This window comes from Amycolatopsis acidicola (assembly GCF_007713735.2).
Classification (GTDB): domain Bacteria; phylum Actinomycetota; class Actinomycetes; order Mycobacteriales; family Pseudonocardiaceae; genus Amycolatopsis_E; species Amycolatopsis_E acidicola.
The window spans coordinates 1-57,671 of record NZ_VMNW02000017.1 but is presented as its reverse complement, the minus strand read 5'-3'; the positions used below and the strand labels follow the sequence as shown (position 1 = coordinate 57,671).

The 57,671-nt window shown below is 68.2% G+C and carries 44 protein-coding genes (1 of these 44 running past the window's edge); 21 read left to right on the top strand and 23 right to left on the bottom strand.

Features of this window, described 5'->3' with window-relative positions; genetic code table 11:
• Positions 1–319, top strand: the final stretch of a protein-coding gene (locus tag FPZ12_RS14455) for an FAD-dependent oxidoreductase (RefSeq protein WP_144757895.1). It extends 1,355 nt beyond the left edge of the window; 319 of the gene's 1,674 nt are visible here — the last part of the coding sequence; its start codon lies off the left edge, out of view; it ends in the stop codon at positions 317–319.
• Between the two features lie 9 nt (positions 320–328).
• On the top strand, positions 329–940 hold the full coding sequence (locus FPZ12_RS14450; protein WP_144757894.1) for an acetoacetate decarboxylase family protein: 612 nt from the start codon (positions 329–331) through the stop codon (positions 938–940).
• A gap of 3 nt (positions 941–943) precedes the next feature.
• Here FPZ12_RS14450 and FPZ12_RS14445 read toward each other — a convergent pair whose 3' ends face one another.
• Positions 944–1,378, bottom strand: a complete 435-nt coding sequence (locus FPZ12_RS14445; protein ID WP_144757893.1) for a winged helix-turn-helix transcriptional regulator — start codon at positions 1,376–1,378, stop codon at positions 944–946.
• Between the two features lie 83 nt (positions 1,379–1,461).
• Here FPZ12_RS14445 and FPZ12_RS14440 point away from each other — a divergent pair, with 83 nt between their 5' ends.
• The 3 genes from FPZ12_RS14440 (at position 1,462) to FPZ12_RS14430 (ending at position 3,747) form a co-directional block, all read left to right on the top strand.
• Positions 1,462–2,472, top strand: a complete 1,011-nt coding sequence (locus FPZ12_RS14440) for a 4Fe-4S binding protein (protein ID WP_144757892.1) — start codon at positions 1,462–1,464, stop codon at positions 2,470–2,472.
• A 184-nt stretch (positions 2,473–2,656) separates the two neighbouring features.
• Positions 2,657–2,914 carry a WhiB family transcriptional regulator gene (locus FPZ12_RS14435; RefSeq protein ID WP_144757891.1) on the top strand — a complete coding sequence of 86 codons (258 nt, stop codon included), beginning with the start codon at positions 2,657–2,659 and terminating at the stop codon, positions 2,912–2,914.
• 458 nt (positions 2,915–3,372) lie between these two features.
• Entirely contained in the window at positions 3,373–3,747 is a 375-nt protein-coding gene (locus FPZ12_RS14430) for an STAS domain-containing protein (protein ID WP_243769841.1), read from the top strand.
• Positions 3,748–4,110: 363 nt separating this feature from the next.
• On the opposite strand, the gene FPZ12_RS14425 is transcribed toward FPZ12_RS14430, so the two are convergent.
• Both FPZ12_RS14425 and FPZ12_RS14420 read right to left on the bottom strand, forming a co-directional pair.
• On the bottom strand, positions 4,111–4,929 hold the full coding sequence (locus FPZ12_RS14425) for an aldo/keto reductase (RefSeq protein ID WP_144757890.1): 819 nt from the start codon (positions 4,927–4,929) through the stop codon (positions 4,111–4,113).
• A gap of 17 nt (positions 4,930–4,946) precedes the next feature.
• A complete protein-coding gene (locus FPZ12_RS14420; protein WP_150980330.1) occupies positions 4,947–6,122 on the bottom strand; it encodes an MFS transporter in 1,176 nt (391 codons plus the stop codon).
• Between the two features lie 119 nt (positions 6,123–6,241).
• On the opposite strand from FPZ12_RS14420, the gene FPZ12_RS14415 reads away from it, so the two are divergent.
• Together FPZ12_RS14415 and FPZ12_RS45570 are read left to right on the top strand one after the other, a co-directional pair.
• The gene (locus tag FPZ12_RS14415) at positions 6,242–6,697 is read left to right on the top strand and encodes a MarR family winged helix-turn-helix transcriptional regulator (protein ID WP_144755066.1); all 456 of its coding nucleotides are present in this window, start codon (positions 6,242–6,244) and stop codon (positions 6,695–6,697) included.
• An 89-nt stretch (positions 6,698–6,786) separates the two neighbouring features.
• The gene (locus FPZ12_RS45570; protein ID WP_166462738.1) at positions 6,787–6,945 is read left to right on the top strand and encodes a nitroreductase family protein; all 159 of its coding nucleotides are present in this window, start codon (positions 6,787–6,789) and stop codon (positions 6,943–6,945) included.
• A gap of 88 nt (positions 6,946–7,033) precedes the next feature.
• Here FPZ12_RS45570 and FPZ12_RS14410 read toward each other — a convergent pair whose 3' ends face one another.
• The 3 genes from FPZ12_RS14410 to FPZ12_RS14400 are packed head-to-tail and all read right to left on the bottom strand — an operon-like array spanning position 7,034 to position 10,090.
• Entirely contained in the window at positions 7,034–7,714 is a 681-nt protein-coding gene (locus FPZ12_RS14410; RefSeq protein WP_144755063.1) for a GntR family transcriptional regulator, read from the bottom strand.
• 49 nt (positions 7,715–7,763) lie between these two features.
• Positions 7,764–9,194 carry an aldehyde dehydrogenase (NADP(+)) gene (locus FPZ12_RS14405; RefSeq protein WP_144755060.1) on the bottom strand — a complete coding sequence of 477 codons (1,431 nt, stop codon included), beginning with the start codon at positions 9,192–9,194 and terminating at the stop codon, positions 7,764–7,766.
• On the bottom strand, positions 9,191–10,090 hold the full coding sequence (locus FPZ12_RS14400) for a dihydrodipicolinate synthase family protein (RefSeq protein ID WP_144755057.1): 900 nt from the start codon (positions 10,088–10,090) through the stop codon (positions 9,191–9,193). Before FPZ12_RS14400 ends, FPZ12_RS14405 begins: the two co-directional genes overlap by 4 nt.
• 94 nt (positions 10,091–10,184) lie before the next feature.
• Between FPZ12_RS14400 and FPZ12_RS14395 the strand changes: the two genes are divergently transcribed.
• The 4 genes from FPZ12_RS14395 (at position 10,185) to FPZ12_RS14380 (ending at position 14,759) form a co-directional block, all read left to right on the top strand.
• Positions 10,185–11,537: an MFS transporter gene (locus tag FPZ12_RS14395; RefSeq protein WP_144755054.1), complete on the top strand. Its 1,353-nt coding sequence runs from the start codon at positions 10,185–10,187 to the stop codon at positions 11,535–11,537.
• Positions 11,534–12,541, top strand: a complete 1,008-nt coding sequence (locus FPZ12_RS14390) for a dihydroxyacetone kinase subunit DhaK (RefSeq protein WP_144755051.1) — start codon at positions 11,534–11,536, stop codon at positions 12,539–12,541. Before FPZ12_RS14395 ends, FPZ12_RS14390 begins: the two co-directional genes overlap by 4 nt.
• The gene (dhaL, locus tag FPZ12_RS14385; RefSeq protein WP_144755048.1) at positions 12,538–13,149 is read left to right on the top strand and encodes a dihydroxyacetone kinase subunit DhaL; all 612 of its coding nucleotides are present in this window, start codon (positions 12,538–12,540) and stop codon (positions 13,147–13,149) included. Before FPZ12_RS14390 ends, dhaL begins: the two co-directional genes overlap by 4 nt.
• A gap of 266 nt (positions 13,150–13,415) precedes the next feature.
• Complete coding sequence (locus tag FPZ12_RS14380) at positions 13,416–14,759, top strand: murein peptide amidase A (RefSeq protein WP_166462737.1); 1,344 nt, start codon at positions 13,416–13,418, stop codon at positions 14,757–14,759.
• 209 nt (positions 14,760–14,968) lie between these two features.
• On the opposite strand, the gene FPZ12_RS14375 is transcribed toward FPZ12_RS14380, so the two are convergent.
• On the bottom strand, positions 14,969–15,445 hold the full coding sequence (locus tag FPZ12_RS14375) for a MarR family winged helix-turn-helix transcriptional regulator (RefSeq protein WP_144755042.1): 477 nt from the start codon (positions 15,443–15,445) through the stop codon (positions 14,969–14,971).
• Positions 15,446–15,508: 63 nt separating this feature from the next.
• Between FPZ12_RS14375 and FPZ12_RS46390 the strand changes: the two genes are divergently transcribed.
• Complete coding sequence (locus FPZ12_RS46390) at positions 15,509–15,664, top strand: hypothetical protein (protein WP_243769839.1); 156 nt, start codon at positions 15,509–15,511, stop codon at positions 15,662–15,664.
• Positions 15,661–16,410: an LLM class flavin-dependent oxidoreductase gene (locus tag FPZ12_RS14370; protein ID WP_243769838.1), complete on the top strand. Its 750-nt coding sequence runs from the start codon at positions 15,661–15,663 to the stop codon at positions 16,408–16,410. Before FPZ12_RS46390 ends, FPZ12_RS14370 begins: the two co-directional genes overlap by 4 nt.
• Here the strand turns inward: FPZ12_RS14370 and FPZ12_RS14365 are convergent, their stop codons facing one another.
• Genes FPZ12_RS14365 through FPZ12_RS14335 form a run of 7 tightly spaced genes read right to left on the bottom strand, consistent with a single transcriptional unit; the run spans position 16,411 to position 23,799 of the window.
• Positions 16,411–16,995 (bottom strand): GTP-binding protein, encoded by a 585-nt coding sequence (locus FPZ12_RS14365; protein ID WP_144755039.1) that lies wholly within the window; start codon positions 16,993–16,995, stop codon positions 16,411–16,413.
• The gene (locus tag FPZ12_RS14360) at positions 16,976–17,350 is read right to left on the bottom strand and encodes a DUF742 domain-containing protein (RefSeq protein WP_144755036.1); all 375 of its coding nucleotides are present in this window, start codon (positions 17,348–17,350) and stop codon (positions 16,976–16,978) included. Before FPZ12_RS14360 ends, FPZ12_RS14365 begins: the two co-directional genes overlap by 20 nt.
• Positions 17,347–17,781 (bottom strand): roadblock/LC7 domain-containing protein, encoded by a 435-nt coding sequence (locus FPZ12_RS14355; RefSeq protein WP_144755033.1) that lies wholly within the window; start codon positions 17,779–17,781, stop codon positions 17,347–17,349. Before FPZ12_RS14355 ends, FPZ12_RS14360 begins: the two co-directional genes overlap by 4 nt.
• The gene (locus FPZ12_RS14350) at positions 17,753–20,056 is read right to left on the bottom strand and encodes a sensor histidine kinase (protein WP_144755029.1); all 2,304 of its coding nucleotides are present in this window, start codon (positions 20,054–20,056) and stop codon (positions 17,753–17,755) included. The genes FPZ12_RS14355 and FPZ12_RS14350 overlap by 29 nt, the downstream gene beginning before the upstream one ends.
• Before the next feature lie 54 nt (positions 20,057–20,110).
• Positions 20,111–20,773, bottom strand: coding sequence for a winged helix-turn-helix domain-containing protein (locus FPZ12_RS14345; RefSeq protein ID WP_144755026.1), 663 nt, complete (start codon positions 20,771–20,773; stop codon positions 20,111–20,113).
• A 9-nt stretch (positions 20,774–20,782) separates the two neighbouring features.
• Positions 20,783–22,423 carry a right-handed parallel beta-helix repeat-containing protein gene (locus FPZ12_RS14340; protein ID WP_144755023.1) on the bottom strand — a complete coding sequence of 547 codons (1,641 nt, stop codon included), beginning with the start codon at positions 22,421–22,423 and terminating at the stop codon, positions 20,783–20,785.
• On the bottom strand, positions 22,423–23,799 hold the full coding sequence (locus FPZ12_RS14335; protein ID WP_144755020.1) for a BTAD domain-containing putative transcriptional regulator: 1,377 nt from the start codon (positions 23,797–23,799) through the stop codon (positions 22,423–22,425). Before FPZ12_RS14335 ends, FPZ12_RS14340 begins: the two co-directional genes overlap by 1 nt.
• Positions 23,800–23,850: 51 nt before the next feature.
• Between FPZ12_RS14335 and FPZ12_RS14330 the strand changes: the two genes are divergently transcribed.
• Both FPZ12_RS14330 and FPZ12_RS14325 read left to right on the top strand, forming a co-directional pair.
• Positions 23,851–24,525 (top strand): response regulator transcription factor, encoded by a 675-nt coding sequence (locus FPZ12_RS14330; protein WP_243769837.1) that lies wholly within the window; start codon positions 23,851–23,853, stop codon positions 24,523–24,525.
• A complete protein-coding gene (locus tag FPZ12_RS14325; protein ID WP_144755016.1) occupies positions 24,522–25,772 on the top strand; it encodes a sensor histidine kinase in 1,251 nt (416 codons plus the stop codon). Before FPZ12_RS14330 ends, FPZ12_RS14325 begins: the two co-directional genes overlap by 4 nt.
• Here the strand turns inward: FPZ12_RS14325 and FPZ12_RS14320 are convergent.
• The 3 genes from FPZ12_RS14320 to FPZ12_RS14310 are packed head-to-tail and all read right to left on the bottom strand — an operon-like array spanning position 25,759 to position 39,776.
• Positions 25,759–39,060 carry a toxin glutamine deamidase domain-containing protein gene (locus FPZ12_RS14320; protein WP_150980327.1) on the bottom strand — a complete coding sequence of 4,434 codons (13,302 nt, stop codon included), beginning with the start codon at positions 39,058–39,060 and terminating at the stop codon, positions 25,759–25,761. The two genes, FPZ12_RS14325 and FPZ12_RS14320, sit on opposite strands and share 14 nt — an antisense overlap.
• Before the next feature lie 15 nt (positions 39,061–39,075).
• Positions 39,076–39,411 carry a hypothetical protein gene (locus tag FPZ12_RS14315; protein ID WP_144757680.1) on the bottom strand — a complete coding sequence of 112 codons (336 nt, stop codon included), beginning with the start codon at positions 39,409–39,411 and terminating at the stop codon, positions 39,076–39,078.
• Positions 39,408–39,776: a YbaB/EbfC family nucleoid-associated protein gene (locus FPZ12_RS14310; RefSeq protein WP_243769836.1), complete on the bottom strand. Its 369-nt coding sequence runs from the start codon at positions 39,774–39,776 to the stop codon at positions 39,408–39,410. Before FPZ12_RS14310 ends, FPZ12_RS14315 begins: the two co-directional genes overlap by 4 nt.
• 116 nt (positions 39,777–39,892) lie before the next feature.
• On the opposite strand from FPZ12_RS14310, the gene mycP reads away from it, so the two are divergent.
• Together mycP and FPZ12_RS14300 are read left to right on the top strand one after the other, a co-directional pair.
• Positions 39,893–41,167, top strand: coding sequence for a type VII secretion-associated serine protease mycosin (gene mycP, locus FPZ12_RS14305; protein ID WP_243769835.1), 1,275 nt, complete (start codon positions 39,893–39,895; stop codon positions 41,165–41,167).
• 11 nt (positions 41,168–41,178) lie between these two features.
• Positions 41,179–42,117: a TAXI family TRAP transporter solute-binding subunit gene (locus FPZ12_RS14300; RefSeq protein WP_144757679.1), complete on the top strand. Its 939-nt coding sequence runs from the start codon at positions 41,179–41,181 to the stop codon at positions 42,115–42,117.
• Here the strand turns inward: FPZ12_RS14300 and FPZ12_RS14295 are convergent.
• From FPZ12_RS14295 to FPZ12_RS14285, 3 genes are all read right to left on the bottom strand, one after another.
• The gene (locus FPZ12_RS14295) at positions 42,102–43,499 is read right to left on the bottom strand and encodes a sensor histidine kinase (protein ID WP_144757678.1); all 1,398 of its coding nucleotides are present in this window, start codon (positions 43,497–43,499) and stop codon (positions 42,102–42,104) included. The genes FPZ12_RS14300 and FPZ12_RS14295 overlap by 16 nt on opposite strands.
• Positions 43,500–43,509: 10 nt before the next feature.
• Complete coding sequence (locus FPZ12_RS14290; RefSeq protein ID WP_144757677.1) at positions 43,510–44,187, bottom strand: response regulator transcription factor; 678 nt, start codon at positions 44,185–44,187, stop codon at positions 43,510–43,512.
• A gap of 73 nt (positions 44,188–44,260) precedes the next feature.
• A complete protein-coding gene (locus tag FPZ12_RS14285) occupies positions 44,261–48,997 on the bottom strand; it encodes an NAD-glutamate dehydrogenase (protein ID WP_144757676.1) in 4,737 nt (1,578 codons plus the stop codon).
• Between the two features lie 354 nt (positions 48,998–49,351).
• Here FPZ12_RS14285 and FPZ12_RS14280 point away from each other — a divergent pair, with 354 nt between their 5' ends.
• A complete protein-coding gene (locus tag FPZ12_RS14280) occupies positions 49,352–50,707 on the top strand; it encodes an amino acid permease (protein ID WP_243769848.1) in 1,356 nt (451 codons plus the stop codon).
• A gap of 182 nt (positions 50,708–50,889) precedes the next feature.
• Here the strand turns inward: FPZ12_RS14280 and FPZ12_RS14275 are convergent, their stop codons facing one another.
• From FPZ12_RS14275 to FPZ12_RS14265, 3 genes are read right to left on the bottom strand one after another with little or no spacing between them, the layout of a single operon-like run.
• Positions 50,890–51,597 (bottom strand): hypothetical protein, encoded by a 708-nt coding sequence (locus FPZ12_RS14275; RefSeq protein ID WP_144757674.1) that lies wholly within the window; start codon positions 51,595–51,597, stop codon positions 50,890–50,892.
• 7 nt (positions 51,598–51,604) lie between these two features.
• Positions 51,605–51,904 carry a hypothetical protein gene (locus FPZ12_RS14270; protein ID WP_144757673.1) on the bottom strand — a complete coding sequence of 100 codons (300 nt, stop codon included), beginning with the start codon at positions 51,902–51,904 and terminating at the stop codon, positions 51,605–51,607.
• Positions 51,905–51,914: 10 nt separating this feature from the next.
• Positions 51,915–52,229 (bottom strand): hypothetical protein, encoded by a 315-nt coding sequence (locus FPZ12_RS14265; protein WP_144757672.1) that lies wholly within the window; start codon positions 52,227–52,229, stop codon positions 51,915–51,917.
• A 126-nt stretch (positions 52,230–52,355) separates the two neighbouring features.
• On the opposite strand from FPZ12_RS14265, the gene eccCa reads away from it, so the two are divergent.
• The 3 genes from eccCa to FPZ12_RS14250 form a co-directional block, all read left to right on the top strand.
• The gene (gene eccCa, locus FPZ12_RS14260; protein WP_144757671.1) at positions 52,356–56,327 is read left to right on the top strand and encodes a type VII secretion protein EccCa; all 3,972 of its coding nucleotides are present in this window, start codon (positions 52,356–52,358) and stop codon (positions 56,325–56,327) included.
• Between the two features lie 15 nt (positions 56,328–56,342).
• Positions 56,343–56,735, top strand: a complete 393-nt coding sequence (locus FPZ12_RS14255) for a hypothetical protein (protein WP_144757670.1) — start codon at positions 56,343–56,345, stop codon at positions 56,733–56,735.
• Positions 56,732–57,671, top strand: a 940-nt coding sequence (locus FPZ12_RS14250; RefSeq protein WP_424923605.1) for a hypothetical protein, incomplete at its 3' end; no start/stop codon positions are given. The genes FPZ12_RS14255 and FPZ12_RS14250, both read left to right, overlap by 4 nt.

Genomic DNA, 57,671 nt, shown 5'->3' with positions numbered 1-57,671 from the left:
CGGTCATTTCATCGGCGGCTGCGCGATCGGTGACTCGGCGGAGTCCGGTGTGGTCGATCCGTACCACCGGCTGTACGGGAATCCCGGCCTGCACGTCGTGGACGGTTCGACCATCTCGGCGAACCTCGGCGTGAACCCGGCGCTGACGATCACCGCGCAGGCCGAACGCGCGATGTCGTTGTGGCCCAACAAAGGCGAAGCCGATCAGCGTCCGCCGCTCGGCGCGCGGTACGTGCGGCTGCGGCCGGTCGCCCCGAAGAACCCGGTCGTCCCCGAAGCCGCGCCCGGCGCGTTGCGGCTGTCCATCACCCCGAAGTGAGGCCTGCCCATGGATTACCCCGACGAGCCCTGGGACCTGCACGGGCACGGATACGTTTCGCTGTGGCTCGTGCCGGTGCGTTCGCTGCCCGCTTTGCCACCTGAGGTCACGGCTGTTTCGTTGTTCGGTAAGGCGATCGTCGCCACGGCGTTCGTGGATTACCTGCCGGGCAGCCTGTTGCCGTATCACGAATTGCTGGCCGGCGTGCTGGTGCGCCAGGGCAGGCGGGTGGGGCTGAGCATCACCGACATCTGGGTGGACAGCCCGACCTCGCGTGACGGCGGGCGTGAGCTGTGGGGGATTCCCAAGGAGCTGGCGGAGTTCAAACTCGTGCACGAGCCGACTTTCACCGGCACTGCCTCGGATTCGTCGTTGCTGGCCGAGGCCGAAGTGCGCCCGGTGACGCCAGGTTTGCCGCTGCCGTTCCCCGTGACCGGCACCGTGCTGCAGACGCTCCACGACGAGCTGGCCCGGACGCCGGTTCGCGCGCGAGGGCGGATCCGGTGGGCCAACGGCCGTTGGCGTACCGCGGGTTCCTTGTCCTGGCTGACCGGCAACCGTCCTTTCGCGACGGTCAAGGCGGAGGATTTCGAGCTGCGCTTCGGGCCTCGGGCCCGGTAGGGCCTACTGAGGCACCCCGCCCAGCCTGATCAACTTCGACCCGCCTGCCTCCACCGGCTCACCGCAGTGGGCGCAGACCATGCGGGTGTGCAGCGTGGCTCCGCAGGTGTGCTCCCACTCCGTGGGGGCCGGGCCCTCTGTCACGTGGCGGTCGCCCCAATCCATCAGCGCGTGCAGGATCGGGGCGAGTTCGCGGCCCGCCGCCGTCGGGACGTACTCGAAGCGCGGTGGGTGCTCCTCGTACTGTTCCTTCTCCAGCACCCCGGCCTCGACCAGCTTGCGCAGCCGCGTGGCCAGGATGTCGCGGCTGGCGCCGGTGTTCGCGGCGATCCGGTCGAACCGGCGGACGCCGAGCAGCACCTCCCGCAACGCGAGCAGACTCCAGCGTTCGCCGATCACGCCGAGCGCGTTGGCGATCGAGCATTCGCGGGCTGACATCGGGCACACCTCCTCGTCTTGTAATCCAACTTAGCACGTGAGACTGTGAGTTTGGTTTTCCAACTCATGGAGAGGTGTCCCCAGTGACCGAGCTTCCGCCGAAGATCGCCCATCACCCGTCGGTGCGCCGGGTGCTCGAACGCGGGCCGTCGCCCAGGCCCACGGTGATCGACTTCGCCTGGCTCCGCGAGATCGCGCTCGCTGCCGGCGCGGACGACGTCGCCGCCGTCTCCCTTGATCACCCGGAGCTGGCGGGCGAGGTGCCGCACGTGCTGAACGCCCTGCCCGGCACGCGCAGCCTGGTGTCGCTGGTGGTCCGGATGAACCGCGACAACGTCCGCAGCCCCGCGCGCAGCGTCGCGAACCAGGAGTTCCATCGCAGCGGCGAAATCATCAACGAGGCGGCCCGCGAGATCACCACGGCGTTGCAGGACGCGGGGCATCGCGCGATCAACCCGTCGGCCACGTTCCCGATGGAGATGGACCGCTATCCCGGCCGGATCTGGGTGGTGGCGCACAAGACGGTCGCCGTCGCGGCGGGGTTGGGCGTGATGGGGATCCACCGCAACGTGATCCATCCGCGCTTCGGCAATTTCGTCCTGCTCGCGACGTTGCTCGTGGACGCCGAAGTGAGCGAGTACGGCGAGCCGCTGGACTACAGCCCTTGCCTGGAATGCAAACTGTGCGTCGCGGCCTGCCCGGTCGGCGCGATCGGGAAGGACGGGGCGTTCGATCCGGCGGCGTGCTCCACCCACAACTACCGGGAATTCATGGGCGGGTTCACGGACTGGGTCGAAACGATCGCGGACAGCGAGAACGGCGCCGATTTCCGCGAGCGGGTGAGCACCGCGGAGAACGCCTCGATGTGGCAGAGCCTCTCGTTCAAGGCCAACTACAAAGCGGCCTACTGCATGGCTGTCTGCCCGGCGGGCGAGGACGTGCTCGCGCCCTATCTGGAGGACCGGAAGCAGTTCCTCGCCGACGTTCTGCGGCCACTGCAGGACAAGGAAGAGACCGTCTACGTCAAACCGGGCTCCCCGGCCGGCGAGTACGCCCGGCGGCGGTTTCCCCGGAAGAACGTCAAAGAGGTCTGATTGGATCACCCCCGGTCCGGGTACGCCGTGGTGCGCGACACCACAATCGAAGGACGGGAATCATCCGGGCCGGATGTGCGTTAATTCCCCGGCTGGTTTGCGACCGCCTCGTCTCCTCCTCCCTTTCGAGAGCAGACGGGGCGGAGCCATGTCCACGAAACGCCAGGAGAGGAGGCGGCACGAGATGAAGAGCGACCACGTCGAGTGGCAGCACCGGGCCGCCTGCCGGGACGAGGACCCCGAGTTGTTCTTCCCCGTGTCCGAGATGGGCCCGGGTGCCCGGCAGGTAGCGCAGGCGAAGGCCGTCTGCGCTCGCTGTCCGGTCCGCGCGGAGTGTTTGAGTTCCGCGTTGGATGCCGGTCTGGACTACGGAATCTTCGGGGGATTGACCGGAAGCGAGCGGCGCAAGCTGGTTCGCCGGTCCCCAGCCGGAGCGGCCTGACCGCTCCGGTCCTGGGCTGGGGAGTCCGGACGAGGCATGGAAGCGCACCGTGCGGCCCATCGGGTTCCGCGGTGCGCTTTTGCCTGTCCGGTCACTGATCGTGAGTATTCTCTCGGCGACGGCGAACTGCCTGGTGCCGTTACGCCAGGTGCCCCAGCCGGGCTGTACAGACCGTTCTGTCCATGCTAAACAGTGGCCAGAAGCGGTTGAAAGCACAGCCGCGGAGGTCTCGCTGGGTGTCCTGGCCCGCTGGCCCCGTCCGGAGGTATGTGCTGTGGTCGCCGTCGTCGAACATTCGTTGTTCCGGCCCGTGTCGCACGCTGCCGCCGACGATGTGGTCCGCGACGACCAGGCTCCCGCCGCCCGGCCGGAGCGTGTCCTGTTCCGGCGCGGCCGGGCCTCGCGCACAACCAGTCCGTTGATGGGAGTTGTCCCTTGAGCTGTGAGATATTTACGCCGTGAGTGAAGCCGATTCGACCCAAGCCGGTACCCAGAGCGGGCAGATCGTGCAGGTCACCGTGGAGAAGCACGGTGAGGCCGCGGTACTCGCCGTGTCGGGGGACATCGACATGGTCACCGCTCCGGAGTTCGAGAAGGCGCTGATGGCTGCGCTGCGTGACCGGCCGGAGCGGCTGGTCGTCGACCTGAGTGGGGTGGACTTCCTCGGCTCCGCGGGGCTCACCGCCTTGGTCGCGGCGCACCAGGAAGCCGGTGAGCGGACGTCGCTGCGCGTCGTCGCGGAGAGCAACGCCACGGCGCGTCCGCTCCAGCTGACCGGCCTCGATCAGGAGATCACCGTGTGCCGCAACCGTCCCGAGGCACTGGCCGACTGATCCGGCGCTGTCTTCGAGCTGTCACCGCCTTCGGGGCGGGCGCGCCAGTCCGCGTTCGTGGGCGGTGGCATCTCGGTTTGGGTGATGGCGTTCGAGGTGGGCGGCTCCCGTAGTTTCCGTTTCCGCGCGAGCTCTTCTTGCGGCGTCGGCCGTGCCTCTCCACCCGCTGCGGCGCGGGTTTTCGTGGTCATACTGCGGAGTCTTGCTCAGCAGTTGGCCGCGAATTGTCGGTGCTCGCTCAAGGTGGGGTGCTCTCGTAGCTTCGGTTCCGCGTGAGCTCTTTGTGCGGCGTCGTCCCCGAGGCACTGGCCGACTGATCCGGCGTGGTGGGGGCCGGGCTCGCGGCCCCCACCATCAGCCAGGTCAGTGCACGTTGAACGTGTCCGGGTCAGGGCCGGTGCGCTCGCCCCGATCCAAAGTGGACAGAGCGGCGACGTCGGCCTCGGTCAGGTCGAAGTCGAACACCGCGAGGTTCTCCCGGATCCGCGCCGGGGTGACCGATTTCGGGATCACCACATTGCCCAGCTGCAGATGCCAGCGCAGCACGATCTGGGCCGGGCTGCGGTCGTAGGACTCGGCGAGCCTCCGCACCACCGGGTCCGCGAGCAGGGCGCCGCCCTTCGCGAGCGGGCTCCACGCTTCGGTCGCGATGCCGTGCTCGGCGTTGTACTTCCGTGCCTCGACCTGGGTCAGGTACGGGTGCAACTCGATCTGGTTCACCGCCGGGACCACGTCGCCGCCGAGTCGCTCCAGGTGCGAGGGCTGGAAGTTCGACACGCCGATGGCGCGGACGAGCCCGTCGGCGTGGAGCTTTTCCAGCGCGCGCCAGGACTCGGCGTACTGGTCCAGCTCCGGCACCGGCCAGTGGATGAGGTACAGGTCGACGTACTCGAGGCCGAGCAGCTTCCGGCTGTTCTCGAAGGCGCGCAGCGCTTCGTCGTAACCCTGGTCGCTGTTCCAGAGCTTCGTCGTGACAAACAGCTCGTCGCGCGGCAGCCCGGACTCGGCGATGGCGCGGCCGACTCCGGCCTCGTTCCCGTAGACGGTGGCCGTGTCGATGCTGCGGTACCCGGCTTCCAGCGCGTTCCGGACGGCTTCCCGCGTCTCGGCTTCGGGCACCTGGAAGACGCCGTATCCCAGTTGCGGCATGGTGACGCCGTTGTTCAGGGTGATCGTATTCATTCGGGTGGCATTTCCTTTCAGTGCACAGTGGACAGAGCCGGTTCGGTGCGGCGGACCCGGTCCAGCAGACCGGAGATCACCGCCACCACCAATCCGGCGGCGGCCAGCACCGCGCCGATCCAGTTCGGCGCGGTGTACCCGAGCCCGTGTTCGATCGCGAGGCCGCCGAGCCAGGCGCCGCCGGCGTTGCCGAGGTTGAAGGCGCCGATGTTGGCCGCCGAGGCCAGCGCGGGGGCACCCTCGGCCTTGGCCATCACCCTGGCCTGCAGGGGTGGCACGGTGGCGAACCCGGCCATCCCGAACGCCAGGATGGTGATGGCGGCCGGCAGCTGAGAGTGCGCGGTGAACACGAATACCAGCAGTACCACGGACAGCGCGGCCAGGATCACGTAGAGGCTCGGCATGAGCGAACGGTCCGCGGCCCGCCCGCCCACCACGTTGCCGATGACGAGCCCGACCCCGAACAGCACCAGCAGCCACGTGACGGCGCCGCCCGGGAAGCCGGCGACCCCGGTCATCATGGGCGTGATGTAGGTGAACGACGCGAACACCCCACCGAAGCCGAGCGTGGTCATCGCCAGCGCGAGCCACACCTGCGGCCGCCGGAACACCGCGAGCTCCTTGCGCAGCCCGGCTCCCGCCGTCGTGGTCTGTTTCGGGACGAGCGCGGCGATGCCGATCAGCCCGGCGACGCCGAGCGCGCTCACCGCCCAGAACGTGGACCGCCAGCCGAAGGCCTGGCCGAGCGCCGTCCCGCCCGGGACGCCGAGCACGTTGGCGACGGTCAGCCCGGTGAACATCATCGCTATCGCGCTCGCCTGTTTCGACGGTGCGACAAGGGAAGCCGCGACGACCGAGCCCACGCCGAAGAACGCGCCGTGCGACAGGGCCGCGACCACCCGCCCGGTCATCAGGAGCCCGTAGCTCGGGGCCAGCGCGGAGATGAGATTGCCGAGGATGAACAAGCCCATCAGCGAGACCAGCACGGTCTTGCGGGGCACGCGGGAGCCCAAGGCGGTGAGCGTCGGAGCGCCGACCACGACGCCCAGGGCGTACCCCGAGATGAGCAGGCCCGCGGTCGGGATGGACACCCCGAAATCGCCCGCGACCTCGGGCAACAGGCCCATGATCACGAACTCGGTCGTGCCGATGCCGAAGGCGCTCAGCGCCAACGCGAACAGGGCGGCAGGCATGATCCCTTCCTTTAGGAGACGTTTGCAATAGTTGCACACGCGGGTAATTGCACGCGTCGCCTACCGTAGCATGCAATGATGAAGGGGCGAGGTGGATGAGCCGAGAGGAGCGGTGAACCGTGTCACTCGACGACGACGCCGTCGAAGCCCGGGCGCAGGGCTGGCGCACGCTTGCCGCGTTGCACGCGCGGATCGAGGACAAGCTCGAGCGCGCGTTGCAGCAGTCGCACAAGCTGTCCGTGAGCGAATACACCGTGCTTGACGTGCTCGCGCGGCAGGACGGTTTTCATCTGCGGATGAACCAGTTGGCCAATGCCGTGGTGCTGAGCCAGTCCGCCACGACGCGGCTGGTGGCCCGCCTGGAGGCGCGCGGTTTGCTGGAGCGCTACCTGTGTGCCGACGACCGGCGCGGCATCTACACCGAGGTCACCAAGGCGGGGCAGGCGTTGCTCGATGACGCGCGCCCGACCCACGACGGGGCGCTCGCCGGCGCACTGGCCGGGGCGGAGGAGCTGCCCGAGCTGGCGCCGTTGGTCGACGCGCTGGGGAAACTGGCGCTGCCGGCGGGGCAGTAGGCGCTGATCGCGATCGGGAGCGGTCGGGGGTCGCGCACATGGCCGGCCGACACGGCCGGGCCGGAGCGCCGGTCAGTAGCTTGAGCGGCATGGGCGGCGCATACGAACTGATCACGGGGTTGCGGGCGACGCGATGGTTCACCGGGGAGGCGGTCACCGAGGACGAGGTGACCGAGATCGTCGAGGCCGCGCGGCTCGTGGGGTTCGTTCCCCCTTGGCAGGCGCGGCATGCCGTCGCGCTGGGCTGACCTGCGGTCGCGGTCGCCGGGCGCTCGGCGGTGCCGACGGGGCGCAAAGCACTGGAAGAACTGCTGACGCACCTGGACTGACTGTCCGTTATGGACGCTTGTCGAGGCCGAGTTTCTCGAAGTCCTCGATGGTCCAGATCTTGACCTCCTCGATGTGCACCGCCAGCTTCGACGCCGTGGCCGCGGGCTTCCTGGCCAGCATCGCGTCCACGATCTCCAGATGCCGCCGCGTCGACCCCGAGATGCGGTGCGTGCCGGTGGCGCCGACGACGCGCATCCACTGCACGTAGGCCTCCACCGAATCACGCACGCGGATCAGCCGTTCGTTGCGCGAGTACGTCATGATCGTCTGGTGCAGGCGCTGGTCGCTCTCGAAGAAGGGCTCGTAATCCCCGTCTTCGGCCTTGCGCTCCGCCTCCGTGATCTCGGCCCGCAGCTCGTGCAGCAGGTCCTCCGGGATGTTCCGCGCCGCATCCGCGGCTGCGGCCCATTCGATCCCGCGCCGCAGGTCGCACACCTCGCGGATGTCCTTGGTGGTCAGCCGCGCGACGAAGGTGCCCGACCGCGGTTTGGTGCTGACCAGGCCGTCGATCTCCAGCCTGGCCAGCGCCTCCCGCAGCGGGGTCTTCGAAATCCCGAGCTCGGCGATCATCGCGGGCAGGTCGATCCGCTGCCCCGGCTCGAGCCTCCCGTGCACGATCCGGTTCCGCAGCAGGCGGTAGATCTGCTCGGACAACTTGTCCGTCACGATCTCGACGTCCGGCGCCATCCCGCCTCACCTCCTTGCGATCGACCCGCGCGATCTTAGTGTCCGCCGCCTACCCGCGTGCCTGCCATCGCCCATCGACGCGCCGCGGCACCCGGAATCGGTCCGCCGGCTCGTCCAGCAGTTCCGGCGGCAACACCGCCTCCGGCGCGTCCTGCCACGTGACCGGCCGCAGGAACCGCCGCACCGAAGTCATCCCCACCGACGTGTGCAACGCCGAAGTGGTGGACGGCCACGGGCCGCCATGATTTTGCGCCCAGGACACGGCGACGCCGGTCGGGTAGCCGTCGAACAGCACCCGGCCGCTGCGCGAACGCAGGGTCCGCACCAGCTCGGTCACGTCGTCCGACTGTCCTTTGTGCACCGTTGCCGTCAGCGAGCCGGGGACCTTCGCCAACGCCGCGTCCAGATCGTCTTCGCCCGTGTAGCGGACGAGGACGGTCGCGGGGCCGAAGCACTCGTCGGCCATCGGCTCCGTGAACTCCTTGGCGGACACCGAGAACAGCCGCCCGCCCGCCTCATGCACGACCTCGGCCACTCCCTGCGTGGCGAGCTCGTCCGCCCGGCGTTCGAACGCCTCGCGGATGCCGGGCGTGAGCATGGTCTGCTCCGGCCTGGTCCGGAAAACCTCGGCCATCCCGTCCGCGATGCGTTGCCCTGCCTCGGAATCCGGCAGGAACACCAGCCCGGGCTTCGTGCAGAACTGGCCGGCTCCTTGCAGTGCCGACCCGGCCAGGCCGCTCGCCAGCTGCTCCGAACGCTCCGCCGCGGCCGCGGCGGTGACGACGACCGGGTTGATACTTCCCAGCTCGCCGTAGAACGGGATGGGCTCGGGCCGGTTCGCGGCCAGCTCGCCCAGCGCGCGGCCACCGGCGGGCGAGCCGGTGAACGCCGCGGCCTTGATCGCCGGATGCGTGATCAGGTCGACCCCGGCCTGCTGCCCGAACACCAGCCCGAGCAACCCCGATGGTGCACCTTTCGCTTGCGCCGCACGGGAAAGCGCGTCGAAACAGCGCTGGGAGGTTTCCGGGTGCGCCGGATGCGCCTTCACGACGACGGGACAGCCCGCGGCGAGCGCGGCCGCCGTGTCGCCGCCCGGCACCGAGAACGCCAGCGGGAAGTTGCTCGCGCCGAAAACCGCGACCGGGCCGAGCGGCACCAGCATCCGGCGCAGGTCCGGGCGCGGCCCCATCGGCGTGTCCCCGGCGTGGTCGACGACCGCCTCGAGATACCCGCCCTCGCGGACGGTTTCACCGAACAGGCGCAGCTGGTATGCGGTCCTGGTCAGCTCGCCCCGTAGGCGCTTTTCGCCCAGCGAGGTCTCACGATCGGCCAGTTCGACGATCGCGTCGCCGTCGGCCTCGAGTTCGTCGGCCATCGCTTCGAGCAACGCCGCGCGGTCGTCCCGCGGGAGGTCTTCGGCCCAGCGCGCCGCCGAGGCCGCCGCCGTTACGACACTGTCCACTTCGGACGTCGTGCTCATTTTCCCTGCTCCGCCAGCAGACCCGCGGCCTCCAGTGCGGTGCTGATGGTCGCGCGCTCGGCGTCGGTGGCCGGGGTGAACGGGTGCCGCGGCAGCCCGCCCTGGCGGCCCTGCAGCTCCAGCGCCGCCTTGATGCGCGCGGGCAGGTTCGGCCCGTCGATCGCCGTCCACACACCGAGGATCACGTTGTGCAGGCGCAGCGCCTCTTCGTGATCACCACGCTGTACGGCATCCCACAGCTGCACCGAAAGCTTCGGCGTCACAGTCGGAATCGCCGCCAGCGCCCCGTGCGCGCCCATCACGAACGACGGGTAGTGGAGATCGTCCAGCGCGGCCAGCACGGTGATCTTGTCCTTGACCCGGTGCAGGATCTGCGCCAGCAGGTGGATGTCGCCACCGCTCTGCTTCACCGCGATGATCTCCGGGATCTCGGTGAGCCGCTCGATCACGTCCACGCCCAGCAGCGCCCACGGCACCACGTTGTACAGCACGATCGGCAGCCCGACCTCGGCCGCGATCTTCCGGTAGTACTCGACGCTCTCGTCCTCGGACGGCGAGAACACGTAGTGCACCGGCGTGACCTGCAGCGCGTCGACGCCCGCTTCCTTGAGCGCCTTGCCGTACCGGATGGCCTGCGCGGTCGAGTTCTGGATCACCCCGCCGATCACCGGCACCCGCCCGGCGACCTCCTCGACCACGGTGGCGCAGATCCGGGCGCTCTCCTCGGCGGAGAGGGTGTGCCCCTCGCCGGTGCTGCCGCAGGCGCAGATCGCCGTGACGCCGGAGTCGAGCAGGTACTTGATCTCGCCCCGCAGCAGGTCGTAGTCGACCTCGTCCTTCGCGTCGAAGGGGGTGACCACCGTGGCGATGATCCCCTGCAGTTCGAGCTTTGACATGGGTGGTTCTCCGTTCTCACGCGGTGCTTCAGGTGCATAGTATCAGAGATGAAAGATCTGATATTCTAGTTTGCACGGAATCAAAGGAGTGACCATGCCCGAAGCCGTTTCAACGGAGAACGACGGAGGCGCGCAGCCGGTGGACCGTGCCGCCGCGCGCCGGGTCGCCATCGCCAGTGCGCTCGGCACCACGGTGGAGTACTACGACTTCACCCTCTACGCGACCACTGCCGCGCTCGTCTTCAACAAGATCTTTTTTCCCTCGGTGTCCTCGGCGGTGGGGGCGCTCGCGTCGTTTTCGACCTTCTTCGTCGGCTATCTCGCGCGTCCGCTGGGCGGCGTGCTCTTCGGGCATTTCGGCGACCGGCTTGGCCGCAAGGCCATGCTGGTCACCACCCTGCTGATCATGGGGCTCGGCACGGTGCTGATCGGCGTGCTGCCCTCCTACGGCAGCATCGGCATCGCCGCGCCGATCCTGCTCGTGGTGATCCGCCTGCTGCAGGGCGTCGGCATGGGCGGAGAGTACGGCGGCGGCGTGCTGATGGCGATGGAGTTCGCGCCGCGCAACAGGCAGGGCTTTTACACCAGCCTCGTGCACATCGGCACCCCCGCCGGTGTGCTGATCCCGGTCGGCGTCGTGTCGATCCTCGACACCGTCATGACGGACGCGCAGTTCGAGTCCTGGGGGTGGCGGATCCCGTTCCTGCTCTCGGCCGTGCTGATCGCGGTCGGACTGTACCTGCGGCTGAAGATCAGTGAGAGCCCGGAATTCCGGCGATTCCGCGCCGAGGCCGACTCGCACAAGGTCCCGGTGGCCGCCGTCGCCAAGCACCACCTGCGCGACGTGCTGGCCTCGATCGTCGCCAAGATCGCCGAGAGCGGCCTGTTCAACGTCTACTACGTGGTCGCTTTGTCTTACGCCACAACACAACTGCACATGGCGAAGACCCCGGTGCTGCTGGGCATCCTGATCGCCTGCGCGCTGGAATGCCTGACCCTGCCGTACTTCGGGCGGTTGTCCGACCGCATCGGCAGGCGCCGCCTCTACATCGCCGGCGCGCTCTTCCAGCTCGTCCTTGCCGTTCCGTTCTTCCTGCTGATGGACACGCGCAACCCGGTGTTGATCACCGTGGCGATGTCGCTCGGGCTGGCCGTCGGGCACGGCGCGATGTACGGCGCGCAGGCCGCGCTGTTCGCCAACCTCTACCCGGTCGACGTCCGCTACACCGGGCTGTCGATCACCCAACAGTTCGGCGCCACCCTCGGCGGCGGGCTTTCGCCGCTGCTCGGCTCGGCCCTGATCGTCGCAGGTGGCGGCAGCTGGGGCTGGGTCGTGGTCTACATGATCGCGGTGGCGGTCGTGTCCAGTTTGTGTACCGTCCCGTTACGTCGTGGAGAAATCACCACCACGCCGAAGGTCACCACCACTACAGGAGCCGCTCGATGAGCTACTTCGCGAACTCGCCCGACGACCTGGTCGATCGTGCGCTCGCCGGGTTCGCCCGCGCGCACGCCGGCCTGGTGTCCCACACGCCCGATCCGGGTTACCTGAGCGCTGTCGCGCCGGCGCCCGGACGAGTGGTCGGGCTCGTCTCGGGCGGGGGCTCGGGGCACGAGCCGATGCACGCCGGGTTCGTCGGCCGCGGCCTGCTCGACGCGGCGTGCCCCGGCCGGATCTTCGCGTCCCCGCACAACCGCCAGGTTTACGAAGCTTCGCGCGCCGTCGCGAAGGCCGACGGGGTGCTGCACATCGTGAAGAACTACACGGGTGACCGGATCAACTTCGGCATCGCCGCGGAACGCCTGCAGCACGACGGGATCCGCTGCGAACGCGTGCTCGTGGACGACGACGTGGCCACCGACTCCGAGGACATCGCGGTCGGCCGCCGGGGCACCGGCGCGACGGTCATCGTGGAGAAGCTGCTCGGCGCGGCGGCCGACGAAGGCCGTTCCCTCACCGACCTGGCGGGCCTCGGCAAGCAGATCGTGGACGCCAGCCGGAGCATCGCCGTCGCCTCGGCGGCGCAGACGTCACCCGGCACCGGCCGCCCGGCGTTCGAACTGCCCGAAAACGCCGTGGAATACGGCGTCGGCATCCACGGTGAACGATCCGGTGAGGTACGCCACGACGCCGCGATCGACGGCCTCGTGCGCGACATGACGGAGGCGCTGATCTCCTCGCTGCGCCTCGAAAGCGGCGCGCGCGTCATCGCACTGGCGAACGGGCTCGGCGGGGTCACGCCGCTGGAGTTGTACGGGATCTTCGACCGGTTGGCCGTATTGCTGGCCGAACGCGGCGTGGTGCTGGAACGGCAGCTGGTCGGTTCCGTGGTGACCGCGCTGGACATGCGCGGGTTTTCCCTGTCGCTGACGCGCACCGACGACGAACTGACCGGACTGTGGGACGCCCCCGCGCAGTCCGCCGCCTGGCACAACGAGGAGGCCCGATGACGGACATCACCGCACGCCAATGGATCCTGGGCTTCGCCGACCGGGTCCTGACCAACGAGCCGCGGCTCACCGAGTTCGACCAGGCGGCGGGCGACGGTGACTTCGGCGCCAACATCGCGGGAGCCGTGAAGCTCGTGCAGGCGGAGCTGGCCGCCGTGCCGGACAGCGCGTCCGCGAACGAGGTGCTGTCCATCACGGCAACGGTGTTCCTGGACAAGGTGGGCGGCACCAGCGGCCCGTTGTTCGGGCTGCTGTTCCAGGCGCTGGCCAAGGCCGCGGGCGAGACGCTCACCGGACCCGCGCTCGCCGAGGGCACCGCCGAAGGGCTCGCCGCGATCCAGCGGGTGGGCGAGGCGCAGGTCGGCGACAAGACTCTGGTCGACGCGCTTTCCCCGGCCGCGGAAGCGTTGCGTGGCCTGGGTGACGGGGCCACACTCGAGGGGGCCTTCGAAGCCGCGGCGGCGGCCGCCGTCGACGGTGCCCGGCGCACCAAGGACATCCGGGCCCGCCGGGGCCGCGCGAGCTACGTCGGGGAGCACGCAGTCGGTGTGCCGGACCCCGGCGCGGCCACCATCGGCCTGCTCTTCGGTGCGTCCACAGTGGACTAGAAAAGGGAGCGGCCCCAGGTCACGTAGCTTGAAACCTGGGGCCTCGGGTCAGCAGGGTCCCCGGGAACCTCACGCCCGTCCTGCCGAGGTACCCGGTGTGGTGGGTGCGCCAAACCCCGGCGCGGCAGGCGCGTAGCACGACGATCTGCCAAGAACCATCCTCCACCTGGGGAAGCGACGGCGGCCACCGTGAACCGGCAGGATGGATTTCGCCGCAGTACTCGGCTGTTTTTCACGGGATGATTTCCTGGGGAACGGAGGCCGCGGTGGAGCTCGGCGAAATAGTGCGGTACCTGGACGGGATACCCGAGTTCGCGCAGCTGTGCACGGTGGACGAACAGAACGCCGCGGTCGACGCGCTGGCGGCGGAGTTCCCGGCGGCGCGGCTGCGGCGGATCGGCACGTCCCGTCTCGGCGAGCCGCTGCGGCTGCTGTCGATCGGAGCAGGCCCGGACCACGCGCTCGTGGTGGGCGGCCCGCACCCCAACGAGCCGATCGGGCTCCTCACCGTGCTCGTGCTGGCCAGGCTGGTCGCCGGAGATCCCCGGCTGCGGGACGGGGTGACCTGGGATTTCGTGCCCTGCATCGATCCCGACGGCACGCGGATGAACGAAGGCTGGTTCACCGGGCCGCACACCATCCGCCGTTACCACGAGGGGTTCTACCGGCCCGCCACCGCGGACCAGCCGGAGTGGACCTTCCCGGTCACCGACGAACGCGCCTGGTTCGACCGGATGCTGCCGGAGACGCAGGCGCTGGCCAGGGTGATCGACGAACTGCGGCCGAAGTTCCAGTATTCGCTGCACAACACGGATTTCGGCGGCGTCTTCTTCATACTGGCGCCGGAACCGCCCGGGACGGCGGAGGACCTCGCGACGGTCGCCGCCGCGGGCAGGGTGCCGTTGGCGCTGGGGCCGATCGACACGCTGGGCTGGGAAAGTCCCGGCCCCGGCGTGTATCTGATGCCGCCGGCCGAGTCGGTGATCGAGGCGAGCGCGCGCGGGGTGGGGGCCGTGGAGGCGCGGCACGGCGGTTCGAGCACGCACTACGCGAGCCGCCACGGCACCACCACGTTGATCACGGAGGTGCCGTTCTGGCGCGTGCCCCAAGCCGCCGACGCACGTGATTCGGGGCAGCCCTACGACGAAGTGCTGCAGCGGACGGCGGGCGAGATGCGCGCCGACGAGGCGAAGCTCGCGGAGCTGGCGCGGTGGGTGCAGCCGGAATTGTGCGTACCTTCGCCGGTGTTGCGCGCGGTACGGGATTTCCTCGTGTACCCGGTGTCGATGGCGGCCACCCACGATCTGGTCGCGAAGGCCGTGACAGGCCGGAACGCGACCGTGGCGGAGGTGTTCGGCGCGGCGAGTGTGGTGCACATGCTGCGGATGCGCGCGGCGAGTGTGCTTCGACGGCAGCTCGCGCTGGAGCTGGCGGCGGGAAACCACACTCCGCTGCTGCGGGAGGGTTACCGGGAGATCGACAGGCTGTTCGGGGCCTGGTGCGAAAGCGCGGCGGCGGAGTTTTCCGAGGAGCCGTACCCGTTGCGGGATCTGGTCGGGGTGCAGGTGACCGCCGCGCTCGCCGTCGTGCGGCGGCTGGGGCTGGTTTGACATTTGTCATGCCGGACCGGTGACACCGCGGCCCTGCCGGGCGGGAGTGGCGCTGGACGACGCCGAGCCTGCGCCGGGTGGCGGCGCGCCACGGATCCCTGCCCGCGAGCCGGATTTCGCCCTCACGGCAAGGAAACAGCCCGCTGATCAGATTGACGAGCGCGGCTGGCTCTGACCGGCCGCGCTCGGCGAGACACCATTGTGGACAGTCAGTCCGTGCGGCGTTCCTCGGCCAGCGCGGCGAGGGCGGAGATGCCCTGCCGCAGGTCCTCACGGAACGCGGCGCGGTGGCCGAGTCCGTTCATCAGCGCGTTTTCCAGCTCCTGCACCACCGGCGCGCAGTCGTCGAGCAGCTCCCGGCCCGCGTCGGTGAGCGTGGCGAGCAGAATGCGTTTGTTGGACTCCAGGCTGTGGCGCGCGATGAGCCCGCGCTTCTCCAGCGTCGTGACCATCTCGTGCATGGTCTGCGGGCGCAGGAACGAGCGCCGCGCCAGCTGCGCCGAGGACAGCGCGCCGCGGTTCCGCAGCACCGTCAGCGCGGTGTACTGCAGCGTGGTCAGGCCGCGGGGCCGGAGCGCATCGTCCATCAGCGCGCGGATGACCAGCTCCAGGCGCTTGACCAGGTAGAGGGTCAGCGGCGCCGGGTCACCGTCGTCGTCCCCGTTGGTGCTCACCTCGAACATCATGTCACGTGGGGTGAGCGGCACCACCCGCGGGAATTCCGGCGCGGCCGGACCGTTGAGGCCGGTATGGAGCTGGAATTCGGGCTGGACACCTTCGGCGACGTGACGGCGGACGCCGAGGGCACCAAGCTGCCGTACGCCCAGGTGATCCGGAACGTCGTGGAGCAGGCCGTGCTGGCCGACTCGCTCGGCGTGGACGCCTTCGGGGGAAGGACTCGGTGAACGAACCGCGCCCGAGCGCCGACACCGCGAAGTCCTCGCGGTGGTGCTCGCCCAGCCCGCTCTTCGGCTACGACCTTGCCGACTACGAGCAGCTCTTCGAAGAGAAGGTGGACCTGATGGCGTACCTGCTCACCGAGCGGGCGGTCACGTGGGAGGGTTCGGTCCGGGCGGCGCTGACGAACCAGCAGGTGTACCCGAAGACCGAGTCCGGCAGGCTGCGCACCTGGGTCGGCGTCGGCGGCAGCCCGGAGTCCGTCATCCGTGCCGCCAGCTACGGATTTCCCTTGGTACTGGCCATAATCGGCGGTGCGCCCGCCCGGTTCAAACCGTATGTCGACCTGTACCACCAGGCGCTGGACCAGCTCGGGCTGGAACGTCTGCCGGTCGCCGTGCACGCCCCGGGTTTCGTCGCCGAGACCGACGAGGAGGCCGCGGAAACCCTGTGGCCGCACGCGCGCGTGATGACCGACCGGATCGGCGCGGAGCGTGGGTGGCCGCCGTTGACGAGGGAGCGGTTCGAGGCCGACATCGCGCACGGCGCGCAGCACGTCGGCTCGCCGGAGACGGTGGCGCGCAAGATCGCGGACACCGTGCGCACACTCGGCATCCAGCGGTTCGACCTCAAGTACTCCAACGGGACCCTGCCGCACGAGGCCATGATGAAGGGGATCGAGCTCTACGGATCCGTGGTGGTGCCGCGGGTGCGGGAGCTGTTGGCCAGCGAGCCTGCCACGGCCGGAGCGTGATCACACGGCCGAGGCGCTTGTCCGGGCGCGCTGGATCAGGTGGTCCAGCAAGGTGAGCAGCACTTCCTTGCCCGCCTCGCGTTTCCGCGCGTCCGTGAGCAGCACCGGCACGTCCGGGTCCAGGTCGAGCGCGTCGCGGATCTCGGCGGGCCGGTAGTGCGGCGCGCCGTCGAACTCGTTGACGGCCACCACGAACGGCAGCTCCCGGCGTTCGAAGAAGTCGATGGCGGCGAACGAGGTGTCGAGCCGCCGGGCGTCGGCCAGCACCACGGCGCCCAGCGCGCCCTGGGCCAGTTCGTCCCACAGGAACCAGAACCGGTCCTGCCCCGGCGTGCCGAACAGGTACAGGATCAGGCTCGAGTCGATACTGATGCGCCCGAAGTCGAGCGCGACGGTGGTGGTGGTCTTCGCCTCCACACCGGTCAGGTCGTCGACTCCCGCGGACAGCTCGCTCAGCGTCTCTTCGGTGCGCAGCGGGGCGATTTCCGAGACCGAGCCCACCATCGTCGTCTTCCCGACGCCGAACCCGCCGGCCACCAGTATCTTGACCGCGGCCGGAACGGGCTCAGAGTTTCCGGATGCCATCGCGCACCGCCTGCAGGAGTTGGAGATCCACCGGCCCGGTCTGGGCCGGTGGCGGGGACCGGAAGATCAGGTAACCGTCCTCGATGAGGTCACCGACGAGGATTTTGGTCACTGCCAGGGGTAAGTGGACCTTCGCGGAGATTTCGGCCACCGACAGCGGGTACTGGCACAGCCGCAGGATGTCCTCGTACTCCGGCTCGAGCGCGTGCGCGCCCGACGGCGGGCGCACGGCCACGACGAGCGTGATCATGTCGAGGTCGTGCCGCCGCTCGCTGGTGCGGCCGCGGGTCACCGCGTACGGGCGCACCAGCGGGCCGGCGGCCTCGTCGAACCAGTGTGCCCGCCGGTCGTTCATGAAACCCGGGGATGCGGATGCTGCTCGAACAGGCCGCGCCGCGGCGCGGTCGCCAGGTACGCGCCGACCCGCTGCACCATCTGGTTCATCTCGTAGGCGACCATGCCCATGTTGGCCGTTTCGCCGGTGAGCAGCGCCAGGCAGGCGTTGTCCCCGGCCGAGGTCACGAACATGACCGCCCGGTCCAGCTCGATCACGGTCTGCCGGACGCCGCCGCCGTCGAAGTGCGTGCCGGCGCTGCGGGCGAGACTCTGCAGTGCCGAAGACATCGCGCAGAAATGCTCCGCGTCCTCTGTGGACAGTCCGGTGGAGCTGCCGAGCAGCAGGCCGTCCGTGGACAGCACGACGGCGTGCCGCACGCCGGCGAGCCGGCGCACGAGGTCGTCGAGCAGCCAGTCGAGGTTACGGTTCTCGGAGGTGGTGTCCGCCATTGCCTTCTCGTTCGTCGGGTGCTGCTGCCGGAGGTTGGTCTGGACGGGTGCGCCTGCCCTGCCGGGTGCCGTTTTCGATGGCGGACAACAGGTCCCGCGCTTGCTCGGCGGCCTGCGGGCGGCGCGGCGACGGCTCACGCGTCGGCTCGCGGGCGGGACGGGCGAGCTGCGGGGCGATGCTGGCCTGGCGCCTCCTGCGCGGCAGCACCGGCCGGTCGTCGCGTTCGGCCGGCGGGGTGCCGTTGTTCGCGGGCCAGGCCACCGGCGCGGGCTCCGGCGCGGGTGGCGGAGGTGGCGGTGGCGCGTGGTTTTCCCCTGCTGCCACGGGTATCCGCGCGCGCCGCTTCGGCACCGGCTCGGCGTTCGTGGCGTCGTCGGCGATCAGGTTCGTCGGCACCAGCACGATCGCGCGGACACCGCCGTAGTCGGATTCGACGAGCCGGACGTTCGCGCCGGTGCGGGCGGCGAGCTGGGCGACCACGAAGATACCCAGCCGCGAATCGCTGGAAAGCGTGCTGACGCTGAAGTCCGGTGCTTCGCGCAGCGTTTCGTTCGCCCGCGCCATGTCCTGCTCCGACATGCCGAGACCCTGGTCGGTGATCTCCACGACCACGCCCTTGCCGACGACGTTGCCCGACACCTCCACCCGCGATTCGGGCGGGGAGAAGGAAGTCGCGTTGTCCACCAGCTCGGCCAGCAGGTGGATCAGGTCGGCCACGACGCTGCCCACGATCGCGAGGTCGGGCAGGCGGGTGGTGCGGACACGGGCGTAGTCCTCGGTTTCGGCGACCGCGCTGCGCACGATCTCCAGCAGTGGCACCGGGTTCCGCCACTGCCTGCCCGGCTGCTCGCCGCCGAGGATGATCAGGTTCTCCGCGTTGCGCCGTTCGCGGGTGGCCAGATGGTCCAGTTGGAAGAGCAGCTCGAGCTGCTCCGGGTCCTCCTGTTTGTATTCGGCCTTGTCCAGGATCTCCAGTTGCCGGTGCACCACGACCTGGCTGCGGTGCGCGATGTTGAGGAACACCGCGTTCACGCCGTCGCGGGTCTTGGCTTCGGTGACCGCGGCCGCGACGGCGGCGTGCTGTGCGCGGTTGAACGCGTCCGCCACCTGGCCGATCTCGTCGGTGCCGTAGTCCAGTTGCGCCACCTCGGTTTCGAGGTCCACGGGTTCGCCGGCGCGGAGCCGGTCCATGATCTGGGGCAGCTGTTCGTCGGCCAGTGCCAGCGTTTCCCCGCGCAGGCGCTTGAGCCTGCGGATCACGCGGTTCGACAGGCGCAGCGCCACCAGGAAAGCGGCGATCGTCAGCGCCAGCACACCGGCCCCGCCCAGGAGGGAATTCCGCGCCGTGCGTTCCCCGTAGTCGGCCGCGAGCGCGTTGGTGTGGTCGGCGGCGCCGGTCAGGATCTTCTGCAAGCTCTGGTTCACCTCCGCGCCGGCGGTCTGGTACTCGGCGGCGGTGAGCGGCAGGGCGGCGAACCGGCTGGAAGTCTGCGTACCGCGTTGCGTGATCGCGCTTTCCATCTTCGACAGGCCGGTCCACGCGGGGGTCGCCATGAGTTGCTGGTACAGCTGCCGTTCCGTGGGCTCCAAGCCGGTGACGACGCCGGTCATAAGTGTGTGGTACGAGCCGACCTGGTTGGTGAACTCCTGCAGGCGGGCGGGATCCATCGTGCCCGAGGTGACGGCCGCGCCGCCGACCGCGATGCTCCGGGAAAGCGCTTCCACGACGCGGATCATCGTCTCGCCGACGGTGTTGGCGGAGGAGATTTCGGCGTCCGGCGCCGTGCGGCCGATCGCCTGCATGCCCACGGGGAGCGCGTCGAGCAGCTGGTTGAAGAACGCGTAGGCGTCGGTGCCGGAGACCGTCTTCGCGTCGATCTGCCGGCGCAGCGTCGTTATCTGCTCGCCGAGCTGCTGGCGTTGCGCCGCCGACTGCTCGACCGACTGGTTGCCGAACGCGTTGAACGAGCTCCCGATCCCGGCGAGCCCGGCCAGCCCCGAGTCGGTGCGTTTACGCTGTGCCGCAAGGGCTTGCGTGGCCTGTTGGTCACCAGCCAACGACAGCAACGTCAGGCGGCGCTCCTCCTGCAACGTGGAGGCGTAGAGCAGTCCGGCGTCCTGCGCCTGGGTCAGCTGACTCGACCAGGTGCCGGCCTGGAGGCCCTGGACCACCAGGATGCTCGCGCCGCCCAGACCCGCGCCGAGCAGCGCGATGCTGGGCACGAGCGCGATGGCCAGAATCCGGCCGCGGACACCGAGCTTCGGCTTGAACACCGGCCAAACCGTACACGAATACTCGATCGAGAAGAATCATCTTCTCGTATTCGCTCAGTTTCTTTGCGTGATCTGGTAACCGACCCCGCGTACGGCGTGGATCAGCTGCGGTTCCCGGAGTTTGCGGCGCAGTTGGGAGATCACGACGTCGAGCACGTTCGTGCTCGGTTCCGCGAACTCGTCCCAGGCGTGGCGGATCAGCTCTTTTCGCGACACCGGCCGTTCCGGGGACGTCATCAGCCTCTCGAGGACGAGGAACTCCTTGGGGGTCAACGTGAGCAGCACGGCCGCGCGGTGCACTTCGTGTTTGCTCACGTCGAGAGTCACGTCCGAATAGCGCAGCACCGTGCTCTGTTCGGCGGTGCCGCGCCGGCAAAGGCTGCGCACCCGCGCGACCAATTCCGCCATGGCGAACGGCTTCACGAGGTAGTCGCCGCCGAGCCGCAACCCGTCCAACCGGTCGGTCAGCCCGTCCCGCGCGGTCAGGAACAGCACGGGCACCGGCCATCCCGCGTCCCGCTTCGCGCGCACGTAGTCGAGCGCGTCCCCGGAAGGCAGCATCCGGTCGAACACGAGGCAGTCGTAGGCGTTGACGGAGATCTCGAAATCGGCCTGGGGGAGATCGGCGGCGGCATCCACCGCGAACCCCGCCCCGCGAAGGGACACCTCGACCGCCGTCCGCAGATCGTCGTCGTCCTCGGTCACCAGCACCCGCACTCCAGCAGGCTAGCGTGTCACGGCGGCCCGCACGTCGTCGAGGAGCAGCCCCCGCAGTTCTTCGAGCGCCGGCACGCGTCCGAGTGAACGCAGCCTGCCCGACTGGGATTTCCGCACGTCCTCGAACAACCGGCGCGCGTCGCGGGCGTTGCCGAAGTTCTCGCCCCCCGCGATCTGCCGGAAATGGTCCAGCAGCACGGTTTCCGTGGCCGGGTCCAGCGCGTAGTCCTCGGCCAGCGCCATCCGCCCGAAGATGCCGAGCAGCTCGGCCGGGGTGTAGTTCTCGAACTCGATCTGCCTGCCGAACCGGGACGCCAGCCCGGGGTTGGCCGCGAGGAAACCCGCCATCTCCCCGGTGTAGCCGGCGACGATCACGGCCACCTCGTCGCGGTGGTCCTCCATCAGCTTGACCAGTGTGTCGATCGCCTCCTGGCCGAAGTCGCCACCCGTGCCACCCGCCCTGGACAGGGTGTACGCCTCGTCGATGAACAGCACGCCGCCCTTGGACTCCTCGAAGACCAGTGCCGTTTTTTCGGCGGTGTGCCCGATGTACTGGCCGACCAGATCACGCCGCGACACCTCGCGGAAGTGCCCCTCGGGCAGCACGCCGAGTTCCCGCAGGATCTGTCCGTAGAGCCGGGCGACCGTGGTCTTCCCGGTGCCGGGCGCGCCCGCGAAGATCAGGTGGTGGCTCGCGGCGCCGACCGGCAGGCCCGCGTTGCGGCGCCACTCGTTCACCTGCAGTTCGTCCACCAGTGAGCGCACCTCGGCCTTCACGTCCGGCAGGCCGATCATCAGGTCGAGCTCACTGAGCAGCCCGTCGAGTCCGTCTCCGGCAGTCGCGCCGGAACCCGCGGCTTCGCGTATGTCGGGGCCGGCCCCTTCGGCGACCTCGAGCGAGGGTTCGGCGGTGTTGCCGAGCCGGCAGGCTTCGACGCTGCCCTGGCATCCGGTGCCGAAGGAGATGCCGACGCCACGCGTGTCATGGACCGAACATCCCCGCAACACGGGCGCGCTGTGGTGCGCCACCGCGACGCCTTCGTGCCCGGTGTGCGAGATTTCGCAGTTTTCGATGACCGGGCGACCGTATTGGTAGACGTACACCCCGCGCAGTCCGCAGCCGGTGACGGTGCAGTCGCGGATCACCGGCGTGGCACCGACCCCGACGACGATGCCGTCGCCGGTCGCGTTCTCCACGACGGTGCCTTCGAGTCGCCCTGGCGCGCCTTCGACCAGCAGGCCCTGCTCGACTCCCGCGATCGAGCAGCCGGTCACGTCGAACGGCGAAGTGCCCCGGATGCTGACCGCCGGACCGCGGCCACCGGTGATCACGCACCGCCGCAGTGTCAGTTCGGCGTCGTCGGAGGTGATCGCGGCCGAGGTGCCGGCGCGCACTTCGATTCCTTGCAGTGCAAGGAATCCGCCCCGCGCCTGAAGTACCGGGTGCGCCGCGTCGCCGCCGTCGAGCACCACCTTCGCCCCTGGCTCCGCGGTCAGCGTGACCCGCAGGCCCTCCAGGATGAGCAGCTCGGGATAACTGCCATCGGCGATGGTGATCACGGCGTCGTACGGGGCTTCGGCGAGCGCGTCGCCGACCGTCGGATAAGCGCCGGGCCGGTTCGCGACCAGCAGTTTGCGCCCGGTGCCCATCAGCCTGCCTTGTCCATCAGCCAGCCGCGGTCGGCCGCCTTGACCCCGGCCTGGAACCGGCTGCGGGCGCCGAGCCGGTTCATGATGTCGGCGACCATCCGGCGCACGGTGCGGACCGAGATGCCCAGCCTCGCCGCGGCGGATTCGTCGGTGCTGCCCGCGCAGAGCAGCGTCAGCAGGTCGCGTTCCCGGCGGTTCAGCGCCGTGTCGTTGGCGTCGGCCAGCAGGGGCACCGCGGTCGGCCACATCCGCTCGAACAGCCCGGTCGTCGCGGCCACCACCCCGGGCAACCGGAAGATCGCCACCCCGGTCGGTGAGCCGGCGCGGTCCGCGGGCAGGACCACGGCGGACCGGTCGATCACCACCGCCTCCATCGGCACCTCGGAGTCGGTCCGCACGTCCACCCCCGCCATCGACAGGCTGCCCAGTGCTCCGGACAGCCGTGCCGAATCAGGGCACAGCACGCGGTAACGCACCCCGGGCTTCAGCGACGAGCGGCCGAGCCTGCGGAGCACGTCGATCGGACCCGAGCCCGTGCCGGTGGTCATCACGAGCACCTCGTCGGTGGCCGACGCCAGTACGGAGTCGACCCCGGTGTGCCCCGACGCGGCGTGCCCGCCGACGAGGCTCAGCCGCGGTGTGGCCGGCTCCCGCTCCCGCAGTACTTTCCGTTGCGCCGCAACGAGTTCCGCCCCCGGTTCGACGCCGAGCTCGCGCAGCAGCGTGCGCCGCGCCCGGTCGTAGGTGGCCAGTGCCTCGGCCGGGCGGCCGGCCGCGTGCAGCGCGAGCACGAGCCTGGTCCAGACGGTTTCGCGCAGCGGGTGCTGTTCGCCGAGCTCGGTGAGCAGCACCGTCGCGTCGGTGGCCCGGCCCAGTTCGAGATAGGCGTCGGAGAGCAGGCAGCTCAACTCGCAGCGCGTTTCGGTCAGCCGGGCCGCGGCCGACTGCGCGGCGGGCAAGGCGAGCTCCTCGAACGGGCTGCCCCGCCAGAGCGCGAGCGCGGCGGTCAGCTTCTCGGCCGCGGTCGCGTACTCGTCCTGATCCATCGCGGCGCGGGCGGACTCGACGAGCGAGTCCAGCTCGTCGGTGTCGGTTTCGCCGGGCAGCACGGTCAGCCGGTAGGCGCCCGGCCTGCTCGCCAGCCGGTCGCCGAATGTCTTCCGGAGCTGCCAGACGTAGCTGCGCAGGTTCCGGACGGCGGACGACGGGACGGCCTGTTCATGCCAGATCGCGTCGATCAGCTGATCAACGCCGACCCAGGCGTTAGCGTGCAGGAGCAACACGGCGAGCAGCGCGCGGGGTTTCGCCGCGGCCGGCTCGACGGGGGTCCCGGCCGAGGTGCACGCCTCGATCGGACCTAGTACGTGAAACTGCATGCGCTAACTTTCCGTCGGAGCACATGAGGATTTGATGACACGAGGGCGGCGATGGACCAGGGCAACCGGGTGATGGTCGTCGAGGACGACGAGGACCTGCGGATAGCCGTCGCCACGCAGCTCAGGGCGGCCGGCCTCGAGGTCAGGACGGCGGGTGATCTCGCCGGCGCCGAGGAGGCGTTGCAGGCGGCGCCGTGCGACTGCGTGGTGTTCGACCGCATGCTGCCCGACGGCGACTCCATGAACTACGTCCACACCAGACGGCAGCGGGAATGGCGCACCCCGGTGCTGTTCCTGACCGCACGGGACACCCTGGCCGACCGGGTGGCCGGGTTCGAGCACGGCGCCGACGACTACCTGGTGAAGCCGTTCGCCATGGCCGAGCTGACCGAGCGGGTGCTCAACCTGTGCCAGCGGTCCGGGATCGAGCGGCCCCCCGTGCTGTCCCACTCCGATCTCGTGATGGACTGCGCACGCCGTGAGGTGCGCCGCGCCGGCGTCCTGCTCACCTTGTCGAACAAGGAGTTCGCCGTGCTGGAGTACCTGCTCACCAGGCCGGGGCAGGCGGTGGGCCGCGCCGAGCTGATGGAGCACTGCTGGGACGCGCTGACCGATCCGATGTCCAATGTGGTGGAAGCCGTCGTGAAACGGTTGCGCCGCAAGCTGCGCGAGCCCGAGCTCATCCAGACCGTCCGTGGTTTCGGGTACCGGCTGGGCCTTTCATGAAAGGCTCCTCGGCCGACGGGCTGCGCAGGCTGCGCTGGGTGCTGACCGCGTTGTTCACCGTGATCAACACGATCGGGCTCGTGGTGTTCGCGTGGTTCTTCGTGCACGAGGACGGCAAACAGGGCGTGGCGAGCGTCGACGCGGAGCTGAACCGGGTCACCTCCTCGGTGAGCAGGCTCGTCGGGTTCAACGGTGCCTTCGATTTCAGTCTCGTCAACTCCGACGAACTCAACTCGGGCTGCCCGCAGTTCGCGATCCTGCCCGGCGGCTCGTCCTCCTTCGAACCGCACCTCTCCGCCCGTACCTGCGTGCCGATGGACCAGGCCGTGCTGGCCGACCTGGCCACTTCGGCCGTGCGCACCGGCGGGGTGGTCGTCGACTACCGGAACAGCACCAGCGGCGAGCTCGTCCGCGTGCGCGCGGAACCGTTGCTGAGTTCGGGCGGCCGGTACATCGGTGCCGTGGTGGCGGTGGCAGGCATGGGCGCCGAGCAGTCGCGGCACACCGGGCTGATGCTGCTGGTGATCGGCGGGTGCGTGTTGCTGGTCGCGGTGCTCGGGGTGGCGGGACACGTCCTGTCCGGCCGTTCGATCCGCCCCGCCGCGGCGGCATTGCAGCAGCAGGAGGTTCTGCTCGCCGAGACCGCACACGACCTGCGCAGCCCGGTCGCCGCGTTGCGCGCGCTCGCCGAGGCCGCATTGGACAATCCGGGACAGCGCGCGGATCTGTTGCCCCGCACGGTGAATCTGGCCGCGCGGATGGGCAGCATCATCGACGGCCTGCTGGTGCGCGCCCGCCTCGCGGCGGGGGTCGAGCAGCTCAACATCCAGCCCGTGTGGCTCGACCAGCTCGTCACGGGCGTGGTCGAGGACGCGGCCACCGGCGGTGCGCAGGTCACCGTCACCGCGGCCCCGACGAAGGTGAACGCGGACCCGGCACTGATGCAGCGAGCCATCGGGAACCTGCTGGAGAACGCGATCCGCTATGGGCGCCAGCCGGGCGCCGAAGCCGTCGTGCACATCACGGTCGCGGGCGGCACGGTGACGGTGGCCGACCACGGCCCCGGCATCGACCCCGCTGCCGCGACGGACGCGTTCGACCGGTTCAGCAGCACCGGCGGTTCGTCCGGGCTGGGGCTGCCCATCGTCCGCTGGGTCGCCCAAGCCCACGGCGGGACCCTCGCCGTCTACAACGCCGACGAAGGCGGTGCGATCTTCGAACTCCGGCTGCCGGTCAGTTCTTTTTGAGGTCCCGGGGTACATACCCGCCCGCTTGGGACAGTGCCCGCATGATGCCCACCGAGACCTGCTTCGGCGCCGGCGCCCGGTCGTAGAAGCCGCGGTAGATGGCTGTGCGTTCCTCCGCCGGCAGGTCGTCCAGCCCGTCCGGTCGTAGTTCGATGGTGCCGGATCGGAGTTGGGCGAGGTCGATGAGGAGTAGGTAGACGCCTTCGGGGCCGACCGGCAGCCGGGTTGCGTCAGCAGCTTGGGGGTCTACGTAGATTTGTACTCCGTCTTTGGTGACGACGACGGCGGTGGCGTGCCGGATCTCTTGGCCGTTGGGTCCTGCCCCCTTGAAGGCCAGTACTGCTGCGGCGTCTTCTTTCCTGTCGGGCATCGTGTCGATGAAGGCATCGATCGCGTCGAAGAGGTAGCCGTAGTCGGTGGGGTTGATTGTTTGCCACTTGCCGCCGAATTCCTTCTGGACTGCGTCCAGCGTGGACCATCGGGCGGCTTCTTCGGGCGGGTACTGCTTCGGTTCTTTGGGCACGCCCGCGTGAGCCCACATGAATTCCGACGCCCAGCGCACGCATTCTTCGGGGCCTTGGGAGCGGTTTTCCGGTGCCCCTAGCTCGGGGACGTTCTCGCCGAGTAAGGCTCGCACCTCCGGCTCCGGTCCACTGTCGGCGTTGACTGCGTAGCTGACATATCTCCCGTCGTCCGCGGCAAGCGGGCGCCTCAACGCGTCGCGGTAAGGCAACAGGGAGGCGCGGACCAGGTCTCCGCTCAGGTCCAGCAATCGGGGGCTGGCCGGGTCGGAGTAGTCGAAGAATGCGACGCCGTAGGTGTCGTGGGCGACGACTCCGAGACGGTGTTCGCGCTTCCCTTGTTCGTTGCTGACTTCGAGGTGCACGACTCCTTCGGACAAGAGTTCCCGGTCGGCTATCTGGAAGATGATCTCATCGATGGTCAGGTCGGCCATCCAGGTTCCGCCGAATTTCGCCACCAGTGCGTCGCGGTCGACGGTGCCGTCCGGGTTCCAGGTTCCGGGGCCGAAGTAATACGGATCGGGTTGGGCGAAGCGAGGGCGGTATTGCCGGACGAATTCATCCTTCTCGAAGTCGTAGATGTACCTGTTGTCGTCGATCGCGGGCAGCCAGTGGTTCTCGGTAATCCTGGCCAGCGGCGATCGCCGCCACAGGTCCTCCGATGGATGCCAGGATCGCGGAGGCCGGCCCGGCCATTCCAGGATTTGCGCTGTCTTCTTCTCCAGTCCTTGCGCGTAGAGCATCCCCTTCGGCGCTGTGAACCACGGCTGGTCGGACGGTTGCGGCCGCTTGCTCCATGGCAGGAAATGGTCGGTGTAGTTCAGCATGCCGACCTCGACGATGTTTCCGGACGGATGGGCGAACCAGCCGTTCTCCCGGTCGAACAACCCGACGCCGTACGACTCGTGGGTCACGTGTACGAGATGCTCCTTTCTGGAGCCGTCCTTTTCGGCAGTGACATAGACCACCTCTGCCCGTGAACCGAAGGGCCTTTCCACCATCAGACGGATCACGTCGTCGAAGCCGTCGAGGCCGAAGTCCCAGTCCTCCCCGCCGAACCAGTACTGCAGATAGCCCAGGTTGACCGTGCCGTCCGGTCGCCGGGCGGCGCCGTAGTAACCCGGGAAGGGCCGGGCGTAGTCGGGGTGGCTCTCCTGGAAGAAGTCTGCCGCCCACTTCCGCGCCCTCCATTTCCGGCCGACGGTTTCGGCGTCGACGGCGTGGTACTTGGGATGGGCCTTGGTCTTGCCGGACAGCTTCGACCGATCAGGAAGGGCGTGAACCGGATGGGTAAGGACGACTATCGGCGGCCCTGGCTGTGGCACCGGTTTCGGTATCAAAGTCGGAACCCCGCGCCACCCCGCGTGACGGGCAGATGCGAGGCCATAGCGTAGGGCGTCAATGAACCCGGCGTCCGACGGTGGCGACGGCGGTACAAATTCGGCTAACGGGCTCATCGCCGCAAGTTTTCTCAAATGGGGCCCGAGCGGGGGCTCGCCCCGATAGATCGCGCTGCGCTCGGCCTTCGGCACTTCGTCCATCCCGTGCTCCGGCGGTTGGATGGGCTCCATCGACCGCAGCGCGTCCATCTCGACCGGAAGTCGAAGAATCATCCAGGGCCGGGTCGGTACTCTCGCCACGCACCCAGTCATCGGATCCCACGCCATCGGTACTCCCGTGTCTTCGTCCACCTCGACGACGAACACGTGGCGTTTCATCTCCCCGTTACTTCCGCGCGACAGGACGGCGACCGCGGACACCGCCCCCCTGTCGCCGGTCATCGGCTCGACGAGGTCGTCCCAGCTGCCGTGCGCGTGCCAGGTGCCGCCTACCCGTTCCCAAAGCGCGGTCAGGGTGGCCCGCTCAGGGAGTGTCTTCGAGAACGGGACGGCCGTCTTGCCCTTCCAACCGGCCAGCGTGTAGAGATATGCGACCGCGGCGGCCACACAGTTGCTCCGGTATCCCCGGAAGCCGGCGAACAACGAGTTGTAATTCCGGTTGATCTGCGTAAGGAGCGGAGCCTTCTCCTGACGGAGGCTTTCGAGCACCTCGGGTGGTGCGGTATCGGCCGTTACGAAGGGGCGGATGGCGATCCCCTTTTCCTTGGGGGACCACCTGGCGAGTGCCACGTTCGTCTTGACCGCGTTCAGTTGTTTCGCTCGCCACTCTCGCGTCGCTTTCACCCGTTCCTCGGTGATGTGGTTGCCGATGAAGCGGGAATGCAGGACTCTCCGGGCCGGAACATTCGCGGCCTTGGCGATTTCGTCGCTCTTCAGTTGCAGCGGCGACTTGTAGACCGGCTCGGGGGAGTCGAGGCCGGGGTCGTCGATGTCGGTGAATCGCATCGGATCGGTCCCTGCCTTGTATTCGTCGACGCGCTGGTTGAGCTCGTGAATGGCCTTCATGACCTCCTGCGCGGCGCGCGTGCGGTTCTCGTCGAACGCTCGCAGTAGCACGGCCAGTTGCCCGGGGAGTGGGACGCCCTCGGACGACAGCCGGAGTAGCCCCTCCACCTGCCGGGCGTAGTAGTCATCGCCATGGGTCTCGGACCACCGCAGAATCATTTTTAGATTCTGCGCGAGCCGGTCGTCGTCGAACCCGTCGTCGTGGGCCTCGACGTTCAGCAGGTCGACGATCCGGCCAAGAAGCTGCCGCTCCTGGTCCCAATCGCGACTCGGCCCGCGTACCAGGTCGTCGAGCCTTGCGCGGAGGCCGGCTTGCCTGGTGCTTTCGTAATGCTCCACCAGTTCTTTCAGCCGGCTGGGGAGCTCCTTGTTGGTCGCTTTGTGCTCCGACAGCACGCCCTTCACCTGCTGGACGAGGTCGCCTTCTCCGTCTCTCAGGTATGCGCGCAGTACGGTGGCCAGCCGGTTGGTGAGGAAGCCGCCGCGGCGCTCGTAGTCGCGCAGCTGTTGTTCAATGCCGTCGATGAGCGGCGGCAATACGTCCTTGAGCAGCCCGAGGCTGTGCTCCAGTGTCGGACGGAAACCCCAGAGCCCCAGTTCGACTTCGATGGACTGGCGCAGAGACTCGAGCTTCCCCCTGATCTTCTCGGGCCAGTCCTGGTTTTCCGGTTCGGTCAACGACTCCTGCTTCGTCCGTACCTCGCGCGACCACCCCCCTGGCCGCTCGTTTTCGGACTGGGCCAGGAACTCCACCTTCTCCTGTATCTCTGTCGGCCAGGCCTCGGGCGACCACTCCGGTGGCTCCTTGTCCTCAGGCGGGGCCAGGATGTCCAGCATTTCCCGTACCTCGTGCGACCACCCGCCTGGTCGCTGGTTTTCGGGCCGGGCCAGGAACTCCAGTGCCTCCCGTACCTCCTCTCGGCGGGTCGTGTGGTGCCGGATCTCGGACAGGGCCTTCAGCTCGGCCCTGCTTTCCGGTGACCAGGTCTCGGACTGCAGGTCTTCGTCGGTGACGAGGATGGGTTCGAATTTCGTCAGCGGTGTCACGGCGGGCAGTGCACGCCGCTCTCGCCTGTCGAGGTGGGTCGAAATCTGCTCTGCGACGACGGTGGGAAACTCCTCTCCGTGTCGCTTCGCGAAGTCGCGAAGCATGGCTTCGGCCACCTTCTCCAGTAAGTAGCGGTTTTCCCGGGCTTCCCGGTCGCTCTTTTGCTCGACGGGCGTACCGGCGCGGTTCTCGGCGACCATTTCCCGGACTCGGACGAATGGTTTCCCGATCGCGGTTAAGACCCCGGCCAAACCGGCCGCCACCCCACCCCATAAATAGTATGCACTCGCGCCGGCGAGTACGCTGACGCCGAATGTGATCGTGCCGGCTGTAATCGAGTTCAGCAGGATGAAAGTCGCGTATTCCAACCGTGATAGCGGCCCTTTTCGGGAAATCGGGGCTGTCAACTTGGGCGGGGTCGACCGGATGACGCCGAGCAGCTCCTTCAGCTCTTCGGGTACTTCCCCGAGCGCGGAGAGCCGGCGGTCTCCAGCCGGTCCGGACTTCGCTGAACGCGCCACGATGTGCAGGGCCTCCACAGCGATCTCGCGCAACAGCCAGTCCCGGTCCCCGACCGTCATCGGAATCTTTGCTTCGCGGTTCGCCCGCAAAGCCCCGGCCAATCGAGTGAGCTTGTGTTCCAGCTCCCGCAATGCCGTCCGGTTCTCAATCAACGCGGTGACGGTACCCGCGAAGGCCAGGCGCGCCAGATCCGCGGCCACTACGGTCGTGTGCCGGCCCAAATGTTCGACGAGGAATCTCACTGGATCGGTATCCAGCGCCGGGTTGGCAACTTTGTTCACATTCGGCATGAGCGGGATGTAGCTCGCTACCGCAGCGCCCCATTGAAACCCTGAAACCCCCAAATTCGGGCCGTCCACGTCGGGACGCTCCGGCGACGGCGTCAGCTCGGTTACCGCTTCCGCGGGTAATTCCTCACCGGCGAAGTAGGCGTCGATCACGGCGAACGCATGGACAGTGCCCTGGTATAGTTTCCTGACCTCTTCGACGACCTTCTGGGCATCCTCTCGGTTGATGCTGTCCTGCGCGGCGAGCTCCGCGCCTTTGCGCTTCCGCCGACTGTATCTTTCGGCGAGTGGTCGCAGCACCATTGTCCCGACTGCCGAGGACAGCTGGCTCAATGCAGTGGGCTTGGTCATCCCCATTAGCCCGCCGACAAGGTACCCGGCTAAAAGACCCAATAAAGCAGGCAGCGAGAACTGGCGTCCCAGCCGCCGCAATGGCAGGGCGATGTCGACTTCTTCGTCCGGCAGCTGATCATCGGTGGGCACCAGATCGTCTTCCGGCCACGGGGTTGCGGCGCCTATCGCGCGAGCCTTGTCGATCGCAGCGCGCATCTCAAGGGACTTTCTCGCTCTCGCGGCTCGCTCGTCGTTGGCGATGGAAAAGCTTCGGAGCGTTATCGCACTCAGCAAGAGGCTCGACAGTCCGGACACGAGATAGCTGACGCCGTTACCCAGCGGGCCCACATGAACAGCGCTCAGTGTGAGGGCTGTTCCCATGGCCAGCGTGGCCGGCGAGTCGTTGAAGATCGCGGCCAAGACGTTGAACCAGGTCGGCAGATAGTCCGTGTTGGTCCGCTTGATGGCGAACTCCTCCACCACCTGCTGAGCCTTCGCACTGAGTGACTTCAGGCGATAGCCGTAGCCCGGCATCTGCTTTTCCAGCCCGGCCCGTTCGAGTAGCGCGCGAAGCTCGGAAATCAGCTGTCGCCTGCGCCACGGCCGCCGCGGCGGAGTCCTGGCGATCCGGTCGCCGAGCAACTCGATCCGGACCTCGAACGCCCGGTCGATGGGGCCGTCCGGCAGCCGGTCAAGGTCGCTGTTCGCGTGGAGTGTGTGGCTGTGCGGATTAAGGGTCGCCTTGGTGAAATACTGTGTCCCGTAGGCGATCGCGGCGGTGAGGACTCCCTCCACGTCTCGCAGTCGCGTCCGGGCGGGCAAGTAGACCGACAGCAGTTGCTTGCCGGGGTGCGTCGAAAAGCCGGACGCTTCGAGCGGGCGGCCGGGTAGCACGTGGAAGACCGTTGTGAAGATCTTCCGGTCACCGTCGAACACGTCGTAGCGGAGGTCCGCTCCGGCGGGCACGAGTGTCACCCTTGTCCGCGAGCCCGCCTGGTCGCTGTTCTTGCGGATGGCATTCTCGACCGCCGACACACGATCGAACGCACGGGCGCCGGATGCCATCGGAAGGCGGTATGAGACTTCGACGGCCGGGTTCTCCACCGGCCAGTTTCCGGTCCGGTAGCCCTCTGCCGCCTCCGCGGGCCGGTATGCGTTGGCGACGACGAGTGCGCTGTTCGCCACCAGAGCCGGGTCCTGTTTTTCACGCGGCGTGCTCATGAAGATCTTGGTGCCGTACGCCTCGAGCGCGCGCATCCGGATCGCGCTGTAGGGATCCTCCCCCGCCACACCGAGGTACGACAGCAGGCGCTCCAGGTGTGCCTCCATCCGCCGCCGCGCCAACGGCGAGCGGGCCTGGGATACCAAGATGCCCATGGCGACCACCTGGGCGATGTGGCCGCGGTCGGTCGGCTTGAGTTTCAGTGCTCGGCCGGGGAACTGGTCATACCTGAGATTCTGTTCGTATAGGGAAGCCTGGCTGAGGGGAACGGCGTCGCGATCCTTCGCCTGGGCGGCCAGCAGGTCTCCGCCCACGGCCATCGTGTGTGCTATCGGCAGCACTGCCAGCTCCGGCGGCAGCCAGTCGGGCTGACGGAGGACAATCTGGGGCATCGACGGGTCCGACGTACTTTCCGGGAAGACCTGGAAGGTGATCGGGTTGTGCTCGGAGTAACCGATGTTCGGCGTGTGGATGACCTGGAGGACGAATTTTTGCCCGCCCGAGTCGATGATCCACGCTTGCTCCGAAGGCATCGGCACAGAGCTGTCCTCGACGATGCGCACATCGGCCGCGGTCGCCGCTGCCTGGATCACCGATCGGACGACGTCCTCGTCAGCGCGCTTCCGCGCCTGCCAGGCACCTCGGATGGTGCTGATCGGGCTGTGGACCTTGATGGTCCCGATCAGGGGGGTTGCCTTTTCCTTCCGGAGCCGGGGCGTGGAGCCCTCGCCAGGTTCGGATGCGGCCTGTTCCTGCGATGCGATCGGCGCCACCGGCACGACCGTTGGTGTTTCCGTCGGTGAGGCCGGGGTTTGCGCGGGCTCGGCGCGTTGGTTGGTGACGTTCTGGTGTTCTTGGTGTTTGGTGGCTGCTCTGTCGGCGAGCCATTGGGCGAGTTCTCGGGCTTGGACCGGCCGGAATGGTCCCATGCTCCTGGTGACCTGGCCGGTGAGGAGGTTTTCCTTTGCTGCGAGGATTTCTACGGGTTGGCCGGGCCGGTGGATCGGGATCGCGTCGAAGCCCTGGTTCAATAGTTGGAAGGACAGTTCTTGCAGCCAGGTGGGGTCGCCGGTGGTTGCTTCACCGGTGAGTACGAGAAATCGACGCCGGGGGTCGTTCGCGGGGAGTGAGTCCAGGTGTTGCTGGACTCGTTGAAGCAGGGTTTGGCGGTCTGCGTCCTCACGGCTGTCCAGCTGTGCGACGACGACCGCGTAGCCGGGGCCGGTTGAGCCGGCGCTTTGGACAGGGAATTCGAGGAAGCCGGTGGAAGTCTGGTCGGGGGCGTTGAAGGTTCCGGGTTGCCAGAGGTGTTCGAGTGCGGTGCCGTCGGTGATGAGCGACGAGACAACCGCGGCGGTGTGCACTTCCTCGTCTGTGCTCGCGTAGAGCGGGAGTAGCGCTGAACCGAGCTGCGGGAGGTCCTTTACGGACACATCATTCCCGAGCGCGGAGAGCAGACCCGCTGCCTTCCAGAGGTCCTCGGCTTCCTCGAACCTCTGCGCCCGGGCTTGTTCCATGGGTCGCTTCGGTGTTTCGGTTGGCTCCGACGGAAGTGCAGTTTTCCGCGGCAGATACCTTGCGTGGGTCCGGTCGATCTTCTCCACACCGCGCCGCAACGCCCAGTCCTGCAGGTTCGCCGCCAGCATCCGGCCTGCCTCCTGGCCGCCGGCGCCCTCAACCACACCAGTGACGTGCAAGTGCACCACCCGCTCGCCCTGGCGTTCCCCGATGAACGCGACCGAGGCACCCACCAGATCCTTACCCGAGAACGCGCCGGCTATGTAGAAGCCGCCCTCCGAGAACGCCAGCAGCCGATCGAGGGGCATCGGCTCCGCGCCCGGCTCGGGTTTGAAGAGCTCGTTGAAGTGGTCGGACACCTTCTGCAAGTCGGGCAGCTCGGACAACTCGCGCACCGTGAGCGGCGAATCTTCGGGGAAGCCAGCCTCCGGACTCGGCAATGATGCCGCTTCAGGCGGAGTCGACGCGGGGGCGTCGCGTTTCGCGAGCAGCTCGAGGTTGTTCCAGTTGGCATCGAGACCGAGAACGCCGTCGGCAGCACCGCTTTCGATGAGTCCGCGGGCTGCGTCGGGATCAGCTTCGTCCGTGGTGACCACATAGAATTCCGGCGTCCTGCCGTAGTCGGCGGCGATCTGCCGCATCACGACGAGTCCTTCGCCGACGCGCCGGAGGTTCTCCGTACCGGTCTGAAGTGGACGATGGACGAGTTCTACCCAGACCTCACGGCCGTCGCGAAAGGCTATTCGGATGTCCGGGGTGGGCGCGTTCTCCGCCGGTGCCGCTTCGGACACGTCACGAGCCGCCGCCTCCAGGCGATGGACCGCGGCGTTGAGCTCCTCGTCGGACTCGTACCGGGTGCCCATGAATTTCGCGAGTTCGGTGCGGACGGAACTTGCGAACTGTTTCGCGTCGCGCAACCGGACGTCGGAGCCAGGGAATTCCTCGTTCAGCGCGTACGGCTCTGGGCCGGCGAAATGGTCGAGGATGTCGACAGCGGTTTGCGCGAGCTGGAGTGCCTCGTCCCGTTTGGACTCGAGATCGGGGACGTCTCCGGCAGCTGTGCGCCGGCGCGTGTAGTCCTCGAGAGCCAGCATTCCGGAAAGCGCCGTGCCGAACATCGCGGACAGCCGCTTGCCCGCGGACGGGTCGATCTCCTGGCGCGTCGCGGCATTGACCCTGGGGTCCTCCACCCAGCCGTTTCGGAGGCCCCAGTCCTGGAAGCGGTCGGGATGGCGTAGGGAATTGTCGGCGAGCCGCAGCATCGTGAGCATCCGGAGGATCTCGTGTTCCAGCTGTGCGTCGGTGAACTCTGTCCAGTCGTCGGCGGGCGGTGCTTCGCGGCGCAGCCGGTCCCGGATTACGCCGAGGCTGTATTTCAAGCTGGCGATGGGCTTCTTCGTGGTGAAGAACAGGGATTTCCCGCCGGCGGCGGTCGTATCCATGAGCCGGGCCATGGCCGCGACCTGTTCGTCCGACAGCCGGAGGATACGGCCCAGTCCTTCACCGGGAGATACCCTGTCGAGAGCCTGCGCCAGTTCGCGTTTCGCCTGTTCGATGCCGACCTCGGCGATCCGCTCGGCGAATCTGCGCTGGATCTCGGGCGGCAAAACGAACCACAGCAACCGCTCACCGCGCGACAGACCGTCCGGCGCGTCCGCCGGCATTTCCAGTTCAGGCCGCACGACCCGGTATCGGATTCGGCCACCGGACCCGCCCCAGGACGTCGGTACGAGGGGCTTGTCCTTCGAGGTCCGCTCCGGTGGTACCCGCCGCGGCTTTGCCGGTCGTGTGCCGGTCCGCTCGGCGAGTTTCTCCCCGAGTTGGTCGCGTTCGTCCACCTCCGTAAGGAAATTCAGCTTGTCCGCCAGACTCGCGCCGCGGGAAATCCTCCGGCGCGGCTCTCCTTGCCGAGGTGTGAAGAGCATTTGGTCGATGATCTCGTCGAGGATGAGGTGAAGTGCTTGTGCGGCACCGACACCCATCTCGGTGGCCAGTTTCCGCAGCGCCTCGCGTTCCGCGTCGGTCAGTTGTTCCAGTACTTCAGGCGGAATGTCCGAGAGCGGGGCCGGGTTCGGGTCGGGGCCGCCGACGCCTTCCCCGGGATGGGCCGGGATCTCCGGCGGGAGCTGGTCGGGGTGGTTGATTCGGGCTGGAAACGTTTCGGGCCATTCGGGGGTCGACGGCGTTGCCGAGCTGTCGTACTCGGGGCGCGCCGGCATCTCGATCGGAGCGGGTTCTTCCGGCTGCGGTGGCTGGTGGTACGGGAGGTCGGGGGTCGGCGTTCTCCCGGAATCCGGGTTCGGGAAATCCCCTGGGGAGACGGGATTCGCCGGTTTCGTCGGAACCACTGGAAGCGCGTTCGGAACGACGGGCTTCTGCCGGCCGTCCAGCGGATCCGCCGGCCGGTATTCCAGCGGCTTCCGCTCGGTCACCTCGAAAGGCTGCGCCGGGTTGATCTCGTCGGGGACCTTGGGCGGGGTCAGCGGTTCGGGTGCCGACGAGGCAGCGAGTGGGCCAACCAAGCCCAACGGCAGGTTGAGGCGCGCCGGCCGGCGCGTTCCCGCATCGCCGACGGGACGCGTCGATGACGCATCGCCGCCGGGGTTCCCGGTCGGAGGCTCGGCACCGTCGGGATCCCGGAAGTTCCGCTGGGGCTGACGCGGTGGTTCTGGTGGTTCGGCTCTGGGAAGCTCGCCGGATTCGCTTTCCTCCGCCGTTTTCTTGATGATCCGTACGTGCAGTGGCTCGCCCTGCGTGGTGGGGTCCGCCGCCGTCTCGAGTGATTCGACCTCGGAGGTCGGCTTCGCGGCCATCGCGTCGGCCGAGGCACCGGCAGGCTTGGGTGCTTCGGCCGGTTTCGCCATTGGGCGGCTCGCGCTCGCGGCTGCCGGCTGCGGGGGCTCGGGTTGTGGAGGACGCGTGGCCTCATCGCGTTCACGCAGAGCGGTTTTGGTGCCACCTCCTGGCTGGGGCCGCACCACATTGTCACCTTGATGAGCCGCGCCTCCGCCCCGAGTCGGCTTGGGAGGCGGATTGGGCGAATTCCCGTCTGCGGCGCCGCTCGAGGGGGCGTCATCAGGACCGCCACGATGCGGTGGGGTCGTGCGTCCGCCGCCGGGTTCGTCGGGCAGCTCCTTGAAATGGCTCTCGGTGTCGAGCTGCGCGGGCCGGCCCAGGGTTCCGTTGGTCAGGTCCGCCTTGTCGACGTACTTGAGCTTGTCAGCGTATATCTCGCCCGGAGTGCGCCTGCGAACCTCGCCCTCTGGCTCGCCGGATGATTGTTCGGAAGCGTGCGGATGCTCGCCCGTGTCGTCGGCCCGTGCCTCGGAACCGGACTCCGGCGGGTGTGACGGATCTTCTCGATGTCCTCCGGATGCGGGCGAGCCGTCACCTGATGTGGTGTTGGGCGACGGCTTGCCTTCGGAAGAGCCGGAGGGCTTGTTCGACGCGGCGGTGGTATCAGCCTCCGGGTGCGGCTGCTCCCCGGCGTTGCCCTGGGGTTTGCCGGACCGCGGCTTGCTGTGGCGCGACTTCTCTTCTGACAGCGCGTCCTTGACGTCGCCACGATCAGCGCTCGTCTTCTCCGTCCTCCCCGTCGTCTTCGGCGGGGTGCCGCCGGACGTCTCCTCGCCCGGCCGGTGAAACGGCGACATTTCCTCGGTCACCCGGGCAATGTTGTTGAAGCGTATGCCGTTTCTCGCATCCTCACTCAACTTCTGGAGAAAATGCGGGCCACTGTCGCTGGATGCAGTGCGCATGACGATCTTGCTCAGATCGTCGGCCTTGCCCACCGGCGATTCCCCGGCTGCCGTCGTCGGGTGAGACAGGGGTGGCGTTTCTCCCGCAGCCGGATCCGCGGGGGAACTCGGCCCGGGGTGAGGTTGTTCCGGGGCGGAAGAATGCGATCCCGGTGGCACTTCGCCGGGCTGGTTCCCGGGCTCCACGCCAGGCTGTCCGCCGTCGGAACCGGCGGGACGCGCCTCGGCGCCGCCCGGCATCGGGTTGGGCTGCTTCGGTGTTTGAGCTGCCCCGGCGGCGGGGGACTCGTCCGGGCCGGTACCCGGCCGCGAGCTCGGGGTGACGTTCTCCGGGTTTTGGTGCCCGGCTGAATTCGTTGTCGTGTCCGGTCCGGTTGGCCGGACGTTTTCCGCTGTGTGGGGAATGGTTTCGTCGCTGGGGCGCGCGACCTGCGGGTTCTCGGTGAGCGGTTGATCGGCTTTGGCCGGGACTTCGGTTTCGGGGGTGTTGTGCGAGGCGTTCCCGCCCGCACCGCCTGAGTGGTCGCCGGAGGTTGGTTTGGGATAAGGACTATCGGCCTCCACGGGAGGACGATCCTTCCCGAGTAAACCCTTGCCTGCTTCGGCGACTTTGGGGAGGTTCTTGAAGCCGGAGACCGCCAAGTCGCTGACCTTGGGAAGGTTCAGGAGGCTCTCCAGCGCGGCCCCGGTTTTCGCCACGGCGGCGAATCTGCTCGCCTTCGCTGCCGTGGCGAAAGCCCTCAGCCCGGAAGCGGCGCCGGACGAGGCACCTCGAAGAGCGAGCACGGCGCCGATATTGCCGGCCAGTTCGCCTCCCGCGAAGGCCGGATCGTCCTTCCAATCGTTCCAGCCGACGAAGGTCTTGCCGGCGTTCACCAGTGTGTCGCCGTATTCACCCTTGCGCAGGCCGGGAAGGCCGGTGAATTCGTTGAGTGCCAGCATGCCGACACCGATTGGTGAGCCGATCGCGCCGAGCGCGGCCAAGGTCTTCCACGCGTGCCCGGCGTTCTCCCATGACCAGCCATTCTGCCAGTCGAATCCGATGAGCTCGGTCAATCCTTCGAGGTTTCCGGCCACGGCACTGAAAGCTCCGGCTTCGGCCTCCGTTACCCAGTCGAGGAGACCCCGGCTCTTCCTTCCGCCCAGCTGGCCCGCGATCACGTCGGCGACGTGCTTGGCGTACCACCTTCGCGATTGCCTGCGACCCTCCGCGGTCGCGCCCCACAGGCCCGCCAGTTCGAAGTTCGCTTCGTTCTTGCGGATGGTGTCGATGACAAACTGCTTGCGGGCGATGATCACCTGAGCGAGGTTTCCGCAGGAACTCGCAATTTGTGCCGCATTCTTGGCCAGGTAGCCGGCGCCACCGGGGTCGTTGTTCAGCGAGCGGATCGCGAACGATACACCGTACCCGTGCCCGTCCGGCCAAACACCCTCACCTTTCAATTCCTCCGCGGCCGGTCTAGTGGCGTTCACCAGCTCGTCCAGCGCGCCGGAAATCTCGCCCCAGGACACCGAAAGTTTGGCGGCGTCGGTCTCACTGTTCGGTTCCCAGACGGAATAGCTGGGAGAACTCACATCGCCTTCGGGCGTGCAAACGGTGACCATGGGATAGCCACCGTCTTGGACAACGTAGGTCCACAGTAACGAATCCGTCGGAGGTTGGATGTCAGCCATGGTCCGGCACCGGGATCAGCGACCGTACTCTTCGGCTGCCCGCTCTTCGGTTTCGCGGTACAAGGTCACACATTGATCGCCGAATTCGGCCCATTGCCGGTACTTTTCGCCGAAAGCAGGAGAGTCCGAAGTGCCGTTCCCGTCCATCACCTTGAAATACGCGTCTTTCACGTCAGGGTACTTACTCATGAACTGCGCGCCGAGCGGCCCCAGGTTCACTTTGCCGGGATTCTCGATCTGTCCGCGGATCCGTTGCCATGCTGTTTGGAGGTCTTCTCCCGCGGCTTGCAAGCGGGCCAGTCGCTTGCTGGTCTCGGTGGGATCCATTTCGAGACGGTCGTCGTCGGTCATCGCGGTTGTCCTCCTTCGACTTCCCGGTCGAGGGCGGTGAGCAGGGGGTCGAACCGCAGATCGGCCTGTTCCGGCGACGCATCCGCGGGAAGGTGGCGGGCGAGGATGGTGAAGGCCTGCCGATGAGCGTCTTCAGCCGCCTGCCGGATGGTTTCGGTGATGGCTCGGCTCAGCCTGGCCGAGTCGGGAGTGTGATAGATCCGCGGGTCCAGCTGTAGCTCGGTCAGCTCCCCGGAGCTGCCGACGGTCGCGCTGACCAGTCCGTCGTCGGATTCCGCCGTGGCACGGATCTCGGCCAAATGGCGCTGCGCGGTACGGACTTCCTCGGCCATCTGCTGATAGTCGGCATACATGTCGGCTGTCATGGCACCTCCTCGATCCGGTGCCATTCAGTGTGTAGTCGAGGTGAGCGCGAAACCGGCCGGTGGCCTGTTGCGGCCATCCGGACACGAACAGCCCGTCCCCGGCAGACCATGACCAGGTGAGACGACATCGAGTGCCAGCCGTCGTCGCCGCGCTGGCCTTGATCGCCGCGCAGGCCTTCACCGGCGCGACGGCGAACGCGGCCCCGCCTGCCGGCGCCTGCCAGAACCCCGACTCGGCGCGCGCCGAGGTGCCTGATCTGCCCTGGGCGCAACAGATGCTCGAGCCGCAGCGCGCTTGGTCGTACAGCCGGGGCGCGGGCGTGCTGGTCGCGGTGGTGGACTCCGGCGTCGACGCCGACCACCCACAGCTGCGCAGGCCGGGAAAAGTACTGGCAGGCCGGGATTTCTACCTGGCGGGTTCGTACCCAGGGAACTTCGACTGCGTCTCCCACGGCACCGGGGTGGCCAGCATCATCGCCGCCGACCAGATCAGTGGGGTCGGGTTCGCGGGGATCGCGCCGGACGCGCAGATCCTGCCGGTGCGGATCAGCGACCGGGACATGAGCGATCAGGGGCAGGCGCTGCAGATCGACCCGCAGGTGGTCGGCAACGGCATCCGGTACGCGGCCGACCAGGGCGCACGGGTGATCAACCTGTCGCTGGCCGGTCTCGATGACTTCGCCGCCATCCGCTCGGCCGTCGCGTATGCGGTGTCGAAGGACGTGGTCGTGGTCGCCGCCGCGGGGAACTCGCAACAGGACACGACCACGGAACTGTCGTCGTATCCCGCCGCCTACGACGGGGTGGTCGGGGTCGGTGCGGTGGACATCGACGGGGCGCGGATATCCGCCTCGCAGATCGGTCCTTATGTCGATCTCGTCGCGCCAGGCGACAAAGTGCTCGCGGCGACGCGAGTGGACGGTCACGCGTACGAAGACGGAACCAGCTTCGCCGCGCCGTTCGTCGCCGGTACCGCTGCCCTGGTGCGTGCCGCGTGGCCGCAACTCAGTGCGGCGCAAGTGATCCAGCGGCTCGAGGCGACCGCGAGCCCCGCCAGGGGCGGGGCGGACAGCCACGCTTACGGGGCCGGGATCGTCAACCCCTACCGTGCGGTGACGGATGGGCTCGATACCGCCAAGGCGGCGGCGTTGCCGGCGTATGTCCAGCAACCGCCGGACCAGGCGGCACTCGACGAAGCGGCCTGGGCGCACGGCGTCACGACTTTGACGACGTGGCTGACTGTTGCCGTGGTGGCCGCGATCGTGCTGGCCGTAGTGGCCGCGGTGGTCGTGCCGCGTGGCCGCCGACGCCAGTGGCGGCCCGGCCGTGCGGCCCCGGTACCTGTGGAGCCCGCCGGCGCCGAGCCGCCCGATCAGCTGTTCCTGCTTTGAGGAACGGGAGAATGGCGCCGATATCGAGGCGAATCGTCTTGGCTGCCGCCGGAGCCTTGGTGCTCGGTGGGTGCGAGCAGCGGTTCGAGGGCGCTCGGCTCACGGTGTCCACCGGCATCCGCGGCGCGGTCTACGACCAGCTGGGTACCGTGCTCGCCGCGGCGTGGGCGAAGAATCTCGACTTCACGGCCAACGTCCTGCCCAGCGCCGGATCGGGCCAGAACCTTGACCGGCTGCTGGGGGCCCAGGCCGACGTCGGGTTCTCGGCGGCGGATGCCGCGGCAGCGCGAGCCGCTACCACGGGCGGCGGGCATCTCCAGGCGCTGACCCGCATGCACGACGACTACGTGCAGGTGGTGGTGCCGGCGAGCTCTCCGGTCAAGAGGCTCGCCGAGCTCCGGGGGATGCGGGTTTCGGTGGGGCAGGCCGACTCCGGCGTCCGGCTGATCGCCGACCGGCTGCTGGCCGGCGTGGGCCTGTCGGGAGGCACCGATGTCGACCGGCGACCGCTGGCGATCGATGACGCGGCAGATGCCCTGTATCGGGGACAGATCGATGCGTTCTTCTGGTCCGGCGGGCTGCCCACCGCGCAGGTCACCGAGCTGGCGCGGCGGATCCCGATTCGCGTGGTCGACCTGTCGGACCTGCTTTCCCAGGTGTCCAAGCAGTATCAGGAATACGGTGCGGCGACTCTGCCCGGCTCGGCCTATCAGCTGGCGGATTCGGTGACGACCCTGCTCGTGCCCAATCTCCTGCTGGCCACCGACCGGATGTCGGATGCGGTGGCCAAAGCGCTCACCCAAGGCGTGTTCGACGCACAGCCGGCGCTGGCCGCGGCCAATCGGGCGGCCCGCTCGATCGACTCCCGTTCCGGGATCGAGACGTCCCCGGTGTCGCTGCATCCCGGTGCGCTGGCCTACTATCGCGCCGCCCACTACGTGAGTGGATGACTCGGCAGCTCGACGGAGATCCGCAGGCCGCCGCCGTCGGGGAGGTCCAGCCGGAGGGTGCCGCGTGACCGGTCGACGATGTTCCGCACGATCGCGAGGCCGAGGCCCGATCCGGACACGTTCTGTTTGCTGGGGCTGCGCCAGAACCGGTCCGTCGCTCTGTCCAATTCGGACTCGTTGAGGCCCGGCCCGTGGTCGCGCACGGCGATGCTCACCACCCTGCCCGCGTGGCGGGCGGCGACCTCCACCGTGGCACCCGGCCCCTGTCCGGCGCTGAACTTCACCGCGTTGTCCAACAGGGCGTCCAGTATTGCACCCACCGCGCGCGGAACGGCGTACACGGACAAGCCCTCGGCGACTTCCGAGCGGAGTTCGACGTCGCGCGCGGCCGCGACCGGCCGCCAGGCGTTCACCCGATCTTCGAGCGCCGCGGTGGCGTCGATCACGACCGAACCCGCGGCCGAGGCCTCCGTCCTGGCCAAGGTCAGGAGTCCGTCCAGTACGTCGTTGAGCCGCTGGGCCTCAGCGACGGCGGCAGCGTGGTCCCCGGCGGCTTCCGGCGCCACGTGATCGTCCAGATTGGACAACCGGAGGGACAGTGCGGTCAACGGATTGCGTAGCTGGTGCGAGGCGTCGGCGACGAAGGCGCGCTGGGCGGCGAGCACGTCACTCATGCCGGCCGCCATGTCGTCGAAGGAGCGCGCCAGCTTCCGCAGTTCCGGTGGGCCGGTGTTCGTGGCCGCCGGCTGGACCGCGGCCGCCTCGGTGACCGCCACGACCACTCGGCCCGCGGCCTCGTCGAGTCGGCGGATCGGCCGCAGAATCCATTGCACCAGCGGCAAAGCGAGCAGAATGGCGATGATGAGCGCGACGAGCCCGCCGCCGCCGATCACAGCCCACCGGACGAGCACGATTTCCCGGAGCGCACCGGTCGGCGAGACGGTGACCACCGCACCGCGCACCTCGCCGTCCACCATGACCGGTTCGGCCAGCACGAGCGGCCGGCTGTCCCAGGGGAGGAACAGGCCGGACGTCTGCGGTTGCCGGCCGGCCAACGCCTCGGTGACCGCGGACTGGACGCCGGGATCCGTCAGCTGAGGCCGGGAGGGCGCGGACGCCTGTGGCACGCCGTCCTGGTCCAGCACGATGGCGGCGACACCGTAGACCTGTTCGTAGCGCGCCAGCACTTTCCCGATGAGATCGTCGTGGCCGTCCAGCAGCGGACGCTGGGCCAACGAGGCCAGGCGCGAGGTCATCATGATGCGGTCGAGGAACATACTTTGCTCCTCGCTGTCCGACAGCGACAGCGCCAGCGGGATACCCATGCCCAGCAGTACCAGCACCACCAGGGAAAGCACGATCGGCAACAGTCGGGCGCGCACCTCGGACCTCTCAGCCGATCCGTGCGGGTCCGGGTGCGTGCAGCCGGTAGCCGACTCCGCGGACCGTCACGATCAGCCCGGGGCGGTCGAGTTTTGTGCGCAACGTCGCCACATGTACGTCGAGCGTCCGGTTCGCGCCGTTCCACGTCTCGCCCCAGACCTCAGCGATGATCCGGTCGCGGGGGCACACGTCGCCGTCCGCGGCGGCCATCACCGCGAGCACCTGGAACTCCTTGCGGGACAAGGAAACCGGCTCGCCTGCCACGCGCACCTCGTGGCGCGGGATGTCGATCTCGAGGTCGCCGACACGGATCCCGTCCGGCTCCGCCAGAACCGTGGTCCGCCGCCGCAGCACCGCGTGCACCCTGGCGAGCAGTTCGTCCACATTGAACGGTTTGACGAGGTAGTCGTCCGCCCCGGAACGCAGTCCGAGGATCCGGTCGTCCACCTGCCCCTTCGCCGACACCACGAGGATGGCGACGTCGCCGCTGTCCCTGATGGCCCGGCACAGGTCGAACCCGTTCATGTCGGGCAGGCCGAGGTCGAGCAGGACGACATCCGAACCGGGCGCATCGGCCAGGGCCTGGTGGCCGGTGGCCGCCCAGTCCACGACGACGCCGCGCCGGGCCAACGCCGAGCGGATGGCCGCCGCGACCCGGGCGTCGTCCTCTACCAGCAGCACACGCACCCGCGATCCTTCCGACGGCAGTGATGGTGCTAGTAGTTTCCTTCGTGTGCAGTACATCCGGCGCCGGCTGGCCTCAACCGGCCAGTGCGCGGATCTGGTTGACCGCCACCGTCAAAGCGGGCAGGTCCAAACGGCCGGAATCGCCGAATTCGCCGAGCGCGAGCCGTACCCTGGCCAGGCGCGAGCGATGCGTGTCCTCCCACACCGCGATCGTCCGCTCGACGTGCTGTTCGCCGTCGCCGGTGCGCAGTGCTTGGAGCGTGATCGCGCGCAGGGAGTCGTACAAGTCGTCGCGGAGCGCGAGCCTGGCAAGCGCGTGCCACCGGTCTCCGCGTTCCAGCGCGTTCACGGCCGCGAGCAACCGGTCCACGCCGAGATGCTCGGAAAGCGCGTAGTGCGCCTGCGCCGTGCGGTGTTCCGAGCCTTCGCCGACGACTCCGGCCACCTCGGCGACGTCCAGCAGCGGGTAGGTGTCGAGCAGGCAGGTGATCCGCCACGCCACGGCTTCCGGAACCTGGTCGTCCATGAGCCGCCGCACTTCCTGTTCGGCGGCGGCACGTTGCCGTTGCTGCAGCAGCTCCGGGACGTCGGGCGTGAGCCGTCGCACGACGGGGCGGAAACGCTCGATCTCGGCGTCGACGTTGCCCACCAGATCGGGCCGGTGCGCCAGCATCCACCGGGATGCGCGATCCAGCAGACGGCGGGTTTCCAGGAACAGCCCGTCGGTGACCCCGGCAGGCAGTTCACTGCCCGCGGTGTCGAGCCAATGCCACAGGGAATGCAGGTCGTACACCTCGGTAACCACGGTGAACGCGCGCACCGCGTCCGCTGTCGGCACCGACAGTTCTTCTGCCAGGCGGAAGGCATACGAAAGACCGCCGTTGTCGACCACTTCGTTGACCAGCAGCGTCGTTTCGATCTCCCGGCGCAGGGGGTGCCTGTCGATCGCGCTCCCGAACGGCTTCCGCAGTGGCTCCGGGAAGTAGTCCGCTGCCCGCTGGGCGAATGCCCGCTCATCGAGGAGATCCCCGGCCAGGATCTCTTTCTTGAGGCCGAGTTTGACGTGTGCCAGCAGTGTCGCCAGCTCCGGCGAGGTGAGGCCGTGGCCGTCACGCTCGAGCGTGGTCAGCTGCCGCCGGGCCGGCAGCGACTCCAGTTGCCGGTCCAGCCCGTGCCGACGCTCGAGATCCGCGATCAGCCTGCCGTGCACCGGAAGCATCGCCGCCGCGTGCGCCCGGCTGACGCCGAGCACTCTGTTCTGCCGCCGGTTGTTCGCCAGCACCAGGTCCGCGACCTCGTCGGTCAGCTCGGCCAGCCGTCCGTTGCGTTCCGCCGGCGACAGCGCCGCCTTGGCGACGAGCAGGTCCAGCATGATCTTGATGTTGACTTCGTGATCGGAGCAGTCGACACCGGCCGAGTTGTCCAGCGCGTCGGTGTTGACCTTGCCGCCCGCTCGCGCGAACTCGATCCTGCCCTGCTGGGTCAGGCCGAGGTTGCCGCCCTCGGCGACGACCCTGACCCGGAGATCGTCACCGTTGACCCGGACCGCATCGTTGGCCTTGTCCCGTACGTCGGCGTGGGTTTCCACGGCTGCCTTGACGTACGTGCCGATCCCGCCGCTCCACAGCAGATCCACCGGCGCGAGCAGGATCGCCTTGATGAGCTCGTTGGGGGACAGCAGGTCCACGGTGCGTGCGAGCCCCAGCGCGGCGCGCATCCGCTGGGTGACCGGGATGGCCTTCGCGTCGCGAGGCCATACCCCGCCTCCGGGTCTTATCAGGTCCGGGTCGTAGTCCGCCCACGACGAACGAGGCAGCTGGAAAAGCCGTTGCCGTTCGGCGAAAGAGACCCGGGGATCGGGGTCGGGGTCGACGAACACGTGCCGGTGGTCGAAGGCCGCGACGAGGCGGATGTGCCGCGACAGCAGCATTCCGTTGCCGAACACGTCGCCGGACATGTCGCCGACGCCGACGACGGAGAAGTCCTCCTGCCGCGGATTCAGGCCCAGCTCGTGGAAATGACGCTCGACACTGGTCCACGCGCCCCGTGCCGTGATGCCCATGGCCTTGTGGTCGTACCCGACGGAACCCCCGGAGGCGAACGCGTCACCCAGCCAGAACCGGCGAGCGAGTGCGACCTCGTTGGCGGCGTCGGAAAACGTGGCCGTGCCCTTGTCCGCGGCCACCACCAGGTAGGTGTCGTCCTCGTCGTGGCGGACCACTCGCGGTGCCGGCACGACCCTTCCGCCCACCAGGTTGTCGGTCACGTCCAGCAGCCCGCCGATGAACATCTGATAGCAGGTAAGGGCTTCGGCTGCGAGCGCATCCCTGTCCCCGGACGGCGGGCGCTTCAGCACGAACCCGCCCTTCGCGCCGACCGGGACGATCACCGCGTTCTTCGCGGCCTGCGCCTTGACCAGACCCAGTATCTCGGTGCGGTAGTCCTCGCGGCGGTCCGACCAGCGCAAGCCGCCGCGGCCGACGGGACCGTAACGCAGGTGTACGCCCTCGACGCGGGGCGAGTACACGAAGGTTTCGCGGTTCGGCCGTGGGGCGGGAAGCCCCGGAACGGCACTCGGATCCAGTTTCAGCACCAGGACCCGGTCCGCGCTGCCGCCATTGGTTTCGCCGGCGAAGCAGTGGTAGTTGGTGCGGACGGTGGCCTGGATCAGATCCAGCCAGCCGCGCAGGATCCGGTCCTCGTCGAGGCTCGCGACCTCGTCCACCAGCCGTTCGATTTCGGCCCTGATCCCGTTCGCCTTGCCGGCCCGGTCCGGCTCGGCCAGGTCGAGGTCGAACCGGGTCTCGAACAGGCGGACCAGCGCGACGGCCGTTTCCGGATGTGCCAGCAGCGTTTCCCGGAGGTAGCTCTGGCTGTAGGTCGTACCGGTCTGGCGCAGGTATTTGGCGTAGGCGCGCAGGAGCGCCGCCTGCTGCCAGTTGATGCCGGCGCGAAGCACGAGACCGTTGAACCGGTCAGATTCGGCGTCACCGCGCCAAACCGCGGCGAACGCGTCCTCGAACCGGCCGCGGGTGGCCGGGTCGGTCCAGTCTCCGTCGCCTTCGAGAGCGAGCCCGAAGTCATAGATCCAGTGCCGGACGCCGTCCCAGGTGATCTCGTACGGCCGCTCGTCGACGACCTGGACACCGATTTGCTGCAACACCGGCAGGACAGCGGACAGTGTGATCCGCCGTCCGGAAAGGTAGAGCTTGAACCGGGCCTCACCGGCGCCGGCGTCGGACGGCAGGTAGACCGACGGTGCGGGATCCCCGCCGCTGGAAAGGGTCTGCAGCCTGCGTAGGTCGTGCAGTGCCGTCTCGGCGTCGAAATCCTCTTTGTAGGCCTGGGAAAACGCGCTCGCACAACGCCGGCCCGCTTCGGCGGTGATCTCCGGTTTCTTCCGCTCGGCGACGGCTGCCTCGACGAACCGGTCGTCCCAGCTGCGGACGGTCGCGGACAGCCGATCGTGCAGCACGCCGAGGTCCGGTTCCACCGCCACACCGGGGAGGGTGTGCACGATGAACTGCACCGTCGCCAGCGCCGCGTCCGTGGCCCGCAGGTGATGATCCACGGACTGTCCCCGCAGCTCCGCCAGCAGGATTTCCTCCATCGCCAGTCGCGATGCGGTCGTGTACCGGTCCCTGGCCACGTGCAGCACGCACGAGAAGAACCGTTGGTGCGGATCACGCCGCAGGAACAGCTGAAGCCGGGGGCGCTCGGCGGAGGCGAGTACGCCGGTGACACTGCGAATGAGGAACTCCCAGTCCGCGGAGAAGAGCTCGGTGAGCGGGAAGTCCTGCAGGACGTTCAGCATCTGCCGGCCGGAATGCGATCGCAGTGGAACGCCGGCCTGGTGGATGGCCCGCCGGACCCTGGTCGCGAGCACGGGGATGGCCGACACGTCGGCATGCTGGGCGGACCCGGTGAACGCGCCAATGAACCGGTGCTCGCCGGTGACCTCGCCGCCCGGCGAGAACGTCCGGACACCGACGTAGAACGGCGAGTCCGGACCGTGCACAGTGGACCTTCCGCTGGCGGGACTCAGCTCCAGCGGGTCCGGCGCCGAGCCCGGCGCGACGGTGTCCAGCCCGGCGATGAGGGAACTGTCCCCGCGCAGCAGGCCGAGCCCCGGATCCCGGCCTCCGCCGGCAGCGCTGATCTCGTCAAACCGGTAGCCGAGGAACAGGAAATTCCCTTCCGCCAGCCAGCGCAGCAGCGCCGCGGTTTCGGGATCCGGTACCGCCGCGGCCACCGCCAGCGCGACCTCCCGCAGTTGGCTGCCCGCCGCGGCGACCTCGCGGACGTCATCCAGTACCGCGTGCAGCCGCGACCCCATCTCGTCGGCCCTGGTGGCGTCTGTGATCCGGTCGAACTCGACGCTGATCCAGGACTCGACGATCGCGTCGGCAGGCGCGTGCTCGGGATCGGCGCCGTCGAGAAGGCCGGTCAGCACGCCCTCGTCGTCGCGCTTCACCACGACGATCGGGTGCAGGACCCGCCGCGCCTGGAAACCGCTGTGCGCCAGCTCTTCCAGTACGGAATCCACGAGGCACGGCATGTCGTCGGTGACCACCTGGACCACCGTCACGGCAGTGGCGCGGCCGTGCCGGGACATCGTCCTGTCGAACACCCGGAGCACGCACTGACCCGAGGGCCGGAGTTCGGCAAGGGCGCGGTGCGCCCGTGCCAGCTCGGCCAGTTCGGTCTCGTCGGCTGCCACCAGATCGTCCGCCGCCATCGCTTGGCGGTAAAGCCCGGCCAGAGCATCCTCGGAGCTGTCCGCTGTGGATGGTTGCCGTGTCAGGGTCATGATCGCCTCGATCTCGTGGGCCGGTTTCGACACGAATGTGCCAGGCCGCGCGCGGAGCTCGCCAGAGCTGTTGAGGATGGCTTGAGGTTTCGAGGTCGAATGCACCGCGAAACCTCAAGCCTGTCCCAAGAACCATTGCCGCCGGCTAACGCGCCGCAGCACCATGTGGTCTTCACGGCGCATCGGTCGTCTGCGTCCTCCTTCCCGGTAAGGACGAAAAATCCCTCGAGCAGCAGAGGAAACCGCATGTCCCAGCTTTCCAGTCCGGTCGACGAGACCGGGCCCCACCACGAATCGCGCTTCGCGCACGAGGAATCCGGCTATCACAAAGGATTGAAGAACCGCCAGGTACAGATGATCGCGATCGGTGGCGCGATCGGTACCGGGCTCTTCCTGGGGGCGGGCGCCCGCCTGCACTCCTCCGGGCCGGCACTGGCCGTCGTCTACGCGGTGGCCGGAGTTTTCGGTTTCATCGTCGTGCGTGCCATGGGTGAACTCGTGATGTACCGCCCGACGTCGGGCTCGTTCGTCTCCTACTCGCGCGAATTCCTCGGCGAGAAGGCGGCCTATTTCGCCGGCTGGATGTACTTCCTCAACTGGGCCACCAGCGGTATCGCCGACGTGACCGCGGTCGCCAAGTACACCCAGTTCTTCTGGCCGGGCCTGGCGCAGTGGATACCGGCACTGATCGCACTGGCCGTCATCCTCGTGGTGAACATGGTCTCGGTGAAGCTGTTCGGCGAGCTGGAGTTCTGGTTCGCCGCGATCAAGGTGCTCGCGCTGGTCGCGTTCATGATCATCGGGATCGCCGTGTTGTTGCTGCGGCATCAGGTCGGCGGAGTGTCCACCGGCCCTGGCCTGATCTTCTCCAGCGGCGGCATCTTCCCCGCCGGTGTGCTGCCGGCGCTGCTGATCCTGCAGGGTGTCGTGTTCGCGTATGCGGGTATCGAGATGATCGGCGTCACCGCCGGTGAGACCAGCAACCCGCGCAAGGTGATCCCCAAGGCCGTGAACTCCGTGGTCTGGCGGATCGTGGTCTTCTACATCGGATCCGTGGTGCTGCTCGTCATGCTGCTGCCGTGGACTTCGTACCGTAGCGGCGAAAGTCCCTTCGTCACGGTGCTGTCCAAGCTCGGGGTGCCCGGTGCCGGCGGGATCACGGACCTGATCGTGCTGACCGCCGCGCTCTCCAGCGTGAACTCCGGTCTTTACTCCACCGGCCGGATCCTGCGCTCCATGTCGCTGGCCGGCTCCGCACCGAAGTTCACCGCACGGATGAGCAGGAGCGGCGTGCCCTACGGCGGCGTTCTGCTCACGGCCGTCATCTACGCACTCGGGGTCGTGCTCAACCTGGTGATGCCCTCCGAGGCGTTCGAGATCGCCCTGGAGTTCTCGGCGGTCGGCATCATCGGCATGTGGTCCATGATCGTGATCTGCAACCTCGCGTTGCAGCGCAAGGCGAAACGCGGTCTGGTCCAGCGGCCGTCGTACCGGCTTCCCGGCGCTCCGTACACGAACTACGCGACGCTGGCGTTCCTCGTGATCGTGCTCGGCCTGAGCTACTTGAACGGTGAGACGGGCCGGATCCTGATCTACGGTCTGCCGGGCATCGCCGCGCTACTCGTGGGTGGCTGGTACCTCGTGCGCCGACGGGTGGCCCGGATCGCGCAGGAGCGGGAGCAGGCGGGCACGCTCATGGACGGCGTCTGATGAGCGCGCGCCTGTGGATCCCCGCTCCGGCCAAACCGCAGCGACGGTGGCACATTCCTCAGCGGTGGGAAAGGGCCATTTCACGGCCATTCCGCCGCGGCGACTGAGCATCGGCGCCTTCGAGCAATGACGAATACTTTGGCGGGGCCGGTCGCACCGGCCCCGCCAAAGGTGTTTCCGGCTCACCGAGTGAGCTCGGCGCAGACCGCGAGGAACAGGCCCAGGCTCACGATCTCGTTCGCCCGGATGCCACGCAGCGCGCGGCGATGCCTGCAGTTAGGACGGAGAAAACGCACTCGGCCGTTGCGGGCCCGGACGCGGCCGATGTCCTGCCAGCGCGCCGCGCCATGGATGCCATCCCGGTCGATCCGGATCGCGCCGAAGTCGGAGGTCTCGCCGTCGTGGAGCTGAGCGAGGACGATCGGGAGTTGCGCCTCGGCGATGTTCTGCTGGATGCGCGGCCCCCAGACTTCGTCGAACGCGAACGGCGCGCAGCGCTCCAGGTGCCGGATACCGAGCTGTTCCCGGCGATGTCGTGAGATGCGACTGCTGCCGATACTCACGCCGCGTCCACTGTCGTCGAACACGGTGTATCTCGGTTCTCGCGCGTGCTGCAGCACCTTCGCGGTATCCCAGCCGAAGGCCGCCTGGAAGTCGTGCGGGCCCGTGACGACGAGACCACGCCGGTAGAACTGGAGTTCCGCGCCGGTCCACTTTGGACGGAGCCGCCGGTTCCTCGGCAGGTAGGTCGATCCGATCCAGCGGCCGAGCTCGCGCTCCGCGGCCAGCATGGCGGCCGAGCCGGCAGGTTCCGGCATGGGCATGGAAATCCTCACAGGTTCCGGACGCGAAAGACGCCCGGCGCGGTTGCGGCGCCGGGCGTTGGTCATTCGCTTTTCAGATGTTTTGGATCAGGCTGGAAATCTGGTGCGAGACCTGGCCCACCATGTCGGCGTTGTTGACGTGGGCGTTTCCGATGTTGTCGCTCACCGTGGCCGTGTCGTTCGTCCCGTTCCCGACCTGGGTCACACGGGCGTGCGCTTCGTGGAAATGATCGTCGCCCCATTCGGGGCCCATGTTCTTGAAGGCGCTCAGCTGGTCCTCGACCTGGCCGCGCATGTTGTTGCCCGCGTTGTGATGATCGTCGGCCAGATTCAAGAGCCCACTGCCGATGAGTTTCACCTGCTCGCTGTACACGGCGTTCTCCTCAGAGGTTGATGGCGCGGTCGATGGTGCTGCTGCCCTGCTGGTCGGCGCTGCTGTAGGTCCTGGCGGCCTGGGTGAAGTCGTCCGGCACCGGCTGCATCTTCGTGTTGTAGTGCTGCTGGAAACTGTCGTACGAGTTCTGACCGACATTGTTCGCGGCCTGCAGAGCACGCCCGCCCATCGCGCTCGGGTTCATCGAGCTGCTGGTCTGGAACAGCTTCGTCCTGACCTGGTTCGTCTGCTCGTTGCCGTCGGCGTATTTGTTGATGGTGTTCTGGAACGCCGCCACGTCCACATCAAGTGAATCTTGCGCCATTTTCCCTCCCTTTCACGGTTCGGTTGTGCGATTCGACAGTAGGTCCGTGGGGCCCCGCCGCGGGCCCGGCGGCACGTTCCTGCCATCACCCCCGGGAACGGCCGCCGATCGCGAACCATCAGGGGCATGGCGACTGTCGTGGTGAAGAGGCCGGCGCGCAAACCCGCGCCGGAGATGCCCGCGGGCGAGTTGATCCTGCAGCCACCGCCGGAGATCCCGGCGCCACCGGGGCGGCAGTGGGCGCAGGTCTTCATGGTGCTGCCCATGGTGGCGATGATGGGCGCGATGCTGATGATGTACTCGGGCTCGCTCGGGGGCACCATCCGCTACGCCATCTACGGCCTCATGGGCGTGGGCATGCTCGGCATGGTTATCACGGGTTTTCTGCAGGGGGGTGGCCCCAGTAAACGGGAGATGGGCAACGCGCGCCGCAAGTACCTGCGCCACCTCGCCCAGCACCGGCTGCGCCTGCGCCGGGCGGTGAACCGGCAGCGCACGGCGATGGAGTACCTGCATCCGGACCCGGCAACGCTGTGGTCGCTGGCCGCCAGCTACCGGCTGTGGGAGCGGCGCAAGGACGACGAGGACTTCGGCGTGGCCCGCATCGGCCGCGGCGCGCAGAGTCCGGCGCTCACGCTGGTCGCCCCGGACACCAAGCCACTGGAGGAGCTGGAACCGCTCTCCGCCCTGGCGCTGCGCCGGTTCATCACCACGAACTCCGCGGTGGCGGAAATGCCGATCGCGATCGCGGTCAACGGGTTCAGCCGGATCCACCTGCAGGGCGATCGTCAGCAGGCGCTGGGCATGCTGCGCGCGATGATCGCGCAGCTGGCCACGCTCCAGTCGCCGGACGACCTGCGCGTCGGCGTGTGCGTGGCCGACGACCGCCGCCGCGACTGGGAATGGATCAAGTGGCTGCCGCACGCGCTTCACCCGGAACGCACTGACGCGCTCGGCCCGCTGCGCCTGGTCGCGCAGTCGATTCCGGCGCTGGAGTCGATGCTGGAGGAGGAACTGACCAAGCGGCCGAGGTTCGATCCCGAGGTGGAGGTCCGGATTCCCGGCCCGCATCTGGTCATCGTGGTCGACGGTGGTTCCGTCGCGGGTTCGGACCATCTGATGACCGGCGGTGGCGTCGAGGGCGTGACGATCGTGGATCTTACCGGCCAGCCGCCGCGGACGCTCGACCGCACCACGGTGGTACTGACCGTCGATGCCGAGGGTGCCGTCGTGAGCGACACCTTCGACGGCGAAGCCCCGCTCGGGAAGGCCGACCAGTTCGGAGCCGTTGCCGCTGAAGGACTCGCCCGGCAGCTGGCGCCGCTGCGGCTGACGGCCGGCATGCGCGGGGATGCGCCGATGAGCTCCGAACTCGGCCTTGCCGAGCTCCTCGAGCTCGGGGACCCGTACGAGTTCGACCCCGCCGACACCTGGCAACCGAGGCCGAACCGCGACCGGCTGCGGGTCAAGTTCGGGATCCAGGCCGACGGGGTCCCGATCGAGCTCGATCTCAAAGAGTCCGCTTTGGACGGTATGGGCCCGCACGGGCTGCTGATCGGGGCGACCGGTTCCGGCAAGTCGGAACTGTTGCGGACGCTCGTGCTCGCGCTGGCGGTGACGCATCCGCCGAACTCGCTGAACTTCGCGCTGGTGGACTTCAAGGGTGGCGCGACCTTCACCCGTCTCGACAAGCTGCCCCACACCAGCGCGGTGATCACCAACCTGGCCGAGGAACTGCATCTCGTCGACCGGATGACCGACGCGATCAACGGCGAGCTGATCCGCCGCCAGGAACTTCTCCGGGCCGCCGGGAACTTCTCCTCGCTCCGGGACTACGAAAAGGCGCGCGCCGCGGGCGCACCGCTGCCGGAGGTGCCGACCCTGCTGGTGATCTGCGACGAGTTCTCCGAGCTGCTTTCGGCCAAGCCCGACTTCATCGACATGTTCGTCCAAATCGGACGGTTGGGTCGCTCGCTCGGGGTGCACCTGCTGCTGGCTTCACAGCGGCTCGACGAGGGCAGGCTCCGCGGCCTGGAAGGACACCTGTCGTTCCGGGTCGGGCTGCGCACGTTCTCGGAGATGGAAAGCCGCACGGTGCTGAGCGTGCCGGACGCGTTCCGGCTGCCGCGCGCGCCAGGCCACGGGTTCCTCAAGGTCGGCACCGAGCCGATGGACCGGTTCCGGTCCGCTTACGTTTCCGGTGTCCACCAACGGAACACCGGCGTGGGAACGCCCCAGGCCGCCACGTCCGAACTGGTGCTGCACGAGTACACGACCGCCTATCACGCCCCGGACATCGACCCCGGCGACGAGCACGACAAACCGGAGCAGAGCGAGGACACCGCGGTCGGCGAGACCCTGCTGGACATCCTCGTCGACCGGCTGGAGGGCCAAGGCGCACCGGCGCATCAGGTGTGGCTGCCGCCATTGTCGGACTCGCCCTCGCTGGACCAGTTGCTGCCCGCGCTCGGTATCCATGTGCAGCGTGGCCTGACCACGACCGCGGCCGCGATGACCGGCTCGCTCCGGCCGGTGCTCGGCCTCGTGGACCGCCCGTTGGAGCAGCGCCGGGACCCGCTGGCGCTCGATCTCTCGGGAGCGGCCGGGCACGTGCTGATCCTCGGTGCGCCGCAGACGGGCAAGAGCACCGCAGTGCGTACGTTGATCACCAGCCTCGCGCTCACGCACACCCCGTGCGAAGTCCAGTTCTACTGCCTGGATTTCGGTGGCGGCACCCTGGCTTCGATCGCCGGGCTTCCGCATGTCGGCGGGGTTTCCGGGCGGCTCGACACCGGTGGCGTTCGACGGACGGTTTCCGAGGTCGCCCTGCTGCTGGCCCAGCGCGAGCGGCTGTTCGCCGAGCACAAGATCGACGGCATCGCCACCTATCGCAAGCTGCGTGCGGAGGGGAAGTTCGCCGACCAGCCGTACGGCGACGTGTTCCTGGTGATCGACGGCTGGCAGACGCTGCGCAACGACTTCCCCGAGCTCGAAGAGATCATCGGTGACATCACCGCGCGTGGCTTGTCCTACGGCGTGCATGTCGTGGCTGCCGCCACCCGTTCTTTCGACCTGAGGATGAACACGCGGGATCTGTTCGCCAGCAGGCTGGAGCTGAAGATCGGTGATCCGATCGACTCGATCATCGACCGGCGTGCGGCGATGGGCGTACCCGCCGACGCGCCCGGCCGGGGGCTTTCGATGAGTGGTCACCAGATGCTGGTCGCCCTGCCGCGTATCGACGGGAGCAGTGAGAGCGCCGACCTCGCGGCGGGGATCGGCGCGCTGACACAGGCGATCACGTCGGCCTGGCCGGGGGAAAGCGCGCCACCGGTGCGGCTGCTGCCCGGCAGTCTCGCCGCCGAGGATCTCCCTGCCACCGACGAGTTGTCCGGCGCGGACGCGGGCTTCGCGGTCGGCTTGCGGGAGCGTGATCTGGCCCCGATGCGCCTGAACTTCGCGGCCGACCCGCATTTCTTCCTGCTCGCCGACACCGAGAGCGGCAAGACGGCGTTCCTGCGGTTGCTGGCACAACGGATCTCCCGGGCGTATACGCCGGAGCAGGCGAGGATCGTGCTCGTCGACCACCGGCGCGGGTTGCTCGGCCAGATCAGCGAGGAGCACTTGCTGAGCACCGGTACCAACGACACGCACACGGCCGACGTGATCGGCGAAGTAACCGCGGCGCTGTCGAAACGGCTGCCCGGCCAGGACATCACCCCGGAACAACTGCGCGCACGGAACTGGTGGCGCGGACCGGAGATCTTCGTACTCGTCGACGACTACGACATGGTCGCCACCCACAAGGAACATCCGCTGATGCCGCTGGTCCCGTTGGCGGCGCAGGGTTCCGACATCGGGTTGCACGTGGTGCTGGCGCGGCGCTCCGGTGGCGCGGGCCGTGGCCTGTTCGAACCACTGCTTTCGCGGCTGCGCGAGGTCGGCACGCCCGGCCTGATGATGTCCGGCGATCGCGACGAAGGCCCGCTGCTGGGTGGAATGCGGCCGCAGGTGCTGCCGCCCGGTCGCGGCTGGCTGGTGGATCGCCGGGGCCAGAAGGATCTCGTGCAGCTGGCATGGCTGCCACCGGTGGAATGACGAAGGGAAACAGGGATGGGCAACCCCAACGATCCTGCGCTGGACGGCATTCCGGACAACATGCGGAACGCGGCGAAGAACTTCGACGTGATGAACCTGTCCGGCGATGTCGCCTGGCAGGCGACCGACGTTCCCGCCGGGATGTCCCAAGACCAGCTCCAGATGGACGAAGGCGCGGCGTTTTCCAAGACGAACCACAACCGGGCTCAAGCCATGCAACGCTTCCTCACCGAGGTGCGGCAGGGGATCGCCGGTCGTGTCTCGACCCTGCTCCAGTGCGCCGACATCTATTCCGACGCCGGGCAGATGTCGGCGGACCGGTTCACCGCGGTGGCGAACCAGCCCAGTGACTCGAATCTGCCCGGTCTGCTCTCGGAGTTCACGGCCCGGGCCGAGGGGGCCAAGTGACGAGCGACTACGGCAGCCTCACCTTCGAGCAGCAGATGGACGTGATCAGAGCTGAGGTGAATTTCCGGAAGCCGCAGATCCAAGCGGCACAGGCCATGTGGCAGGACAGCAAGCGCCAGCTGGACATGCAGACAGCCAAGTTCAACGACAAATTGCCGGTTGTGGCGAGTGCGTGGGGCCCGAAAGATCCGAACAGTACCTCCTTCGACAATCTCCTTTTGGACGACATGAAGGTGATGACGAGCTGGACCGACTCGATACAGAACAACCAGGTCGGAAACCAGCTCGCCACACTGTCCGAATCCATCGATTTCACGATGTCGACGATGGCCACGATGGCGACGAAACACGAGGTCGGCGCGAAGACCGCCCAACAGTCGGGGAAGCCGTTCGACGATCACGATTACCGGCAGTTCGGCGCCTACCTGCTCAACCAGCTGGGTACGGAGTACAAGAAAGTCGCCGCGGGTCTCGATCGCGTGCAGGGGTCCGAATGGACCGGCAGGCGTGTCGCCACCTCGGACTCGACAGGTCCCGGGAACACCAACAACCCTGACGGTACTGCGGGTTCGAACACGAGCAGCGGTCCGGGCACCGACACGCCCGGGGCCACCGACACTCCGGGCGAACAGCAGACGCCCGACAATAAAACCCCGGCAGAGCAACAGAATCCACTCGGCGACACGGCCAACGCGATGGACGCGGCGAGCCAGGCGGCGCAGTCGCTCGGCGGGTTGCTCGACGGAAGCGGCGCCTCGGACGCAGCGAGCTCCATCGGTGATTACAACCCGAGTGATCTGGCCTCCATGACACCCGAGGACTACGCCAAGTACCTCGACCAGCTGGGCTCCACGTCGGCAGGCGGGCCGACGCTCGCCGGGCTCGACACCAGCGGCGTCGGTGGCTTGGGCGGTGGCGGGGTGGGCAGCCTGGGTG

Bases quoted from the DNA above. Each gene is read 5' to 3' on its own strand.
- FPZ12_RS14450 (WP_144757894.1), top strand. From the start codon at position 329: ATGGATTACCCCGACGAGCCCTGGGACCTGCACGGGCACGGATACGTT.
- FPZ12_RS14445 (WP_144757893.1), bottom strand. From the start codon at position 1,378: ATGTCAGCCCGCGAATGCTCGATCGCCAACGCGCTCGGCGTGATCGGC.
- FPZ12_RS14435 (WP_144757891.1), top strand. From the start codon at position 2,657: ATGAAGAGCGACCACGTCGAGTGGCAGCACCGGGCCGCCTGCCGGGAC.
- FPZ12_RS14425 (WP_144757890.1), bottom strand. From the start codon at position 4,929: ATGAATACGATCACCCTGAACAACGGCGTCACCATGCCGCAACTGGGA.
- FPZ12_RS14420 (WP_150980330.1), bottom strand. From the start codon at position 6,122: ATGCCTGCCGCCCTGTTCGCGTTGGCGCTGAGCGCCTTCGGCATCGGC.
- FPZ12_RS45570 (WP_166462738.1), top strand. From the start codon at position 6,787: ATGGGCGGCGCATACGAACTGATCACGGGGTTGCGGGCGACGCGATGG.
- FPZ12_RS14410 (WP_144755063.1), bottom strand. From the start codon at position 7,714: ATGGCGCCGGACGTCGAGATCGTGACGGACAAGTTGTCCGAGCAGATC.
- FPZ12_RS14405 (WP_144755060.1), bottom strand. From the start codon at position 9,194: ATGAGCACGACGTCCGAAGTGGACAGTGTCGTAACGGCGGCGGCCTCG.
- FPZ12_RS14400 (WP_144755057.1), bottom strand. From the start codon at position 10,090: ATGTCAAAGCTCGAACTGCAGGGGATCATCGCCACGGTGGTCACCCCC.
- FPZ12_RS14395 (WP_144755054.1), top strand. From the start codon at position 10,185: ATGCCCGAAGCCGTTTCAACGGAGAACGACGGAGGCGCGCAGCCGGTG.
- FPZ12_RS14390 (WP_144755051.1), top strand. From the start codon at position 11,534: ATGAGCTACTTCGCGAACTCGCCCGACGACCTGGTCGATCGTGCGCTC.
- dhaL (WP_144755048.1), top strand. From the start codon at position 12,538: ATGACGGACATCACCGCACGCCAATGGATCCTGGGCTTCGCCGACCGG.
- FPZ12_RS14375 (WP_144755042.1), bottom strand. From the start codon at position 15,445: ATGATGTTCGAGGTGAGCACCAACGGGGACGACGACGGTGACCCGGCG.
- FPZ12_RS46390 (WP_243769839.1), top strand. From the start codon at position 15,509: ATGGAGCTGGAATTCGGGCTGGACACCTTCGGCGACGTGACGGCGGAC.
- FPZ12_RS14365 (WP_144755039.1), bottom strand. From the start codon at position 16,995: ATGGCATCCGGAAACTCTGAGCCCGTTCCGGCCGCGGTCAAGATACTG.
- FPZ12_RS14360 (WP_144755036.1), bottom strand. From the start codon at position 17,350: ATGAACGACCGGCGGGCACACTGGTTCGACGAGGCCGCCGGCCCGCTG.
- FPZ12_RS14355 (WP_144755033.1), bottom strand. From the start codon at position 17,781: ATGGCGGACACCACCTCCGAGAACCGTAACCTCGACTGGCTGCTCGAC.
- FPZ12_RS14340 (WP_144755023.1), bottom strand. From the start codon at position 22,423: ATGGGCACCGGGCGCAAACTGCTGGTCGCGAACCGGCCCGGCGCTTAT.
- FPZ12_RS14335 (WP_144755020.1), bottom strand. From the start codon at position 23,799: ATGCAGTTTCACGTACTAGGTCCGATCGAGGCGTGCACCTCGGCCGGG.
- FPZ12_RS14330 (WP_243769837.1), top strand. From the start codon at position 23,851: ATGGACCAGGGCAACCGGGTGATGGTCGTCGAGGACGACGAGGACCTG.
- FPZ12_RS14325 (WP_144755016.1), top strand. From the start codon at position 24,522: ATGAAAGGCTCCTCGGCCGACGGGCTGCGCAGGCTGCGCTGGGTGCTG.
- FPZ12_RS14320 (WP_150980327.1), bottom strand. From the start codon at position 39,060: ATGGCTGACATCCAACCTCCGACGGATTCGTTACTGTGGACCTACGTT.
- FPZ12_RS14315 (WP_144757680.1), bottom strand. From the start codon at position 39,411: ATGACCGACGACGACCGTCTCGAAATGGATCCCACCGAGACCAGCAAG.
- FPZ12_RS14310 (WP_243769836.1), bottom strand. From the start codon at position 39,776: ATGACAGCCGACATGTATGCCGACTATCAGCAGATGGCCGAGGAAGTC.
- FPZ12_RS14300 (WP_144757679.1), top strand. From the start codon at position 41,179: ATGGCGCCGATATCGAGGCGAATCGTCTTGGCTGCCGCCGGAGCCTTG.
- FPZ12_RS14285 (WP_144757676.1), bottom strand. From the start codon at position 48,997: ATGACCCTGACACGGCAACCATCCACAGCGGACAGCTCCGAGGATGCT.
- FPZ12_RS14280 (WP_243769848.1), top strand. From the start codon at position 49,352: ATGATCGCGATCGGTGGCGCGATCGGTACCGGGCTCTTCCTGGGGGCG.
- FPZ12_RS14275 (WP_144757674.1), bottom strand. From the start codon at position 51,597: ATGACCAACGCCCGGCGCCGCAACCGCGCCGGGCGTCTTTCGCGTCCG.
- FPZ12_RS14265 (WP_144757672.1), bottom strand. From the start codon at position 52,229: ATGGCGCAAGATTCACTTGATGTGGACGTGGCGGCGTTCCAGAACACC.
- eccCa (WP_144757671.1), top strand. From the start codon at position 52,356: ATGGCGACTGTCGTGGTGAAGAGGCCGGCGCGCAAACCCGCGCCGGAG.
- FPZ12_RS14255 (WP_144757670.1), top strand. From the start codon at position 56,343: ATGGGCAACCCCAACGATCCTGCGCTGGACGGCATTCCGGACAACATG.